This is a genomic window from Acidobacteriota bacterium, assembly GCA_028875725.1.
Taxonomy (GTDB): domain Bacteria; phylum Acidobacteriota; class Thermoanaerobaculia; order Multivoradales; family Multivoraceae; genus Multivorans.
Genome location: JAPPCR010000023.1, coordinates 56,192 through 111,584 on the forward strand (window position 1 = coordinate 56,192; position 55,393 = coordinate 111,584).

Annotated in this window: 56 protein-coding genes (2 of these 56 cut by a window edge); 14 read left to right on the plus strand and 42 right to left on the minus strand. The window is 69.1% G+C overall.

What is annotated here, in order from left to right:
* The 6 genes from OXI49_15855 to OXI49_15880 all read left to right on the plus strand — a co-directional run.
* Positions 1-1,222, plus strand: partial view of a site-2 protease family protein gene (locus tag OXI49_15855; GenBank protein MDE2691977.1) — the 3' portion only. The gene continues 89 nt to the left of window position 1, outside the view; only the last 1,222 of its 1,311 coding nucleotides appear in the window; its start codon lies off the left edge, out of view; it ends in the stop codon at positions 1,220-1,222.
* A gap of 10 nt (positions 1,223-1,232) precedes the next feature.
* A complete protein-coding gene (locus OXI49_15860) occupies positions 1,233-2,015 on the plus strand; it encodes a PASTA domain-containing protein (protein ID MDE2691978.1) in 783 nt (260 codons plus the stop codon).
* Between the two features lie 29 nt (positions 2,016-2,044).
* Entirely contained in the window at positions 2,045-2,698 is a 654-nt protein-coding gene (rpe, locus tag OXI49_15865; protein ID MDE2691979.1) for a ribulose-phosphate 3-epimerase, read from the plus strand.
* Positions 2,695-3,567: an outer membrane protein assembly factor BamD gene (gene bamD, locus OXI49_15870; protein MDE2691980.1), complete on the plus strand. Its 873-nt coding sequence runs from the start codon at positions 2,695-2,697 to the stop codon at positions 3,565-3,567. The genes rpe and bamD overlap by 4 nt, the downstream gene beginning before the upstream one ends.
* A gap of 129 nt (positions 3,568-3,696) precedes the next feature.
* The gene (locus OXI49_15875; protein ID MDE2691981.1) at positions 3,697-3,990 is read left to right on the plus strand and encodes a hypothetical protein; all 294 of its coding nucleotides are present in this window, start codon (positions 3,697-3,699) and stop codon (positions 3,988-3,990) included.
* A 184-nt stretch (positions 3,991-4,174) separates the two neighbouring features.
* Positions 4,175-4,924 (plus strand): lytic transglycosylase domain-containing protein, encoded by a 750-nt coding sequence (locus OXI49_15880; GenBank protein ID MDE2691982.1) that lies wholly within the window; start codon positions 4,175-4,177, stop codon positions 4,922-4,924.
* Here the strand turns inward: OXI49_15880 and OXI49_15885 are convergent.
* The 3 genes from OXI49_15885 to OXI49_15895 form a co-directional block, all read right to left on the minus strand.
* Positions 4,921-5,115, minus strand: a complete 195-nt coding sequence (locus OXI49_15885; GenBank protein ID MDE2691983.1) for a twin-arginine translocase TatA/TatE family subunit — start codon at positions 5,113-5,115, stop codon at positions 4,921-4,923. The two genes, OXI49_15880 and OXI49_15885, sit on opposite strands and share 4 nt — an antisense overlap.
* A gap of 50 nt (positions 5,116-5,165) precedes the next feature.
* A complete protein-coding gene (locus OXI49_15890) occupies positions 5,166-6,101 on the minus strand; it encodes a phosphotransferase (GenBank protein MDE2691984.1) in 936 nt (311 codons plus the stop codon).
* A gap of 325 nt (positions 6,102-6,426) precedes the next feature.
* On the minus strand, positions 6,427-7,233 hold the full coding sequence (locus OXI49_15895) for a polyphenol oxidase family protein (GenBank protein MDE2691985.1): 807 nt from the start codon (positions 7,231-7,233) through the stop codon (positions 6,427-6,429).
* A gap of 42 nt (positions 7,234-7,275) precedes the next feature.
* On the opposite strand from OXI49_15895, the gene gatB reads away from it, so the two are divergent.
* Entirely contained in the window at positions 7,276-8,763 is a 1,488-nt protein-coding gene (gatB, locus tag OXI49_15900; protein MDE2691986.1) for an Asp-tRNA(Asn)/Glu-tRNA(Gln) amidotransferase subunit GatB, read from the plus strand.
* Between the two features lie 47 nt (positions 8,764-8,810).
* On the opposite strand, the gene OXI49_15905 is transcribed toward gatB, so the two are convergent.
* From OXI49_15905 to OXI49_15945, 9 genes are all read right to left on the minus strand, one after another.
* The gene (locus OXI49_15905) at positions 8,811-9,983 is read right to left on the minus strand and encodes a tetratricopeptide repeat protein (GenBank protein ID MDE2691987.1); all 1,173 of its coding nucleotides are present in this window, start codon (positions 9,981-9,983) and stop codon (positions 8,811-8,813) included.
* Entirely contained in the window at positions 9,984-10,727 is a 744-nt protein-coding gene (locus OXI49_15910; GenBank protein MDE2691988.1) for a TonB family protein, read from the minus strand.
* A gap of 209 nt (positions 10,728-10,936) precedes the next feature.
* Entirely contained in the window at positions 10,937-12,112 is a 1,176-nt protein-coding gene (locus OXI49_15915) for a tetratricopeptide repeat protein (protein ID MDE2691989.1), read from the minus strand.
* Between the two features lie 19 nt (positions 12,113-12,131).
* Positions 12,132-12,875 carry a TonB family protein gene (locus OXI49_15920; GenBank protein ID MDE2691990.1) on the minus strand — a complete coding sequence of 248 codons (744 nt, stop codon included), beginning with the start codon at positions 12,873-12,875 and terminating at the stop codon, positions 12,132-12,134.
* A gap of 94 nt (positions 12,876-12,969) precedes the next feature.
* Positions 12,970-13,407 carry a biopolymer transporter ExbD gene (locus OXI49_15925; GenBank protein ID MDE2691991.1) on the minus strand — a complete coding sequence of 146 codons (438 nt, stop codon included), beginning with the start codon at positions 13,405-13,407 and terminating at the stop codon, positions 12,970-12,972.
* 30 nt (positions 13,408-13,437) lie between these two features.
* Complete coding sequence (locus OXI49_15930; GenBank protein MDE2691992.1) at positions 13,438-13,866, minus strand: biopolymer transporter ExbD; 429 nt, start codon at positions 13,864-13,866, stop codon at positions 13,438-13,440.
* Positions 13,867-13,872: 6 nt separating this feature from the next.
* Complete coding sequence (locus OXI49_15935) at positions 13,873-14,538, minus strand: MotA/TolQ/ExbB proton channel family protein (protein ID MDE2691993.1); 666 nt, start codon at positions 14,536-14,538, stop codon at positions 13,873-13,875.
* A gap of 170 nt (positions 14,539-14,708) precedes the next feature.
* Entirely contained in the window at positions 14,709-15,224 is a 516-nt protein-coding gene (gene ruvC / locus OXI49_15940) for a crossover junction endodeoxyribonuclease RuvC (protein MDE2691994.1), read from the minus strand.
* A gap of 19 nt (positions 15,225-15,243) precedes the next feature.
* Complete coding sequence (locus OXI49_15945; GenBank protein MDE2691995.1) at positions 15,244-16,008, minus strand: YebC/PmpR family DNA-binding transcriptional regulator; 765 nt, start codon at positions 16,006-16,008, stop codon at positions 15,244-15,246.
* Positions 16,009-16,037: 29 nt separating this feature from the next.
* Between OXI49_15945 and OXI49_15950 the strand changes: the two genes are divergently transcribed.
* Positions 16,038-17,462, plus strand: coding sequence for a Mur ligase family protein (locus tag OXI49_15950; GenBank protein ID MDE2691996.1), 1,425 nt, complete (start codon positions 16,038-16,040; stop codon positions 17,460-17,462).
* 98 nt (positions 17,463-17,560) lie between these two features.
* Here the strand turns inward: OXI49_15950 and rpiB are convergent, their stop codons facing one another.
* From rpiB to OXI49_15970, 4 genes are all read right to left on the minus strand, one after another.
* Positions 17,561-18,007, minus strand: a complete 447-nt coding sequence (rpiB, locus tag OXI49_15955; GenBank protein MDE2691997.1) for a ribose 5-phosphate isomerase B — start codon at positions 18,005-18,007, stop codon at positions 17,561-17,563.
* Positions 18,008-18,015: 8 nt separating this feature from the next.
* Positions 18,016-18,243, minus strand: a complete 228-nt coding sequence (locus tag OXI49_15960; GenBank protein MDE2691998.1) for a hypothetical protein — start codon at positions 18,241-18,243, stop codon at positions 18,016-18,018.
* Positions 18,240-18,749, minus strand: coding sequence for a 5-(carboxyamino)imidazole ribonucleotide mutase (purE, locus tag OXI49_15965; GenBank protein MDE2691999.1), 510 nt, complete (start codon positions 18,747-18,749; stop codon positions 18,240-18,242). Before purE ends, OXI49_15960 begins: the two co-directional genes overlap by 4 nt.
* 63 nt (positions 18,750-18,812) lie before the next feature.
* The gene (locus OXI49_15970; GenBank protein ID MDE2692000.1) at positions 18,813-20,399 is read right to left on the minus strand and encodes an acyl-CoA carboxylase subunit beta; all 1,587 of its coding nucleotides are present in this window, start codon (positions 20,397-20,399) and stop codon (positions 18,813-18,815) included.
* A 91-nt stretch (positions 20,400-20,490) separates the two neighbouring features.
* Between OXI49_15970 and OXI49_15975 the strand changes: the two genes are divergently transcribed.
* Together OXI49_15975 and OXI49_15980 are read left to right on the plus strand one after the other, a co-directional pair.
* Positions 20,491-21,831: a metallopeptidase TldD-related protein gene (locus tag OXI49_15975; GenBank protein MDE2692001.1), complete on the plus strand. Its 1,341-nt coding sequence runs from the start codon at positions 20,491-20,493 to the stop codon at positions 21,829-21,831.
* A 20-nt stretch (positions 21,832-21,851) separates the two neighbouring features.
* Entirely contained in the window at positions 21,852-23,246 is a 1,395-nt protein-coding gene (locus tag OXI49_15980) for a metallopeptidase TldD-related protein (protein ID MDE2692002.1), read from the plus strand.
* Positions 23,247-23,346: 100 nt separating this feature from the next.
* On the opposite strand, the gene OXI49_15985 is transcribed toward OXI49_15980, so the two are convergent.
* A complete protein-coding gene (locus tag OXI49_15985; GenBank protein ID MDE2692003.1) occupies positions 23,347-24,606 on the minus strand; it encodes a tetratricopeptide repeat protein in 1,260 nt (419 codons plus the stop codon).
* A 56-nt stretch (positions 24,607-24,662) separates the two neighbouring features.
* Between OXI49_15985 and selA the strand changes: the two genes are divergently transcribed.
* The gene (gene selA, locus OXI49_15990; GenBank protein MDE2692004.1) at positions 24,663-26,009 is read left to right on the plus strand and encodes an L-seryl-tRNA(Sec) selenium transferase; all 1,347 of its coding nucleotides are present in this window, start codon (positions 24,663-24,665) and stop codon (positions 26,007-26,009) included.
* Positions 26,010-26,073: 64 nt separating this feature from the next.
* Here the strand turns inward: selA and OXI49_15995 are convergent, their stop codons facing one another.
* The 7 genes from OXI49_15995 to OXI49_16025 are packed head-to-tail and all read right to left on the minus strand — an operon-like array spanning position 26,074 to position 35,419.
* On the minus strand, positions 26,074-28,608 hold the full coding sequence (locus OXI49_15995) for a sulfatase-like hydrolase/transferase (protein MDE2692005.1): 2,535 nt from the start codon (positions 28,606-28,608) through the stop codon (positions 26,074-26,076).
* 29 nt (positions 28,609-28,637) lie between these two features.
* Positions 28,638-30,254 (minus strand): PilC/PilY family type IV pilus protein, encoded by a 1,617-nt coding sequence (locus OXI49_16000; protein MDE2692006.1) that lies wholly within the window; start codon positions 30,252-30,254, stop codon positions 28,638-28,640.
* Positions 30,251-31,246 (minus strand): hypothetical protein, encoded by a 996-nt coding sequence (locus tag OXI49_16005; GenBank protein ID MDE2692007.1) that lies wholly within the window; start codon positions 31,244-31,246, stop codon positions 30,251-30,253. The genes OXI49_16000 and OXI49_16005 overlap by 4 nt, the downstream gene beginning before the upstream one ends.
* Positions 31,243-31,680: a type II secretion system protein gene (locus OXI49_16010; GenBank protein ID MDE2692008.1), complete on the minus strand. Its 438-nt coding sequence runs from the start codon at positions 31,678-31,680 to the stop codon at positions 31,243-31,245. The genes OXI49_16005 and OXI49_16010 overlap by 4 nt, the downstream gene beginning before the upstream one ends.
* Positions 31,681-31,710: 30 nt before the next feature.
* Positions 31,711-32,499 (minus strand): prepilin peptidase, encoded by a 789-nt coding sequence (locus OXI49_16015; protein ID MDE2692009.1) that lies wholly within the window; start codon positions 32,497-32,499, stop codon positions 31,711-31,713.
* Entirely contained in the window at positions 32,496-33,923 is a 1,428-nt protein-coding gene (locus OXI49_16020; protein MDE2692010.1) for a M20/M25/M40 family metallo-hydrolase, read from the minus strand. Before OXI49_16020 ends, OXI49_16015 begins: the two co-directional genes overlap by 4 nt.
* On the minus strand, positions 33,920-35,419 hold the full coding sequence (locus OXI49_16025) for a M20/M25/M40 family metallo-hydrolase (protein ID MDE2692011.1): 1,500 nt from the start codon (positions 35,417-35,419) through the stop codon (positions 33,920-33,922). The genes OXI49_16020 and OXI49_16025 overlap by 4 nt, the downstream gene beginning before the upstream one ends.
* 60 nt (positions 35,420-35,479) lie before the next feature.
* Here OXI49_16025 and OXI49_16030 point away from each other — a divergent pair, with 60 nt between their 5' ends.
* Positions 35,480-36,526, plus strand: coding sequence for a lysylphosphatidylglycerol synthase transmembrane domain-containing protein (locus tag OXI49_16030; GenBank protein MDE2692012.1), 1,047 nt, complete (start codon positions 35,480-35,482; stop codon positions 36,524-36,526).
* Here the strand turns inward: OXI49_16030 and OXI49_16035 are convergent.
* From OXI49_16035 to OXI49_16050, 4 genes are read right to left on the minus strand one after another with little or no spacing between them, the layout of a single operon-like run.
* Positions 36,434-37,318, minus strand: coding sequence for a decaprenyl-phosphate phosphoribosyltransferase (locus OXI49_16035; GenBank protein MDE2692013.1), 885 nt, complete (start codon positions 37,316-37,318; stop codon positions 36,434-36,436). The two genes, OXI49_16030 and OXI49_16035, sit on opposite strands and share 93 nt — an antisense overlap.
* Before the next feature lie 9 nt (positions 37,319-37,327).
* On the minus strand, positions 37,328-38,641 hold the full coding sequence (locus OXI49_16040) for an OFA family MFS transporter (protein ID MDE2692014.1): 1,314 nt from the start codon (positions 38,639-38,641) through the stop codon (positions 37,328-37,330).
* A 7-nt stretch (positions 38,642-38,648) separates the two neighbouring features.
* Positions 38,649-39,389, minus strand: a complete 741-nt coding sequence (locus OXI49_16045) for a hypothetical protein (GenBank protein ID MDE2692015.1) — start codon at positions 39,387-39,389, stop codon at positions 38,649-38,651.
* A 1-nt stretch (position 39,390) separates the two neighbouring features.
* Positions 39,391-40,752, minus strand: coding sequence for an ABC transporter substrate-binding protein (locus OXI49_16050; protein ID MDE2692016.1), 1,362 nt, complete (start codon positions 40,750-40,752; stop codon positions 39,391-39,393).
* Positions 40,753-40,921: 169 nt separating this feature from the next.
* Between OXI49_16050 and OXI49_16055 the strand changes: the two genes are divergently transcribed.
* Both OXI49_16055 and OXI49_16060 read left to right on the plus strand, forming a co-directional pair.
* Positions 40,922-42,466: an acetyl-CoA carboxylase biotin carboxylase subunit gene (locus OXI49_16055; protein ID MDE2692017.1), complete on the plus strand. Its 1,545-nt coding sequence runs from the start codon at positions 40,922-40,924 to the stop codon at positions 42,464-42,466.
* Positions 42,457-42,966: a hypothetical protein gene (locus tag OXI49_16060; protein MDE2692018.1), complete on the plus strand. Its 510-nt coding sequence runs from the start codon at positions 42,457-42,459 to the stop codon at positions 42,964-42,966. Before OXI49_16055 ends, OXI49_16060 begins: the two co-directional genes overlap by 10 nt.
* On the opposite strand, the gene OXI49_16065 is transcribed toward OXI49_16060, so the two are convergent.
* From OXI49_16065 to OXI49_16130, 14 genes are all read right to left on the minus strand, one after another.
* Positions 42,967-43,641: a metal-dependent transcriptional regulator gene (locus OXI49_16065; protein MDE2692019.1), complete on the minus strand. Its 675-nt coding sequence runs from the start codon at positions 43,639-43,641 to the stop codon at positions 42,967-42,969.
* Positions 43,628-44,506 carry an isopentenyl phosphate kinase gene (locus OXI49_16070; protein ID MDE2692020.1) on the minus strand — a complete coding sequence of 293 codons (879 nt, stop codon included), beginning with the start codon at positions 44,504-44,506 and terminating at the stop codon, positions 43,628-43,630. The genes OXI49_16065 and OXI49_16070 overlap by 14 nt, the downstream gene beginning before the upstream one ends.
* Positions 44,503-45,555: a diphosphomevalonate decarboxylase gene (gene mvaD, locus OXI49_16075; GenBank protein ID MDE2692021.1), complete on the minus strand. Its 1,053-nt coding sequence runs from the start codon at positions 45,553-45,555 to the stop codon at positions 44,503-44,505. The genes OXI49_16070 and mvaD overlap by 4 nt, the downstream gene beginning before the upstream one ends.
* 12 nt (positions 45,556-45,567) lie before the next feature.
* On the minus strand, positions 45,568-46,710 hold the full coding sequence (locus tag OXI49_16080) for a hypothetical protein (protein MDE2692022.1): 1,143 nt from the start codon (positions 46,708-46,710) through the stop codon (positions 45,568-45,570).
* Between the two features lie 41 nt (positions 46,711-46,751).
* Entirely contained in the window at positions 46,752-47,315 is a 564-nt protein-coding gene (locus OXI49_16085) for a GNAT family N-acetyltransferase (protein MDE2692023.1), read from the minus strand.
* 6 nt (positions 47,316-47,321) lie between these two features.
* The gene (locus tag OXI49_16090) at positions 47,322-48,599 is read right to left on the minus strand and encodes a hydroxymethylglutaryl-CoA reductase (protein MDE2692024.1); all 1,278 of its coding nucleotides are present in this window, start codon (positions 48,597-48,599) and stop codon (positions 47,322-47,324) included.
* Complete coding sequence (gene fni, locus OXI49_16095) at positions 48,592-49,635, minus strand: type 2 isopentenyl-diphosphate Delta-isomerase (GenBank protein MDE2692025.1); 1,044 nt, start codon at positions 49,633-49,635, stop codon at positions 48,592-48,594. The genes OXI49_16090 and fni overlap by 8 nt, the downstream gene beginning before the upstream one ends.
* 197 nt (positions 49,636-49,832) lie before the next feature.
* Positions 49,833-50,099, minus strand: coding sequence for a hypothetical protein (locus tag OXI49_16100; GenBank protein ID MDE2692026.1), 267 nt, complete (start codon positions 50,097-50,099; stop codon positions 49,833-49,835).
* Positions 50,100-50,176: 77 nt separating this feature from the next.
* Positions 50,177-50,542, minus strand: a complete 366-nt coding sequence (locus OXI49_16105; GenBank protein MDE2692027.1) for a hypothetical protein — start codon at positions 50,540-50,542, stop codon at positions 50,177-50,179.
* 100 nt (positions 50,543-50,642) lie between these two features.
* Positions 50,643-51,692: a GTP 3',8-cyclase MoaA gene (gene moaA, locus OXI49_16110; GenBank protein MDE2692028.1), complete on the minus strand. Its 1,050-nt coding sequence runs from the start codon at positions 51,690-51,692 to the stop codon at positions 50,643-50,645.
* Positions 51,693-51,716: 24 nt separating this feature from the next.
* Positions 51,717-52,652, minus strand: a complete 936-nt coding sequence (nudC, locus tag OXI49_16115; GenBank protein ID MDE2692029.1) for an NAD(+) diphosphatase — start codon at positions 52,650-52,652, stop codon at positions 51,717-51,719.
* 43 nt (positions 52,653-52,695) lie between these two features.
* A complete protein-coding gene (locus OXI49_16120) occupies positions 52,696-53,265 on the minus strand; it encodes a TlpA disulfide reductase family protein (GenBank protein MDE2692030.1) in 570 nt (189 codons plus the stop codon).
* Between the two features lie 74 nt (positions 53,266-53,339).
* Entirely contained in the window at positions 53,340-54,242 is a 903-nt protein-coding gene (locus OXI49_16125; GenBank protein ID MDE2692031.1) for an MBL fold metallo-hydrolase, read from the minus strand.
* 59 nt (positions 54,243-54,301) lie between these two features.
* A protein-coding gene (locus OXI49_16130) for a Gfo/Idh/MocA family oxidoreductase (GenBank protein ID MDE2692032.1) crosses the window boundary here: on the minus strand, positions 54,302-55,393 show its 3' portion. It continues 279 nt past the right edge of the window; only the last 1,092 of its 1,371 coding nucleotides appear in the window; its start codon lies beyond the right edge, outside the window; its stop codon occupies positions 54,302-54,304.

Below are 55,393 nucleotides of genomic sequence, written 5' to 3' on the forward strand. Positions count from 1 at the left end.
GCTGTTCCGGATCAGGGTCCGGGTCTTCTCCATCGGCATCGGTTCCCGCATCTGGGGCTTCGAGCGAGGCGGTACGGAGTACCGGCTGGCCATGATCCCGCTCGGCGGCTATGTCGCCTTCTCGGGAATCGACGCCGCGAACCCGACCGGCGACGCGGGCGACTTCACCGCCAAGCCGCGCTGGCAGCGAATGATCGTTCTCCTGGCAGGTCCGGCGGCCAACGTCGTGCTGTCGATCGTCCTGATCGCGGCGGTGCTGATGGCCGGGACCGAGTTGGCAGGACCGCGGGATCTGAGCACCGAGATCGGCGGCGTGGCGCCCGATTCGGCCGCGGCCGAAGCCGGGCTCCTGGCGGGCGACGTGATCCTGCGCCTGGACGGCGAGGAAGTGTCCGAGTGGAGAGAGCTTTCCAACACCGTCCTGATGTCGCCGGAACGCCGGCTCGCGATCGACTTCGAGCGCGACGGCGAGGCCCGGAGCACGGTACTCGTCCCTCGCCGGATGCCGCGCTACGAGCTGGGCGACGCGGGGCTCTACGCCAGCCTCCTGCCGCGGGTTCGCCAGGTCTTCGAAGACACTCCGGCCGAGCAGACGGGGCTGCGCTACGGAGACACCCTCTACGCCGTCGACGGCCATCCCGTCGCCAACGCGGACGACTTCCGGCGGCTCGTCGAGCCGCGCGCGGGCCAGGAAGTGAGCCTCGAGATCGGCCGTGGCGAGGATCGTCTGGTCGTGCGGCTCGTGCCGGAGGAGGAGGGCGGGGTCGGCCGCGCCGGCATCGCGATCAGCCACTTCTCCTATCAGCGCGTAGGCCCGGTCGCGGCCATCGCCGAGAGCGCCCGGATCAACTGGGAGACGACGACGGAGATCTTCGACTTTCTGGGCGGCATGGTGGAGCGGCGCGTTTCGCCGCAGAGCGCGCTGGCCGGCCCGATCGAGATCAGCCGGATCAGCGGTCAGGCGGCTCGCAGGAGCTTCAGCGACCTGGTGTTCCTGATGGCCTTGATCAGCCTGAATCTCTGCATCCTGAACCTGCTGCCCATCCCGATCCTCGACGGCGGCCAGCTCGCCATCCTGCTGCTCGAGAGCGTTCTGCGACGCGACCTCTCCCTCCAGATCAAGAGCCTGGTCACCCAGTTCGGCCTGGCGCTCGTCGTCGCCATCATGCTGTTCGCGATCTACTCCGACCTGGTGAAGAACCTGCCCGGCCTCGGGCGCTGAAGGCGGTCCGATGACGATGGCCGGAAAGCTCCGGGACTGGACCGGCAAGGCGATACGCCATCCCTGGCTCAGGCGAGGCGTGCTCCTCGCCGCCTACGGGGGCCTGCTCGTCGCCCTGCTGGGCGCTTCGTCCTATCTGGCGCTCTCGAACTTCGTCCGTAGCGGCGTCATCGCGGTACCCGACCTGGTTGGCCTCGATCGAAGCCAGGCTGAAGCGGGCCTCGCCACCGCGGGCCTGGCACTGCAGCGCGTGGAGGACGACCGCTTCGACGAGGCAGTCCCGGCGGGCCATGTGCTCCGGCAGGACCCTCCCGCCGGCAGCGCGGTCAAGGAAGGCAGCGGCGTGATCGTGTACCTGTCGCGCGGCCGGGAGCTCGTCGAGACGCCGGACCTGAGCGGCCAGGTACTGCAGACGGCCCAGGTGAGCCTCACGGCCTCGGGCCTGCAGATCGGCAGGAGCCGGAGCGTGTTCGCCGAGTCCGGCGTGCCGGGCACCGTGGTCCGCCAGGATCCTCCTGCCGGCAGCCGGGTCGACCCTTCGTCCCAGGTGGACCTGATGGTCAGCCTGGCCAACCCCGGGGCAACGTACGTCATGCCGGACCTGATCGACCTGCCCGAGGACCCGGTCCGCGAGTTCTTCGGGACGCGCGGATTCCGCCTCGGAAGGGTAAAGTACGAACCCTACGAAGGCGTCCCAGCCGGGATCATCCTGCGTCAATACCCGCTTCCGGGCCACCCCCTGCGTCAGAGCGATTCGATCGCCTTCGTCGTGGCCGCGCAAGACAGCCGCTGAACCCGCAAAGCACGCCCGCAAACCCAAAGATGAAGATTGCGCCTTCGATCCTGGCGGCGGACCTCGCCGACCTCGCCTCCGCGGTCAGACTCTGCGAGGACGGCGGCGCGCAGTTGATCCACGTCGACGTGATGGACGGCCACTTCGTGCCCAACCTGACCTTCGGGCCACCGGTAATTGTCGACCTGGCCAGCCGAACGAGCGTCGGATTCGACATCCACCTGATGGTCTCGAACCCCGAAGCGCTCCTCGACCGGTATCTCGAGAGCAGGCCGGTCTGGGTCTCGATCCATCACGAAGTGACGGAAGAGCCGGGACGGCTCGCGGCGCGCATCCGCGAACGCGGCGCGGGCGCCGGCGTGGCTGTCAACCCGGCGACGCCGCTGGACGAACTCCTGCCCTACCTGGACCAACTGGACTTCGTCGTGCTGATGTCGGTCGTGCCCGGTTTCGCCGGCCAGGCCTTCCACCCCGAAGTTCTCGACAAGGCCCGGCGGCTCCGCGCCGTCGTCGACGAGCGGGGTCTGCCCGTGAGCATCGAGATGGACGGCGGAATCAAGCCCGGCAACCTGGGCGAAGTAGCCGCTGCCGGCGTCGACGTCGCCGTCGTCGGTTCCGGCATTTTCGCCGCGGGCAGGCCCGTCGAAACCCTCGTCGCCCTCCGACGGCAGGCGGGCGAATGAGCCGTCGCGGCGCGCAGATCCTGCTGGCGGCCGCGCTCGCCCTGGCCGCCGCGTGCGGCGGCGTCAAGGACGACCCCATCCTGCGGCTCTCGTCGGCCGAGGCCCTGGAGATCGGCAAGCAACTGCTCGAAGACGAGAAGTTCACCCAGGCGCGCGAACATCTCGTCCACGCCTTCGAGGTCGAACCGAACTCCGAGACCGGCCGTGAAGGACTGCTGCTGGCCGCGGACGCCCTGTTCCTGCGCAGCGGCTACCAGTCGTACGTCGAAGCCGAGCAGCGCTACCGGGACTTCCTGAACCGGTTCCCGACATCCGACCAGGCGGCGTACGCCCAGTTCCGTCTCGCCGCCTCGCTCGCCGAACGAATGGAGAAGCCGGACCGCGATCAGCAGACGGCCCGGCAAGCGCTGACAGAGTTCGAGAACGTCCGCCGGCTGTATCCGACCAGTCAGTTCGCCGGCCAGGCCGCCCAACGCATCGTCGAGGTCCGCAACCACCTGGCGGAGCACGAGTTCGTCGTCGGGGCCTTCTACTACCGTTTCCGCACTCCCACGGCTGCGGGGAATCGCTTCAGGGAGATGCTTGAGGAGTACCCGGACTACCCGGAGCCCGACAAGATTCTCGCCCACATGTGCCTCACGTACCGCCTGGTGCTCCAGCAGATTCCGAGCCGGTTGGGACTCGATCGCTACGAGTACCTGCGCGAAGCCTGCGATGAACTGCGGAACGGGTTTCCAGGCAGCCCCTGGATCAAGAAGGCACCTTCGGACGAGCAGCTCCGGAAACTCCGAAGCAAGGTGCCGGCTTCGCCCATCCGGCCGGACGGGAATCGACCAGGTCCGCCGACGGAGGAGTACGCGGATAACTGAACCCGGGGTCCCGCCAGCGCTACTCACCTCCTCCGGTCTAACTGGCGGCCGGGCCTCGATCAGGCCGTGCGAAGGCCTCGGAACGCCTGAACCCTGTGCTAAAATCGCGGTTTCGGCATGTGACTCGCGTTGAAGCCACTCAGCCCAGACGACCGCCTTCCGGACGACGCGACCGAGGATCTCAACGGCCAGCTTGATCGCCTCGTGAACCAGTTGGCTTCCCAGGGCGTCACCTTGGCGCAGGCCCGCGAGATCTTCGAACGGCAGTTCATCCTAGCGTCCCTACGACTCAACCACGGAAACATCACCAACTCGGCAAACCACCTGGGCCTCCATCGCAACACCCTGCGAAACAAGGTCGCCACGCTTCAGATACAGGCCACCGACTACCGAGGCTCCAGCAAGAGGCTCCAGTCGAGATAGCGCTCCACAACGCTTCGCGGGGATCGCCCTCCCGGACCTTCATCCGACCTGCATCAGACTGGCATAGAGCTTGCTCTTTGCCACGTAGTCCGGCGCTCTTACTGGCAGCGAGCGCCTGACGCCGCCAGGACACGCACTGATCTGCCAGCGGTTCCGTGGCGCCAGCAACGGCGCCAACGTCTCCATGACTCTCCACAAACTCAGTATCCGCACCCGGGCCGCTGCCGTGACCGTGGCGGCGGCTGCCATTCTGGCCGCCGCGCCCCGCGAAACCGCGCCCGGTCGGCACATGGAACCGTTGCCCATGTCGCCTCCTCTGGAAGACGTCGTTCTCTTCGAGCAGATTCGGGCATGGCTTGAACCGTCGGCCGGAGCCGCCTCCACGCACTTGGGAAGGGGCCCACTGTACGAGAGCATCCAGTCGCGCCGCGAGAGCTTCGAACTGTTCATCGGCGCTGCCGACGAGGACGCGGTCCGGGAGCGGATGCAGCCCGTTCCGTACGGCGGCCTGATCCTCAGCGCCGCCGCGCGTCACGGCGTCGATCCGCTCCTCGTGGCGGCCATCGTCCAGGCCGAATCCTCCTTCGATACGGAGGCGGTCTCCCCCCGGGGCGCCCTCGGCCTGATGCAGATGATGCCGACGACCGCCGAGCAGTTGGGCGTCGCCGACGCCTACGACCCCGGTCAGAACCTCGACGCGGGCGTGAGCTACCTGGCCTACCTGCTGCGCCGCTTCGACGACGACCTGGTCCTCGCTCTCGCGGGCTACAACGCGGGCCCCGGAACCGTTGACCGTTTCGGCGGCCTGCCCCCCTTCCGCGAAACGCGTGGATTCACGAACGGCGTGCTCCGCGTCTACATCGCACATCATCGCGCGGCCTGGGCCGCCGTCAATCCGGGCGGGCTCGACTTCCCGGTGCTGGCGGGCGGCTAGTTGCTCTTGGCGCCCGACGAAGACGCGCTTTCCTCCTCCAGCTCGGAGGAGTCGTCGCCCCGCAGCCCCCGCTTGAAGTTGCGGATGCCCTCACCCATCCCCCGGCCAAGCAGCGGCAGCTTGCTACCGCCGAAGATGACCATCAGGATGACGAAGATGATGAGAAGCTCTTGGATGCCGATGGAAGGCATGGGGTTCTCCTGTTGGAACGTCAGGAATCGACGATCCGGGACTCTAGCAGCTACGGTGGCTGAACGGGCTCTTCGCCGGCAAACGCCACCCACTCCCGGCGCAGGCGGGGAGCGAGTTCACGGCCCTCGGGAAGGGCGTCCAGCGCGTCGAAGAACCGCCGCAGGGCAGGTCGAATCAGCGGCAGGTGACGGTCGTTGCCGAGCGCGGCGAAGTGGGCGAACGTGCCGGCTATCTTGAGCATCCGCTGCGCCACCGCGGCCTGGTAGAGGGCGAGGTCTTCGACCTCTTCTCCCAAGACCGCCAGGTGGCCGCGCCGCCGGCAGGCGGAGAGCCTCAGGCTGTCGTTCAGCAGCGAAGCCAGGTCGTAGTGCGGCGGGCCCAGACGAAGATCCTGATGATCGATCACGACGATCTCCGGTTCAGCCCCCCCGGCCGAGGCCCGCATCATCAGGTTGCGCACCATGAAGTCCCGATGGCAGGGAACGGGCGCCGCCGAGCCAAGACGCTCGCACACGGCCTCGCACAGAGCACGCAACGGCTCGGCCAGAGTCGAGTCTCGCACCAGCCCGCGCGGCTCGAGAAAGCGCTTCCAGGTCAGATCGAGTTCCGCCATAAGCAGGTTTCGATCGAGCGGTGGCGAGCCCAGAGAGCGCACACCGCCGGGAGACAGGAGCTGGATTCGGCCAATGTGAGCCACCGCCTCCGTCAGGTACCGGTCAAGCGCAGCCGCGCTCAGACCGCCGCCCTCCCAGCGGTCGAAGACCGTCTGCGCTCCCAGATCTTCCAGGAGGATCCAGACGGGCTCACCGGGCGAGTGCAGTTCGACTCCCGGCAGCGGCACACCGACCGAGTTCAGCAGTTGCGTCGCGGCCAGGAACCGCGACGCAACGTCGGCCATGTCGCTCGGGTAGGCACAGACGACGAACTGCTCGCCGCCCTCGAGCCGCAGCCGCGCATAGCGCCGCGCGGAAACGTCACCGGTCAACGGTTCGAACGAAGCGGGGCGGAAACCCGCGGCCTGAAGCTCTTCGACGACCGGCCTCCAGAGATCCTGATCGCGCGGTGATGAACCCGGACTGTCGCGCGGACGGTCCGTCTGGGATAATGCTCTCGCTGCCATGGAACCCCGACTCAAGCAACTGCTCGAAGATCTCACCCGCTCCCTGTGCGAGGCGATCGCGGAATCGCCTGAAGTCCACGAGAGGCTCGAGTCGATTCGGGGCGAAGGCTACACGCTGAACCTGCTCCTCGACTGCAAGCCCTTCGAGAGAGACGACGAAGGCGAAACGGAGGAGGAGACGGAACGGCCTCTACCGGCTCCGCCCTTCAGGATCAACGGCCGCGACCTCGCCTTCCTCCGGTCCGTCGGGATCGATCCGACACGCAAGGCCCGCAGCCGGACTTCCCGTCAGTAAGACCTGGTCGCGCCAGATGAACCCGTAGTTCCGGCCCGCCCGAGCGCCGTCCCGACGGTAGCTCCACCAGCCGGGACTGCAGCGTACGCAGCGTTTGACGGCCGAGACCTGGGTGACACCGAGACCGGCGAGCTGCCGCGAAGCGGCCAGCGGCAGGTCGAGGCGGGGCTTCCGGCCGGGTCGTCGAGCGACCACCTCCGCGCCGCTCCGGGACTCCACCTGAGCGGCAACGTCTTCGCCGACCTCATAGCAACAGGGGCCGATCGCCGGACCGATCCAGGCTTCCGCCGACGCCCCGTCACCGGACGAATCACCGTACAACTCGCGGACGGCAGAGGCCAGAACGCCCTTCGCAAGCCCACGCCAGCCGGCGTGAACCGCGGCCACCGAGTCGCCGGCGGCAATCAGGACGGGCACACAGTCGGCGACGAAGACCGTGGCCGCGACTCCGGACGCCGACACGATCAGCGCATCTCCATCGCCGGTCGGCCCGGGACCCGGCGCTCTCAGCGCGTCGGCGCCGTGCCGCTGGCGAAGCCAGGCCGGCGCTGCCGCCGCCGCCGCGGGAACCTGACCCGCCAGAACCTCGAGGGCGTCCTCCGGTCCGGCTGCTCCCCCTTGCGGCACCGCGCCGAGAAACGCGGCCCACACTGGCCCGCGGCGGTAGATCTCGAGTGCGACACTCGCCGGCGGGCCATTCACCGGGAGGGCCTGCTGTAGGATGCCGCGGCCATTGAGACGGCCATGAGCGTAGCGCAGAGCACGACCGGGGCGGGGGCCGTCGGAGTTCCCGTCGACACGGGATGGGAAACGGTCATCGGACTGGAGGTCCACGTCCAGCTACGCACCCGGACGAAGATGTTCTGCCGTTGCGAGAACCGCTTCGGCGCCGAACCGAACGATCTCGTCTGCCCGGTCTGTCTCGGCTATCCGGGCACGCTGCCGGTGACGAACCAGCACGCGGTCGATCTGGCCATCCGGCTGGCGCTGGCCCTCGGCTGCGAAGTCCGGCGGCGGTCGGTGTTCGCACGCAAGAACTACTTCTATCCCGACCTGCCCAAGGGCTACCAGATCAGCCAGTACGACCAGCCCCTGGCCGAGGGGGGCGGCGTCCCCCTGCCGTCGGGGAACACCGTACGCATCCATCGCCTCCACCTGGAGGAGGACGCCGGCAAGCTGCTCCACGAAGTACCCGGAGGGGGACCGCTCCCGGGCCGGAGCCTGGTCGACTTCAACCGTTGCGGCGTGCCCCTGGTGGAGATCGTCACCGAGCCGGAGATCGGCTCGCCGGCCGACGCGCAGGCCTATCTGCAGGCGCTTCACCAGGTCCTGCTCTACACCGGCGCCAGCGACGGCAACATGGAGGAGGGCAGTCTGCGCTGCGATGCGAACCTCTCTCTACGGCCTGCCGGCGAAACCGCGCTCGGAACGAAGACGGAGGTCAAGAACCTGAACTCGTTCCGCCACGTGGCGAAGGCGCTCGAGTACGAGCGGGAACGTCAGTTGCACGTCCTGACGTCGGGCGGCCGGGTCGAGCAGGAGACGCGGAGTTTCGAGCCCGCCACCGGCGTGACCCGGTCGCTCCGGTCGAAGGAGGAGGCGCACGACTACCGCTACTTCCCGGAGCCCGACCTGCCCACCGTCGTGCTGTCAGGCGAACGCATCCAGAGGCAGGCGAACCAGCTTCCGGAGTTGCCGTGGACGAAGAGCGCCCGTTTCCGCGACGCCTACGGGCTACGCTCGGAAGAGGCGGCGCTGCTCTCCGGCAGCGTCGCCCTGGCGAGCTACTACGAACGGGCAGTCGCCGCCCACCCGAAGGGCAAGAGGACCATCGCCAACTGGGTGATGACGGAACTTCTGCGCGAGCTGAAGGAACGGAGCATCGACGTGGAGCAGGCGATCGCGCCGGAGCGTCTCGCCGCCGTCGTGGCCCTGGTCGACTCCGGCGAGCTGTCGACCACGGCCGCCAAGGACGTACTCGCAGAGGCCTGGGACTCGTCCGAGACTCCGGACCAGATCGCCGACCGCCTCGGCCTCCGCCAGGTCCGCGACGACAACCAGCTCGAGGCCTGGGCCGACGAAGCGATCGCCGCCAACGAGAAGGCCGTCACCGAGTACCGCGGCGGACGCCAACAGGCCCTCGGCTACCTGGTCGGCCAGATCATGAGAGCTTCACGCGGCAGCGCCGAACCCCGAGCCGCCCAGGAGATCCTGCGCCGCAAGCTGCGCTGACTAACAGCTAGCGACGGAGCGACGGCGGCCGCGAGGCGGGCCTCCGCCTAGCGGCGCGGCGGCTCCTTCGTGGCCCCGGTGAGCTCGTCCAGCTCCCCCTGGATCTCTTCCATCCGCGTCCTGATCACCTCGATCGTGGCGTTGTGCTCGTCCGCTTCCTGGTTGTCGGCGACGATCTGCTCGTTCTCCCGGACACGAGCAGCTCCCTCCGGATCTTCGGCCCTCCCGTAAGCCTCGATCGCCTCACTGAACTTCTTCTGCTTCTCGAGCACGAAGCCGAGATACGCCCAGATGGCCTTCGCGTCCACAACTGAGGCCAACTCCAGGGCCCTGGCTAGCGGCGCTTCCGCGTCGTTGAAGCGTCCGAGCGCTCCGTAGGCCTGTCCGAGGTAGTAGTGGGCGTGCCAGTCGCTGGCGTTCTTTGAAATCGCCTGCTGCAGTGTCGAAACGGCCGACTCGTAGTTCTTTGCACCGAGCTGAACCTCAGCGAGCAGCAGAAGGTTGTCGTAGGAGGGATCGCCACCGACCAGGCTCCTGGCCACATCCTCGGCTCTGCGGTACACAGCGGTCTTCGCTTCGCCTTCTGTCCTTCGACCCTTGATCTTCAGGGCGTTGACCAGGACTTCCTTCCATTCCGCGTTGCTACCGTCCATCGAGGTCGCACGCTCGAAGGCGGCAATGGCCGCATCCAACTGTGCGTCGTCCTGCAGCTTCTTGCCGTAGTCGAAGCGCGCTTTCGCATCGCCCGGCTTGAGATCGGCCACTCTGCCGAAGTCGACCGCGGCGCTTCCCGTGTTCCCCAGCTTCGCGTGGCTACGACCTCGCCTCTGGTACACCTGGATCTGCGCCTGTTTCGGCAAACTGTCGATGTCCAGCCGGTTCAGCGTCGCAATGCACTCATCGGGCTTCTCGTTCTCGTCGAAAGCCTGCCCGAGAAAAACACGGCTGGGGACATCGTTCGGATTCAACTCGATGGCCTTCCGCAGCGGCGCGACCGCGTCGCCCGGCCTCCCCGCGAAGATGAGGGAGCGACCCAGCATGTGGTAGCCCTGCGGCTCATCGGGCCACTCCTCGACGAACTTCTGGAACTCGGCCGCGGCCAACTCGAAGTTCCCGGCCCTGAAGGCGGCAGCCCCCGCATCGTAGTCAGCGAAGGTGGCGCTGGCGGCCAGCAGGAGGCTGAACGCGGTCCGGGCACGTACGAATCGGCAGACAGTCATCTACTGGAGTTTGAAGGTGACGGTCAGGCTGTAGTACACGGCGACCGGCTTGCCGTTCAGCGTCGCCGGCTTGAACTTCCACTGCTGCACCGCCGCCACGGCGGCCTCGGCAAGGCCCATGGGCAGGGGTTTCAGAACCTTGGTGTCGGTGACGTCGCCGTTCTTGTCGATCGTCGCCTGGAGAATGACGACACCCTGGATCCGCGCCTTGCGCGCGATCTCGGTGTACTGGGGCTGAATCTCGTTGATCTTCTCCGGCTTCGTCACGTCGCCGGTGACGTAGATCGGCCCGGTCGGTTCCGGCGGAGGCGGCGCCTCGGGAAGGTCGAAGAGATCGAGATCGTCGACCTCGGGGATGTCGATCTCCTCGGGCTCGTCGATCCGGATCGGCTCCGGCTCGTCGGGCGTGGGATCGGGGATCGGAACCTTCTTCGACTTCGGCTTCGGAATCTGCTGCTCTTCCTTCGGCGGTGGCGGCTTGAAGCGCACCTGCTGCACGACGAAGACCTTGGGCTTCGGCGGCGGCGCCACCACGTCGCCGTACAGGTCGGGCAGCTTGACGATCAGCAGAATGCCGTGGAGGATGACCGCCAGCCCCAGCGAGTAGCGGAAGGTCTTGTTGTCCTCGCGGGTCTCCTGCACGTAGGTCAGCAGGCCCTGTTCAGCGGAGGTCGGCGGGGCCGCTTCCTCCCTTCCGGGCTCCTCCGCCCGGGATGCCACCTGTTCGAGGCCCTCGTCACTCATCCGGCAACCCCCCTTCGGCCAGGTTCTCGGCCACGTGTTCTCTCGCGTGGTGTCTGAGTTCCAACGTCCAGCCGGTTTCGGCCTATTCCGGCTCTCCAGACGCGGCCCACGACGGCACGAGCCGCCAGGCTGAGGGCAAGACGCGAAGCTCCCCACGCAGGACGCTTATCCGTCCTGCGTGAGCTGTCGATGTTCCGCGGCGCGGGCTTCTAGCGCCGCGGAGGCTCGTTCGTCGCTCCGGGGACCTCTTCGAGTTGCCGGCGGAGTTCCTCGCGCTGGCGCTCGAGTTCCTCAATGTTCCTGTTGAACTCGTCGGCTTCCTGGTTCTCCTGGGCGATCTGCTGGTTCTCACGCACCCGGGCAGCGCCGGCCGCGTTGCCCGCGCGCTCATAGGCCGAAATCGCCGGCTCGTACTTGTTCTGCTTCGAAAGAACGAAGCCGAGATAGTCCAGGATCTGCTTCTTGTCGGCTTCGTCGGAAGCCAGAGGAAGTGCGGTGTTCAGCGGTCCTTCGGCGTCGCTGTAGCGCTCGAGGGAGCCGAAGGCCTGCCCGAGGTAGAAGTGCGCGTGCCAGTCGTTGCCCTTCTTCGAGATTCCCTGCTGGAACGTCGAAGCCGCCGACTCGTAGTTCTTGCCTCCGAGCTGAACCTCGCCGAGCAGCAGCAGGTTGTCGTACGAGGGGCTGGTCCCTACCAGGCTTCTGGCCACGTCCTCCGCTTGGCGATAGACGCCCGTCTTGGCTGAGCCCTGGGTGCGCCGACCCTTGACCTTCAGGGCATTCACCAGGACCCTCTTCCACTCCGCCTGGCTGCCGTCCATCGAGATCGCTCGCTCGTAGGCGGCGATCGCCGGCTCGAGCTGCGCATCGTTGTGGAGCATCTGCCCGTACTCAAAGCGGGCCTTGGCGTCACTGGGCTTCAGGTCGGCGACCCTCCCCAGGTCGGCAGCCGCACTGCCGGTGTTGCCCAGCCGCGCGTAACTCGCGCCGCGCGTCTCGTACACCCCGACCTGGATGTTCGCCGGCAGCCCGCCGATGTTGAGCCTGCTCAGGGTCGAAATGCACTCCCTGGGCTTGCCGCTCTGGTAGAAGGCCTGACCCAGCAACACCTGGCTGCCAATGTCGTCGGCCTTCATCTCGATCGCCTTCTGGAACGCGGCAACCGCTTCGCCGGCCTTGCCGCCCCGGAGCAGGGAACGGCCCAGCATCTGGTAGCCGGCCTGCTGGTCCGGGCGCTCCTCGACGAACTGCTGGAACTCAGCGATCGCCTGAGCGTAGTTGCCGGACCTGAATGCAGCGACGCCTTCGTCCCAGCCGGCGAAGGTCACCGGCGCGGTCAGCAGTCCGCAGACAACAGCAAGTGCGAGTACGGATCGGCGAGTAGTCATTGGGCCGTGATCCTCCGCTCTACTGGAGCTGGAAGTTGACGGTCAGGTTGTAGTACACGGCGACCGGCTTGCCGTTCAGCGTCGCCGGCTTGAACTTCCACTGCTGCACCGCCGCCACGGCGGCCTCGGCAAGGCCCATGGGCAGGGGTTTCAGAACCTTGGTGTCGGTGACGTCGCCGTTCTTGTCGATCGTCGCCTGGAGAATGACGACACCCTGGATCCGCGCCTTGCGCGCGATCTCGGTGTACTGGGGCTGAATCTCGTTGATCTTCTCCGGCTTCGTCACGTCGCCGGTGACGTAGATCGGCCCGGTCGGTTCCGGCGGAGGCGGCGCCTCGGGAAGGTCGAAGAGATCGAGATCGTCGACCTCGGGGATGTCGATCTCCTCGGGCTCGTCGATCCGGATCGGCTCCGGCTCGTCGGGCGTGGGATCGGGGATCGGAACCTTCTTCGACTTCGGCTTCGGAATCTGCTGCTCTTCCTTCGGCGGTGGCGGCTTGAAGCGCACCTGCTGCACGACGAAGACCTTGGGCTTCGGCGGCGGCGCCACCACGTCGCCGTACAGGTCGGGCAGCTTGACGATCAGCAGAATGCCGTGGAGGATGACCGCCAGCCCCAGCGAGTAGCGGAAGGTCTTGTTGTCCTCGCGGGTCTCCTGCACATAGGTCAGCAGGCCCTGCTCGGCGGACGTCAGCGCGGTCGCTTCGTCCTTCGCGGGCTCCTCCGCGGGGGATGCAGCCTGTTCGAGGTTCTCGTCACTCATCCGGTTACCCCTCTTCGATCAGGTTCTCGGTCAGCTCTTCTGTCGCGTGGTGTCTGAGTTCAACGTCCAGCCGGTTTCAGCGTATTCCGACCCCTTAGTACCAGAAGCTCTGGATCTCGCGCTGGGTGGGAACCGAGATGTTGATCGGTTCCGCCAGCCCGTGATCCTCGCCCTGGCGCAGCTCGTCGTACACCTGAACCATGTACTTGTACGGCGTCGCGGTATCCGGCCGGATGATCACCGGCTTCTTCGGGTTCCGCTCGAGCTTCGGCTTCAGGTAGGGGATGATCTCGTGCAGCTGCATCGGATCTTGGTCGACGATCAACTCGCCGTTCGGCAGGATCTCGATCAGTACCGACTCCTCCTTCTCGACCACCGGCGGATCGTCGTCGTCCTCGGGAAGCGCGAAGTCCAGTCCGCGGGTCGCGGTGAACGTCGTCGTGATCATGAAGAAGACAATCAGCAGGAAGGCGATGTCCGCCATCGAGGAGGTCGGGATCTCATCGTCCGGGCGATCACGATCAAGTTTCATCTTGCGTCTCCATCCATCGTCTGGTCAAGCCTATCCGTCGGTAACGGTCCGCTGATCGGACAGCAGGTAGACGTCCCGCACCTTGGCCCGCTTCAACGCGTCGATGACCTCGTCGACCTTCTCCCACGACACTTCGCCGTCGGACTTGACCACGAAGACCTTCTGCGGGTCCATCGCGATGACGCCGGCGGCCATCGAGAGCACCTCGTCGGCCGCGCTGACCAGGGCGCTCTGTTCGTTGCCGTCCGACACCCGGATGCGCCCGTTCGGGTCGATCGAGACGTAGGCGGACTGTTTCGGGATCTCGTACCTGAGCGTCGTCTTCGGCAACACCACCTGGGTCTTGTCGACCTCGAAGGTGATCGTCAGCATGAAGAAGATGATCAGCAGGAAGGCGATATCCGCCATCGAGGCCGTCGGGATGTTCGGCTTGTGCTCGATGGTTGCCTTGAGCTTCATGTCGATCTAGCTGGCGTCGCCGCCGGACTCCGGCGGAACGCCGCTGCGCTCCATCTCGCCGAACGTCTCGAGCAGCATGTTCGCCGACGTCTCGATGTCGCGGACGAACTTGTTGATCCGGCTCATGAAGTAGTTGTAGGCGAGCTGCGTCGGAATGGCGACCGCCAGACCGCCGGCGGTCGTGGTCAGCGCCTCCTTGATACCGGTGGCGACCGCGCCGGGGTTCGACAGGCCCTGAGCCGCCAGGGCGTCGAAACCGGCCATCATGCCGGTCACCGTGCCGAAGAAGCCGAGCAGCGGGGCGACGTTCGCCGTGGTCGCGAGCACCGCGAGGCCGCGCTCAAGGCGGCCCATCTCGAACAGCGCCGCATTCTCGATCGTCTTCTCGACGTCTTCCTTGGGCTGGCCGTACTTCATCAGACCGGCCTTGAGGATCGAGGCGACCGGACCGCGGTACTCCTCGCATACCTTGACCGCTTCACGAATCGAGCGGTTCACGACCAGCGCCTTCCGCACCTTGGGGAGGAACTCGTGAACGTTGATCCGGGCCCGCCGCAGCGCAATCAGTCGCTCGACCACCACCGCAGCCGCGATGACGGAGAAAGCGAGCAATGGCCACATGACGGGGCCGCCCTCGTTCATCAACTTCCAGAACGTGCCACCAATGTTCACCTAGCTACCTCCTCAGGACTATGCCCGCCACTACGGGCCTGGTTGAACCGCCCGCCGAAAGGCGGACGCGATTCTGGACATGCGGTGACCCCTACACCGGGAGGGGTGCCTGGCTCACCTTGGAACGGTGAAGCAATATAGCACACGGGTTCGGCTTTGGAACCGCCCGATCAACCGCGTTCCGGCGACGCGCCGGCCGCCTTCACGACCCGCTCCAGCGGCCGCCGGTGGAGATAGCAGAGGGCGGCGGCCAGAGCGTCGGAGGCGTCGGCGCTGCGCCGCACCGGCGCTGGGCCCAGAAGCACGTCGACCATGCGGGAGACCTGGGTCTTGTCGGCCCGGCCACTGCCGCAGACCGCCTGCTTGACCTCGGCCGGTGAGAACTCGCGGACGTCCAGGCCATGCCGCCCAAGCACGGAGAGGATGACGCCCCGGGCCTGGGCCAGCGCGATCAGCGAGCGGCTGTTGCGCCCGTGAAACAGGGACTCGAGCACCGCCGCCACCGGCTGCCAGCGGTCGAGCGTCTCCTCGACGCCCTCGGCCAACCGGGCCATGCGCGCCGCCGGTGTCGGCTCGCCGGCGAGGGCGATCCGGCCCGCATCCAGTTGGCGAACCCTCGATCCCTCCTGCTCCACCACGCCGAACCCCGTGTAGCGACTCCCGGGATCGATCCCGAGAACGATCACGGCAACGCCACGGAGACGGTCAGGACGCCAGCCGCTCGAGCAACTCGTCGTCCAGGTCGAAGTTGGCCCAGACGTTCTGCACGTCGTCCTGATCCTCCAGCGCGTCGATCAGGCGCATGAACGGACCCACGCCCCCTTCGTCGAGCTGGACCAGGTTCTGGGGTTCCATCGTCAGTTGCGCGACGGTCGCGGTCAGGCCGCGCTCCTCGATCGCATCCTTCGTCGCATGGAACGCCTCGACCGAGGTGTAGACGCTGTAGCTCTCGTCCTCCACCGAGAAGTCCTCGGCCTCGAGTTCGAGCGCGAGCTCGACCAGCGCCTCCTCGTCCACGCCGGAGCCCTCGAGGGCAGCGCGGTCGAAGACGAAGAAGCCGCGACGATGGAACATCCAGGCGACGCAGCCGTTCTCGCCCAGGTTTCCGCCGTGCTTGGTGAACAGGTGCCGGACGTCCGAAACGGTGCGGTTCCGGTTGTCGGTGAGGGTCTCCACCAGCACCGCCACGCCACCGGGGCCGTACCCCTCGTAGGTGACTTCCTCGTAGGACACGCCTTCGAGCTCTCCGGTGCCCTTCCTGATCGCCCTGTCGATATTGTCTCCCGGCACGTTCTGCGCCTTCGCCTCCGACAGGGCGTGACGAAGTCTCGGGTTACCCGCGGGATCGCCCCCGCCGAGACGAGCGGCGACCGACACCTCCTTGAGGATGCGAGTGAAGACCTTGCTGCGACGGGCGTCCTGCGCCGCCTTCTTGTGCTTGATCGTGCTCCACTTGCTGTGACCGGACATCGCTCGTTTATCTTATGCTGCGCCGCCACGTGACCGGCGCGACCAAACCCTCGGCGAGCGAGATCCTCGACCGCCTCGAAGTCTGGGGGCAGAAGCTCGGCCTCGACGCCACGCGGAGCCTGCTCGACGTGCTCGGCAAGCCGCAGCAGCGGGTGCCGACGGTGCTGGTCGCGGGAACCAACGGCAAGGGTTCGACCAGCGCCGCGCTCGCCTCGATCCTGAGCGCCGCCGGCTTCCGCTGCGGCCTCTACACGTCACCCCACCTCGAGCACGTCGAGGAGCGGCTCCGGATCGACGGCGCGGCGATATCGGAGGCCGAACTCGGGCACTGGCTCCGGCGGGTGCTGGACGCGGCCGGCGAGGCGCCGCCGACCTACTTCGAGAGCCTGACCGCGGCGGCCTGGCTGCACTTCGCCCATCACGGCGTCGACGCCGCGGTGTTCGAGGTCGGCCTGGGCGGTCGACTCGACGCGACGAACGTCTCGGACCCCCTGCTCTCCGTGATCACCCAGGTAGCTCGCGACCACGCGCCGCAACTGGGCTGGACCCTGACTTCCATCGCCGGCGAAAAGGCCGGCGTCATGCGCCCCGGACGCACCTGCCTGACCTGGCCCGGCCGGCCCGAGGTGGAGCGTGAGCTTCGCCGCTGCGCGGCGGTCTGCGCCGCGCAACTCGTCGACGCGGGGGATGGGGTCGTGTTCGAGCGCCGGCTCGAGGCCGGGCATCTTTCGTTGACCACACCGAGTGCCAGGTACCGTTTCCGGGCGCCGCTGGCCGGCGGCCACCAGCTCACAAACCTCGCCCTGGCGGTACGCGCTGCAGAGGAGTCCTGCGCCCTCGCCGGACGAGACCTCGACCCGGAGGCCGTCAGGCAAGGCCTCGAGGCGGTCCACTGGCCGGGTCGGCTGGAGTGGGTCGAAGTCGAAGCCCACGGTGGGCGCCGCCGGATCCTCTTCGATGCCGCCCACAATCCAGCCGGCGCGGCCGCGCTTCGCACCTACCTCGAGGAGACAGGACTCCGGTTCGATCTCCTGTACGGGTGTCTCGCAGAAAAGCACCCTGAACAGTGCCTCCCCCGGTTGGCTGAAAAGGCGGACCGGATCGTGCTGACGGCCTTCGACCATCCTCGTGCGGCGTCACCCGAAACGCTGGTTCCGCTCCTTCCCGCCGGCCGAGCCGCTGTCAACGACAACGCCGCGAACGCACTCGAAGGCTGCCTCGCCACACCCTCCAGTCCAGCCCATGCTCTGGTCGTCACCGGCTCGTTGTACCTCGTCGGAGAAGTCCGCAGGGCGCTCCGCCGCCACTACAACGTGCCAACCGCAGCCCGAGAGCTCGTCACCGGTTTCGGCCCACAGACCGACGACGTTCAGCCGCAGCCGGGCCAGGGGAGGGGAGCCCGGGGGATCGGAGGCAAGCGACTCCCGGCGCCGTCACATCAACCAGCGACCTAGCGAAGCGCAGCCGACAACAGCAAGCCCCTGCTTCCCATCCTCTCCCTGAGGGCGAGCGTCCCCCGGGCTCCCCTCCCCTGGCCCGGCTGCGGCGGCACCTACGGCAACGACGCCGCGGCGCCGTCGATCTTCGCGACGCGGGCGGTGTGGCGATCGCCGTCGAAGGCGGTGTCCAGGAAGACCTCGAGGAGTTCGGCGGCCTGGCCGGCGCCGAGGACGCGGGCCCCGAGGGCCAGAACGTTCGCGTCGTTGTGGGCGCGGGACATGCGCGCCGTGAAGCTGTCGGTAGGGTTAACGGCCCGGACGCCCGCGAAACGGTTCGCCGACATCGCCATGCCGACTCCGGTGCCACAGACGAGCAGGCCGCGGTCGACCTCTCCGGCGGCGAGGGCGCGCGCGACCTGGGCCGCCTTGTCCGGGTAGTCGACGGGGCCGGAACCGTCGGCGCCGAAGTCCACGAACTCGATGCCGCGCGCCCGCAGCACCTCGCCGAGCCGGTTCTTCAACTCGACCCCGGCGTGATCCGCGCCAACCGCGAACTTCATCCGCCGCGCTACTCCCCGGACTCCGTTTCCGGTTCCGGCTCGGCCGGCGCGGGCGACGCCTTGGTCTTCTTGCTCGACGCTTTCTTCCTGGGCGCCTTGGCCTTGGCCTTGGTCCGCCGCACCTTCACCGTCCGCGGCGCCGCCTCCCGGGACGCGGCCTCCTCCCGGCGGCGTTGCTTGAGGCGCTTCAGCCGGCGCTGGCGGCGGCGGCGGAGCTTGCGATCCTTCTCTCTCATTCCTGGAGCGTAACCGCATCCTGCCGCACACGCTCGTCGGCCGCTGCCACGCGCTCACCCATCCGACCGCGATAGTCCTTCAGGGCGGCGGCCAGTTCCGGATCGCCGAGCGCCAGGATCTGGAGAGCAAGCAAGCCCGCGTTGTCGGCACGGTTAACGCCCACGGTAGCGACCGGGATCCCTGGCGGCATCTGAACGATCGCCAGCAAGGCATCGACACCGTTCAGCGGACCGCTCGCCACCGGGACGCCGACCACCGGCAGCGTGGTCGCGGCCGCCACGACGCCCGGAAGCGCGGCGGCGACGCCGGCGCCGGCGATCAGCACGCCGATGCCGCGCCCGGCCGCGCCTTCGGCCCACTCGGTCGTCTCCCGCGGGGTCCGGTGGGCCGAAAGAACCCGTGCCTCGCAACCGACGCCGAAATCGGCGCAGACCTTCGCTGCCTTCTTCATCGTCGACCAATCCGAGTCGCTGCCCATGACGATGCCCACTCTGATGTCGCTCATTCGCTCCAGATCTCCGCCTTGCTGCTGGTGAGGTGTTGACGTGTCGTCCGTGTCGCCGCCCGCCTACAGGGGAACGCTGCCGTGCTTCTTTGCCGGTACGCCGGAGCGCTTGCCGGCGAGCTGGCGCAACGCGCGCACGATCTCGCCGCGAGTCGTGCGGGGCGCGATCACCGCGTCCACGAAGCCGCGCTCGGCGGCGACGTACGGATTCGAGAACTTCTCCCGGTACTCGGCGGTCAACCGCTCGCGCAGCGCCTCCGGATCGTCCGCGTTCCGGATCTGCTGGCGGTAGAGGATGTTGACCGCACCACCGGGGCCCATGACCGCGATCTCGGCGGTCGGAAACGCCAGGTTGACGTCCGTCCGCAGATGCTTGCTGGCCATGACGCAGTACGCGCCGCCGTACGCCTTGCGCGTGATCACCGTGATCTTCGGCACGGTCGCCTCAGCGAACGCGTAGAGTAGCTTGGCCCCGTTCCGGATGATCCCCCCGTGCTCCTGCCGCACGCCGGGAAGGAAGCCGGGAACGTCCTCGAAGGTCACGAGGGGGATGTTGAAGGCGTCGCAGAAGCGGACGAAACGGCCGCCCTTGACCGCGGCGTCGATGTCGAGGACGCCCGCCAGATAGTTCGGCTGGTTGGCGACGATGCCGACGCTCCGGCCGCCCATGTGAGCGAAGCCCACGACGATGTTCTGCGCGAAGTTCCGGTGGACCTCGAGGAACCGGCCGTCGTCGACGACCGCCCGGATCAGCTCGAGGATGTCGTAGGGCTTGTTCGGGTCGACCGGGACCAGCTCGTCGAGTTCCGGAGCCTCCCGATCGTCCGGGTCGTCGGTAGGACGGAGCGGCGGATCGTCCAGGTTGTTGCCCGGCAGATAGCCGAGCAGCTCGCGGATCAGAGCCAGGCAGGCGGCATCGTCCGAGGCGGTGAAGTGAGCCACGCCGCTCTTGCGCGCGTGCGTCATCGCTCCGCCGAGCTCCTCCATCGAGACATCCTCGTGAGTCACCGTCTTGATGACGTCCGGCCCGGTAACGAACATGTAGCTCGTGCCCTCGACCATCATCACGAAGTCGGTGATGGCCGGCGAGTACACGGCGCCGCCGGCGCAGGGGCCCATGATGGCGCTGATCTGCGGAACCACCCCGGACGACAGGGTGTTGCGGAGAAAGATGTCGGCATAGCCGCCGAGCGAGGCCACCCCTTCCTGAATCCGCGCACCGCCCGAGTCGTTCAGACCCACCACCGGCGCTCCGTTCTCCACCGCCAGGTCCATCACCTTGCAGATCTTGCGGGCGTTCGTCTCGGACAGCGAACCGCCGAACACGGTGAAGTCCTGGGCGAAAACGTAGACGGGGCGCCGGTCCACGCGGCCGTGGCCGCAGACCACGCCGTCGCCGGCCACACGTTGCTCGGCCATTCCGAAGTCGGTGCAGCGATGCGTCACCAGGGCGTCGATCTCGACCCAGGAGCCGGGATCGAGCAGCAGGTCGACCCGCTCGCGCGCCGTCATCTTGCCGCTCGCGTGCTGCCGGTCGATCCGCTCGGCGCCACCGCCCAGTTGGGACTGCTGGAGCCTCCGTTCCAGTTCCTGGACCTGCTGGCTCCGGACGTCGCCAGCGGTCTCGTCTGGTTTCGCTGCCGCGGTCATCCGATCGGCTTTCATACCACAGGCGCGCAAGGGGAACCTCACAGCCGGCCGGCGGCCGCTTCCGCACGAAAGTAGCCCTAGAATCCAACCGATGAGGTCGAACGCCAACAGTGCCGAGCAACGGCCGCTGCTGACCTCCGACGTTGGCGCCCCGGCCGACGCGCTGACCCGACTGGTCGCGCATGGAGACCAGCAGTTCGAGGCGTTCTTCGAGCGCGTCGAGAGCGTCGAGCTGTTGCCGAAGGGTGCTCCCAACCGCGTCCGCCTGAGAAAGGAACAGGGACTAGCGGTAAGGAAGATCGAGAACGGCCGGAGTCGTCTGGCGGCCGCCGACACGATCTCGGGACCTGCCTTCGCCGCCTGCTGCGACAGAGTAGCGGGAACGGCCCGGTCGATCGGCACGGCGCCGCCGCGCATCAGGACCGGTCGATGGCCGGCCCTGCGCCTGGCCGAGATCGAACAGGCCGAATCCAGGCTCACCCGCGCCGTGAACCGGCGCCGCGTCGGATTCCCGATGGAGATCACCGCGCGCCGTCATCGCCGGCAGGTGCAGGTCATCCGCAGCCGGGTGGCCGCGCCGCCGCAGTTCGAGGAGTACTTCAGCCTGCAGGTGACGACGCCGTGGGGCGTCTGGGGCGGGCTGCTGCCGTCGCTCGCGGCCGAGGACCTGGACCCGGTCGCCCTCTGTCTCGTCGACCGGCTGCGTTCGCGAGGCCTGGCCCCCCAGCGGCCCGGTCCCGGCGTCATCGTCCTCGGGCCCAACGCCGCCGCGGTCCTGCTCCACGAAGTCGTCGCCCACGCGCTGGAGGCGGACACCCTGGCCCTCTCCGGCTCTCCGGACCAGGTTGTCGGGCTGAAACTCGGGGGCCCCGAACTCGATGTGGTCGACGATCCGCGTTCCGCGCCGCTGGCCTGCAAGCGCTCAAGCGACGACGAGGGCACGGCGGCGATCAGCCGCTGGCTGCTCAGACGCGGTCGGGTCCGGCAACCTCTGGCCGACCTTGCCTGGGCCGAGCGCTTCCCCAGCATGATCCCGGGCGCCGGCCGCCGGGCGAGCCGGCATCGACTGCCTGGACCGCGCACCACCCACCTCGAACTGCTCCCCGGCGCCATTCCCGAGAGGGAACTCTTCGCCGAGGCCGCTGGCGGCCTCTACATCGGGGAGTTCGAGAGGGGCAACCTGGACCCGTTCGACGGCCGGTGCGTGCTCGGGGCGCCGTGCGGACGGCGAATCGGCGCGAGCGGCCCGAGCGACCACACAGGACCGATCGAGCTCCGGTCGCGGGCCGTCGATCTTCTCGCGGCGGTCGTCGCGGTCGGGGACCGTCCGCTCGCGGGCGGCGCCGGTTGGTGCGCGAAGGACGGCGCACTGCTGCCGGTCTGGGCCCGCTGCCCGTCGGTTCGCCTCGAGGGACTGAAGGTGGCCGATTGAAGTCCGCTCGACTCCCCGGCATGCGAAGCCTCAAGCTGGCCCTGGGAGCGGTTAGTGAACGCACCGGCGCACCCGGCGCCGAGCTCTACGTCAAGGTCGGAAACACCCGCCGGATAGAGATCGACCCCTGGATGACGGCCGCGCCGGCCGACCCGGACGACCTGCACGCCCAGGTGGCCATCCTGGACGAGCGGGGATGGGCGCTGCGCGCCGGGGGGGCCAACCGCGCCCTCTTTCTCGCCGACTCCGGCCCCCTCCCGGAGCCGAACGGCTGGAGGCGGCTCAGCCGGCACTCGTTGCGGCCAGGTACCCTCAGGCTGCCTTCGCCCGGTTCCGGGACGGCGCCGTCTCCGTCTGCCGACTTGGCCGAACACGAGGCGGACGACGAAGAAACGGCCGGCCTGGCGCTCCTGCATGGCGTCCTTCGGCGCCTTGGAGATCGAATGCCCGAGGCCCGTCTCGTCCGGGGCCGACTCGAGAGTGGAGCGAGCGCCGCGGTGCTCGCCAGCACGACCGGCGTCACCGGACGGACCGCCCTGCGGCTCGCGACGCTTAAACTGGACTTCGCTGCTTCACGAGACGGCCGTCATGGACACTGCAGGCTCTACCGCGCGGCCCCGAACCTCCACCTGCTTGGCGCCGATTCCATCGCGAGCGAGATCGCGGAGCGTCTGACGCTCGCGACGGCCCCCGCTCCACCCTTCCTGCCGGCCGGCGAAGTCGTGGTGTCCCCGGCACTCGGCTGCCACCTGCTGGCGCTCCTCGCGCCTCTCCTGCGAGGACGCGGCGGCTGGCGGCGGCTGCGGGAACTCGGCGCCGGCCGCCCGCTCGGGCCGCCCCAACTGCAGATCGTGGACGACGGCGCCCTCGACGCCGGCTGGATGAGCTCGGCGCAGGACGACGAGGGCGTCCCGACGCGGGCCGTGGCCCTGGTCCGCGACGGCGAACCCGGCGAGCCGCTGCTGAGCTGGGAGGACGACGGCTGGTCGGGCTTCGCCGCCACCGGCTGCCGGCGCAGGTCGGGATGGCGGGCGCTACCGGAACTCTGCCACTCCCACCTCTACATCGCCGGCGGCTCCGAACCTGCCGAGTCGATTCGGACCGGCATCGTGCATGGCTGCTACCTGCTCGACAGGGCGCACGACGGCCGGTGCCATGCGACGTTCGAAGCCGCGACGAGCGACGGCGCGGGACATTCGGAGGAGGGACGCTTCGAGGTCGACGCGATCGGCCTGGTCATTCGTCGCGGCGCCGTCCTGGGCGAGGCCCCCAGGGTAAGGCTGACCGGTTCCGTGCGGCAACTGCTCCACGGCATTCGCGCCATCGGCGACGATCTTCGCTTCCTGCCCGCGCCCGGGGCGGTCGGCTCTCCGACCGTGCTGCTGACCGGGCTGCAGGTCGAGGCGATCGGTTAAGCGGTCGCCGCTTCGCGGCGTTTTCTTCCGCGGGTCAGAAGACCCGCGGTCAACTGCCTGCGGCGGCGGGTCAGAGGACCCGCGCACCCAGCCGGTTCAGCTACGGGGCGGGAACCGCGTGGCGGCGGATCGTCGTCTCAAGCTGCGCGCTGCTGCGAGCGCTGGGCTGAAATCGTCCGCCGCTGCCGCGGAAGGTCCCGGCCGCGGGAGGAGCCGACTGCCTGCCGCCGGGGCCGACCGGCGTGCCGAGCTGGACGCCGCCACGGGAACCCCCGAGGGGGCTCGCCTGTGCCGGAGCGCCGCCCGACGGCGCACCGGTCACCATCGGACCGGCGCCGAGCGTGCGGGTCCGCAGATGCTCCCGGGTGAAGACCCGCGGCCGGTCCCCGGCGCGCCCGGTGTCCGACCCCCGCTCCGAGTTGGCGGTCTGCCGCCTCGCGTCGCCGGTGTCCCACTCCGTTTCGAGGGCCTGGAGGGGAGCGGCGCGGTCGAGGGGCCGGTTCAGGACCGGGTCGCCGGTCGCCGGCGCCGGCAGGATGCCCGGCGACTGGATCACCCGCCTGACTCCGTCGGCGCTCGCGCCCCCGTCTCCGGGCGCCCGGCTCGCCCGCCTGGGCAGATCCCCGTCCGGCTCGGACGTCTCTGGTGCCGCCGCCGCCTCGACGGCGCCGCCCGCGTCTCCGGCCACTGCTTCCTGCTCCTGCTCCACCTTCGGCAACAGCAGGCTGCTGATGCGGCCCGGTTGGGAGTAGGTGCGCGGCGGCAGGACCTCGACCCGGCTTCGATCCGCCTTGAGGAGCACCTCGGTGGCGTAACGGTTGACCGCGAAGTGCGGATTCACGTCGGTGAAGGCGAGGCGCGTGTCCAGGCTCAGGGCGTGGACGTAGTGATCTACGGCGGCGCCGGCGTCTCCGGCGTCGTCCGCGATCCGGCCAAGCTGGTAGTGGGCCCAGGCGTTCCCCGGATCGAGCTCGATCGCCGTCTCGAGGTGCGCCGAGGCCAGCTCACTGTCGCCGGTCGTGTACGCGAGCAGTGCCAGGTTGTAGTGCGCGGGCGCCCAGGCTCCGTCCTCCGCGATCGCGGCGAGGTAGTGCTCGAACGCCCCCTCGACATCCCCGCGCAGTTCCAGCAGGTTCGCCAGGTCGTTCAGCGCGCTCGCACGGTCCGCGGACCGTGTCTGCCCGTCCACCACCTTGCGTTGCGCCGCGATCGCCCGGTCGAGGTTCCGGACCTCCGTCGTCGGAGGCTCGACGGTCTGCGCCGCGCCCTCGGGGACACCGCCGACCGGCAGGCCCGGCCCGATCATCAGCCAGACCAGCGCCAGCACCATCGCTCTCGACATCGTCTTCATGGCGGTCATGTGACTCTCTCGCGCGTGGCGCGGGATCGGAGTTGGCGGATTAGGATCCGCGGGACGTGAGTCAACTGCGACGACTACCTGCAGTCGGACATCTGCTGCAGGAGAGCCCGCTTGCCGAACTCACTGGATTATACGGAAGGGAAGCGCTGAGGGTCCAAACGGCCCGCGTTCTCGACGCGGTGAGGGCCGAGATCCGGACTGGAATCGAGGACGACGAGCTCGCGGAGAGGATCCGCGAGATCCCGCAACGGGTCCGCGCCGCGCTGGAGGCGAAGGCGCCGCCACTCAGGCGCGTGCTCAACGCGACGGGCATCTTCCTCCATACCAACCTGGGCCGGGCGCCTCTGCCCCGCCAAGTTGTGGCCGACCTGGCCGATCGCCTCGACGCCTACTGCGACCTGGAGATGAGCCTCGAGACGGGGCGCCGCAGCGACCGCGGCCGACGTGTCGAGAACCTGGTGCGCGCCCTCACCGGCGCCGAGGCGGCACTGGTCGTCAACAACAACGCCGCCGCGCTGGCTCTCGCACTCTCCAGCCTGGCGTCCGGCCGCGAGGTCCTGCTGTCCCGCGGCGAGCTGGTCGAGATCGGCGGTTCGTTCCGGATTCCGGACATCCTCGAGGCGAGCGGCGCGCGCCTGGTAGAGGTCGGCACGACGAACCGCACACGCATCGCCGACTACGAGCGCGCCATGCGTCCGGGCGTCTCCCTGGTGCTCAAGGTGTACCCGAGCAACTACCGGATCCAGGGCTTCGTCGAAGAGGTCGACCCTGCGACGCTCGCCGACTTCGCGCACGGCCACGGCCTCCCGCTCCTGGTCGACGAGGGCAGCGGCATGCTGCGAGCGAAGTCGGCGCCCCCGCTCCGCCGCCACCAGAGCTTCCACGAACTGATCGAAGCCGGCTGCGACCTGGTCTGCGGCAGCGGCGACAAGCTCCTCGGCGGCCCTCAGGCAGGGCTGATCGCGGGTCGCGAGTCGATCGTCGCGCGGCTCCGGGAGTCGCCCTTCTACCGGGCGCTCCGGCCGGGAAGGCTGGTCCTGACCGCTCTGGACGCGGTGCTCCGGCGGCACCTCGCGGCACGGCCCATGCCGATCGCGGCTCTGTGGCGCGACGACGAAGAGCATCGTCGCCGGGTCGAGGGGCTGGCTACCCGGCTTGGCGGCAAGGCTGTCCGGGGCGGCGCCTACGTCGGCGGCGGTTCCGCGCCGGAGCAGGAGATCGAAGGCTGGGTGGTGGCCCTGGCCGCCCCCGCCGACGTCGCCGCCCGGCTCCGCCAGGGCGAACCGCCGGTCGTCGGCTACGAGCGCGACGGCCGCCTGTTCCTCGACCTGCGGACGGTGGACCCGGAAGACGACCAGGCGTTGGCGAAGGCGGTCGAACGAGCGTTGGGACGGCGGTCGTAGCCGGGGTTGCCGCCGGTCGGGCAGCAACGGGGCCAATGCGCGTCCGTCATAGTGCGGGACCGATTCACTGCGCTGGACCCGGGCGGCGCAACTCGATCGAGCCGACGGCGACACCCAGCGCGCGGCTGTCGTTCCTGCCGGGAACGTGCGTATCGCTCAGCAGCCTGATCTCGAGGTCCGGCGGCACGAGCCGGCAGTCGTCGAGCGGAAACGTCGCGCTCCAGTCACCGTTGATGGTCTGATCGAAGACCGTACAACCTTCGATCGTCACGCGTAGCTGTTTCGGGGGACCGGTCATCAGGACGTCGACCGCGATCTCCGCCGGCTGCGACCGCCGATCGAACGGCGCCAGCAGCCGCGCGTCGCCGCGCGTCCAGCGGAACGAGCGGGGGCCGACCCACTCGGTCCCGAAGAACCCCGAGGTTTCGACGCCCGCGGACACGGCCTGGTCGTCGCGAAGGAGGTTTGGCCATGGATCCGTTGCCGATGTCGCGCCCGCGGCCGCCAGCGCCACGCCCCCCTGGTCGCCGGCAGCGCGGATCTCGAACACCTCGAGGGAGTTCTCGCCCGGCCTGAAGCGGCGCGGATCGACGATCGTCTCCCAGGCGTCCCGGCGTCCAAAGACGGGAAAGGCGTACGGCCTGGTTACCGCCGCGACGACGCCGTTGAGCGCTATCGCGAGGACCGGCCTCGGCGCGCTGTCGCTCACGCCGACCACGGCGCCCGTGAGGTGCGCCGGGACGAAGTCCGCCGCCGGGTTCACCTCCCGCAGCAGCGGCCCCGAATCGACGACCACTTCGAAACCGGCAGGGTCCGGGATGAGCATCTCGCTGGCCGCCCGGCCGATCAGCTCGCCGTAACGGTCGTCGGGAGTGGGCGTGTCCAGGGGGTTGCCCGTTTCGAACCGATCGAACTTGCGCGCCACGCTCCGCAGCAGACCGGCACGGAGATCTCCCGGCGCCTCGATCCGGCGTCGCGCCCGGTCGAAGAACATCACCTTCGATGACCTCGGGCTCCTGCCCGGATCGAACAGACTGGCGCCGTCGGTCCTCCACGGCACCTCCGCGCCGAGCTCGGCCGCGACCGTCGGCAGAATGTCGGTCACTTCGACGTTCGCATCGACCGCCTCGCCGTGCCGCTGCCCGGGCCGCTTGACGAAGAGCGGCACCGCCGCGATGTCCACGACAGTGGATGCACTCGGTCGCCGGAACGAGAGCCCCGCTTGCAGGCTCGCACCGTGGTCCGCGGTGACGACGATCAGCGCGTCGTCGTATATGCCTGTTTCGCGCAGACGCGCCACCAGACTGCCGAGCAGCGTGTCCACGTATCCGACCTGCAGCAGGTAGCGCTGCAGGTTGAGCGCGGCGGCCCACGGATCGTCGGCCCACTTGCCCTGCCGGAGGCCGATACTGTGCCTCTGTACCGTGAACTGCTGTCCCGACGGGAGATAGAGCCACGGTTCGTGCGGCAACAGGAAGTGCATGAAGTAAAGCGACGGCCTGGTGCTTGCGTCGACGGACTCGATGAAGCGGACGGCGGTAGCCCGCCGATCATCGACGCGGACCTCGCGCCAGCGGTCCTCCAGCGTCTCGTTCGCCGCGAAGTCCTTCCAGCTCTGCGTCGTTGGCGGCAACGACTCGGCCAGACCTCTCGGCAGCACAGCAGTCAGATAGACCACGGCCAAGTCGCGCAGGATGCCGGCGAACCGACGCGGGAAAGCGGCTCGTTCAGGCGGGCACAGCGTTTCCGGACACAACCCGGTCAGCGGCTCCAGCACCTGCATGCGGTACTGGCCGCCCAGTAGCGTGAAGAGATTCCCCGGATGCTCGGCTGCTACGGGCAGCCGACGGGGCGACGGATACGTTCCGGTCAGGATCGCCGGCAGCGCGTACCGGGTGTGTCCGGCCACGGCGGTCGCGTTACGAAACCAGGTGGCGTCGTCGGCCAGCGCCGCGAAGTGCGGGAAGGCTCCGCGGTCGATGTTGCCTTCGCGGTCAAGCAGCGCGGCGAGCTGCAACTGGTCGAACACGACGACCACGACCGGCGGCATGGCTCTGAACGCGACGCCCTCCGTCGCCCCGACTTCAGCGGCCGGCCTCAGCAGGCGCGACACGCCGGGGCTGAGCAGGAACAGGGCCGGGACAACGATGGCGGCCGGCGCCAGAAACGTGGAGAACAGCCGCACCGGGGCGAACCGTGCGTACGCCCAGGCCGCCACGGCGCCAGCGAGAACGGCCAGCAAGAGCAGCAAGCCGTCGGGCCAGCCGCCGAGCGGTTTGAGTGCCGCCAGCGCGATCACGCCGGCCAGGCCACCGACGACAGGGGAGACGGCTCGGCGACGCCAGCGCCAACCGCCGCTTCGGCTGACGAGACGAACGAGGAGCAGGCAGGCTGCCGGGCCGCCGAGGCAGAGGAGCGCCACCAGCGCCAGAAGATCACCGCGACCGGCGTCGTGGGCGACGAAGAACTCCGGACTCGGCCCCGAGATTTCGAAGATCGGCTGTGCGACCGCAAGGCTCCAGAGAGCCAGGATGTGGAGTGACGCGAACCGACCGGCGCCGCCGACTTCACGTGGCCCGGGGTGAGGATGTCCTTCCATGAGTCGTCAGTTTGACAAACCACTGCGATTCAGAACATTCCGTCTTCGAACCAGTCGACGTCGATCCGGCACACGGGCACGACCGCCAGGCGAAGCGGCCCGGCGTCAACGTCCGCGCCGATCAGACGCAGGCGGGCGCCGCCGAACCGGCAGCTTCCCGGCATGCCGGCCCGGAGCGTCTCGAGGAGGCGTTCTTCGGCGGGCGACAGCAGCGGCGCGGAGAGGCTCCCCGGATGGTCCACCACGAGCCGGGTCGGCGAGCCGAAGTCGCTTGACGGCCGGGAAGCACCGGTGGCGACCGGCACGGCACGCGCTCCGTCTCCGGCCGGATCGCCGGAACGAAGCCGGAGCGAGTACCGGCGGATCTCTCCGCCGCCGGGCCCGGTCGGCCTGAAGGTCAGGAAGGTCAGCAGTCCGGCGGCCGCCAGCGGCGGCGAGGCGATCTCCTCGCCCTGCTCCAGGGCGAGTGACCAGCCCTGCCCGGACGGCGGGAGCTCCGGCGCTAGGCGATCGAGACCCGGAACGCCGCCGGAAGGATCGATGGAGGCAGTGCTCCCGGCGGAACCGATGCGTCCCGATCCCCGGTCGACCAGGACGAAGAACCGGCCGGCCGCTTCCTCGGACGGAACCCGGAGGTCGGCCCGCCCATCGGCGCCAAGAGCCAGCGCGACCGCCCCGATCCCGGGCACCGGCACCACCGCTGGTGGCTGGCGAATCGGCCGGCCGCCGGTCTCGAACACCCGCCCGGGCGTCCAGCTCCTCGCCGCGACCTTGCCGCCCGCAAGCTGCGCCGGCGCCGACACGTCGACGCGGTACAGGCTGCCGGCGAGGGTGCCGGCGTAGATCCGATCGGCCACTCCGTCCCCGTCCAGGTCGGCGGCGGCGGGCGTCGCCGTTGCCGGGGCATCGAGCTCCCGCTTGTAGAGCAGCGCGCCGGATTCGACTTCAACGACGTAGAGCCAGTTGCCGACCTCGTCCGGCCGATTCGGGTCGTACCCGCCGCCGAACACCGCGGCCAGGCGCTCCCCTGCGCCCACGCTCAGCCGGACGATCGCCGGCGGCGACAGCGGCACTCCCAGATCGGGAGCACCGTTGCCGTCTTCGTCGCTTGGGTCGACGAAGGACGAGAGCGGATCCGGCGGCGGCGGCGCCGCCGCCAGGTCCCATTCCCCCCGGCTACCCGCCGGCCAGGGCGCCAGGTCCACCACGGCGGACACCGAGCGCCGAGGCGCCGGCAGGCCGTCCGAACGGCTCGGAGCGCTGGCCGTGGCGGATACGACGTGGCTGACACGCCTCAACCCACCGAGGGATCCCAGCGTTCCCTCCAGGTTCGTCATGCACAGGCGGCAGGGACCGCTCGCGGCCGGAACGAAGCCCGACACCTCGACGACGACTTCCGCTCCGGGCGCGCCGCCGCCGAGCGTCCGCGTGGTCGGCTCGACGGCGCCGGCCATCCCGCGCGCGACGCCAAGCTGCACGCCTCCGTCGGCCGCGGCCAACAGCCGCACCTGTACCTTCTGCTGGGCCGCGACCAGCATCCCGGTCTGCGTCGCCATCAGCAGCGCCAGACAGGATCCGCTCAGCAGGAGCAGGATCAGCGTCACCAGCAGGGTCGAGCTGCCCTGAACGGAGGTCGATCGCTTCACGGGAGGTTTCTCAGCCGGACAAAGGACGACGTTGTCCGCTCGACCCGCAACGCGGCGGCGGCGGGTTCGCCGGCCCGCGCCGTAGTGACCACGCTGGCGAGGAAGGCCCCTCCGTCCACGGTCTGTTCGACCGTCACGTCCAGGTCGATCAGGTCGTCGGCGATCGGCTGCAGCAGGTTGGAGTTCCGCCGTCGCCAGGCGATTCCGGTCCCCGGGTACAGGCGGGCCATCGCAAGCTGCGGTCCATGCCCCGACCGCAGGTCCGGCGGCCGGATGTAGAAACGCCATTCCTCCAGCACGCCCACCCTCTCCACAACGCGCATGGGGCGTCCGGGCCAGGCGCCGCCGCTCGACATCCCCAGGTAGGCGCCGGCCACCGGCCCGCGCGAGGCGTCGGCATGGAAGTGGACCCTCAGTCGGCGCCTTCGTCCGCGGCCGCTGGCCGCGACCTCGGTGATCGGCACCACTGCATGGACCGGAGCGACGCCGGAAACCAGGAGCAGGGCGTCGTCACCGGCTGCGCCAGCGTCCTGGAGCATGGCGAGCGGCTGGTGAACGCCGCCGGGGGTCTCGGCCAGAACTTCCACCCAGCCGCGCGCGACCGTCAAGTCGACCTCGACGTCCTCCACCCAGTAGAGCGGGCCGTTCATAACGCCCCGCACGACCAGCACGTCGGTGCCCTCGGCCGCTGTCAGGCCACCAACCGGATGACCCGCCGCAACGTCCTTCTCGACGAACGCCGCCAGCTCCGGACGCGCCTCCTGGCCGGGCGACTCGCGCGCAATGCCGCCGCGCCCGGCCGCGCGCAGCCCACGCCGCAACTCCCGGTGGGCCGCCTGCTGCGCCTGCTGCAGCGCCGAGTCGTCGAGTTGAGCGCGGGCCAGATGCTGGTGGAGGCCGAACAGCGAGAGCGCGAACGCCGAAACGGCGACCGTGAGACCGAACGCGACCAGGGTCTCGATCAGGCTGGCGCCCGCGTCGGCGGCCTTCATGGCAGGCGGAGGGTGACCAGAGACATCGACCGTTCCCCGGCGGCGCGACCGGCCTGCAGTGCGGTCACTTCCACTGTCACCTCCAGGACTTCGACTGACTCCCCCGGCACGGCCGGCTCAAGCACGAAGACCGACCGGACGACGCGGCGGAACTGGGGCGGCTCGGCGCCGCAGTCCTCCTGCCAGGCCGCGGCGGAGGGACACCAGACCTGTGCCGGATCCCCTGCGCCGGCGACCCCCTCGATGGACGACCAGGCCATCTCGACCAGCGCCTCGGCGCGGCGGGCCTCCAGGTTGTTCAGCCCGGATCGGACCAGAAGCGAGAGCACAGTCGCCGCGGTGAGGCCGAGCAGCGCGAAGGAAACGAGGGTTTCGACGAGGCTGAAGCCGGCGGTCCGCGGCGGCGAGAGACTGACGCGGTGGATCCTGTTCATACTGAACAGGACGGAAACGGACGCGTCGTCTTACAGCAGGGACGTGTAGGCGGCGATCAACCGCGCGCCGAAGAACAGTGACACGACGGCGCCCATCGCGAGAAAGACGCCGAAGGGGAGCCTGGAACTCCAGCCCAGCCGGCCGCGGACCATGAACAGGAGGCCCGCGAGCGCGCCGATCAGGGACGCGAGGAACAACGTCAGCAGCGTTCCGCCGACGCCCAGAAACGCGCCGACCGCGGCGAGCATCTTCACGTCGCCGAGACCCATGCCCCGTACCCGGCGAAGGAGGTACCAGAGTCCGATCAGCAGCAGCAGCGCTCCGGCCCCCACCGCGGCGCCGAACACCGCGTTCCGGGGGGTCGTCCAGGACACCACGAACGAGCCGGCCAGACCGAGCCCGATTCCGCCATAGGTCAGCGGGTCGGGGAGCAGGAGGTGGCTCGCATCGATGATCGCAAGCACCAGCATGAGGCTGCAGAAGACGGCGCCCAGAAGACCGTCGAACGTCGGCCCGAACACGAGCCAGGAGGCGAGCCAGAGGACACCGTTGCCCGCCTCGACCGCCGGATAGCGCCACGCGATCGACTCGCCGCAGGTCCTGCAACGGCCGCGGAGAATCACGAAACTCAGCAACGGCACGTTGTCCCGTGCGGCGATCCGGGCACTGCAATGGGGACAGCGCGAGCGCGGGCGAACGACCGACTCGCCTCGCGGCAGGCGCCATGCGACGACGTTGAGAAAACTGCCGACGCACAGCCCGAACACAGCGGCGTACACCGCTCCGAAGGCGACGGTCGCGGGCGCCGCTCCGGTCATGGCTGCCCGCCGCTGCCCCGAACGAGCGCGGTGACGACCCGTTTCATCATCTCGCAGCCGCGAAGGAAAGCGTCCACCGGTATCCGTTCGTCGAGCCCGTGGATCCCCGCCGCGTCGCCGGAGGCGACGACGAACGGCGAGAACCCGTAGGCATCCACGCCGCGCCGGCGGAAGAAACGCGAGTCCGTTGCGCCGGCGATCATCGCCGGCGCCACCGGCGCGCGCACGCCGAGGACGCGCTCCAGCGTGCGGTAGACGTCGCTTTCCGTGCTCGACGCCGGGCTGGCGCCCGAGCGCAGGAGCTCCTCGACGTGAATGCCGCTACCCAGGACGGTGTCGACTCGCCGGCGAAAGGCTTCGGCATCCGTGTCCGGCAGCAGGCGGGCGTCGATGAGCGCCACAGCCTCACCGGGCGCCACGTTGACCGGTCCGGCGCCATTGTCGATCCGGGTGATCTGCACCGTGTCGCGGAAACTCGCCGACATGCCGGGCAGCAGTACGCGGTCCAGGCCGCCGACCCGCAGCCGCCGGTCGAGCTCCGCCTGCGCGACCTCGATCGGCTGATCGAAGACCTCGGCGAACTCCGCCGAGTGGAACGTCGCGAGGCCCCGGTAGGCCTCGTGCGCCGCCGTCGTGACCCGCCACGGATGTTCCAGTTCGAGCACCCGGTTCAGCGCCCGCACGAGGCGGTGCGTGGGGCTCGCCGGGTTGAATCCCGAACCGTGCCCTCCGCGGCCGGAGGCCATGACGCGGAGCCAGAGCACCTGCTTCTGCGCCGTCTCGATGCCCCACCACAGCAGGCGGTCCCCAGCCACCCGGTTCACGCCCGCCTCGTTCAGCACGGCCTCGGCTTCGTCGAACAGCTCCCAGTGCTCCTCCAGCAACCAGCCGACACCGTCGGCGCCGCCCGCCTCCTCGTCCGCGCTGGCGACGAAGACGAGGTCGCGGCGGCGCGGCTGCCCGCTCACCAGCACGTGCAGCATCGCGCCCAGATGGGCAATGCCGAGACTCTTCGCGTCGAGGGCGCCGCGTCCCCAGATCTTCCCGTCGTGCATCGTTCCGCCGAACGGCGGCCGGCTCCAGCCCTCTCCCGCCGGGACCACGTCGACGTGATGCAGCAGCACCAGGGCACGGCCTCCGGCATCGGGCACGCTCGCCGGCAACCGCGCGTAGAGGTTGGCCCGGCCGCCGGGGCTGGTCAGCACCCGAACGTCGAGTTCGCCTTCCGGATCGTGGCGCTCGATCAGCGAAGCCAGGTACTCGACGGCGGCCCGCTCGTCGCCCGGGGGATTGCTCGTGTCGAACGACAGGTAGGTCTGGAGCCAGGCGACCGGCTCCGCGCCCGCGAAGGCCGGCCCGGCCGCCAGCAGAACCACGGTGGAGGCCAGGAGCAGGCCTGTCCCCCGCGCGCCGGGCACCCTCACCGGGCCGCCTCCGCCACTCCGCCTGAGGAGCCCGTGGTCAGTCCTCTCCCGGCAGTCGGCGGCAGGTCGAGAAGGTCCAGTACGACCTGGCGGTAGAGCTCGACGCCGTCCACGAAGGCGGGCAGGGCGATCTTCTCGTTCGGACCCGCGACGGTCATCGAATCGACCGCCAGGAACCGGAAGGGCGTGAATCCGTAGGCGGCAATGTCGTGGAGCCGGAAGAAGCGGGCGTCGTTGGCGTAGCGCGCCAGCAGGTAGGGACCGATCCGGTCCGGCTCGACGCCGGTGCGCCGGCGCAGCGACTCGGTCAAATGCAGGTAGGCCGGATGATCGAGGGGGCTGCCGTGCGCCGCTCCCCGCCGCTCGTGGATGCGAATCTCCACGCCGTCCAGTAGCCGGGCGGGCAGCAGTTCGGCCGCGGCCGCATCGGCGTCCAGCCCGGGCAGCACGTGGAGGACGATTCGCAGCCGGTAGCCGCCAGAGGAAGCGGCTTCGACGAAGAACGGGTGCGCCTCGTTGCGGAACAACGCCTTGAGCAGGTTCGGCAGACCGTCGAAGAGCTCCGGCTCCTTGAGCACGCGCTCGGGCTCGGCCAGCGCCGCTCGATAGTCCGGGTGCTGGCGCGACGGCCCGTAGGCCGCCGCGAACGCAGCCACCTCGGGAACCACGGCCACCGGCTTCGCGGTGCCGAGGGCCGCAAGCAGATCGGCGCGCAGCCGCTCCAGGCGCTCCGCCGCCGGCGCCGTGGCCATCGCCTCCAGGAACTGCTTCTGGGCGAAGGAGGTGCCCCAGTACTTCACGTCGTCTGTCCAGGTCGCCTCCAGCACGCCGCCCTCGGTCAGCACGGCCCAGACCCGGTCCCTGAGTTCCGGGCGGTTGTTCAGAATGTGGCGCGTCCCCAGGTCGCTGCCGGTCTCCTCGCTGCTCGTCGCGAGGAAGATCAGCGACCGGCTCGGCCGCAGGCCGGTCGCCGCCGTCCGCTTCGCGGCCGCCAGCATCGCGGCGAGCTGGGCCACCGTCACGCTCTTCATGTCGAACACACCGCGGCCGATGATCCATGGCGGCTCGATCCGCCCTTCGAAGGGCGGCACACCCCACTCCTCCGGGCGCCGCACCGGCTCGACGTCGAGGTGGTTGTGAAGCACCAGCGCCTCCCGGCTCTCGCCTTCGAGGATCGCCCAGAGGTTTGCCCGGGCGCCCTCGTGCGGCTCGATCTCCACGGCAAGGCCCGCATCCTCGAGAATGCCGGCGAGGTAGCGCGCGGCGTCGATCTCGCGGCCCGTGTCCGGCGTCGTGTCGATCCGCACCAGGTCCTGAAGGCGCCGGACGTTCTCGTCCGCCTCGTAGTCCACCTCCCGCCAGCTCGTGTCGAAGATCGGCGCCGGCGCCGTCCGCCGGGAGAACACCACGGCCAACGCGAGGGCCGCGAGCAACGCTCCATAGAGCACGATCCGGGCAGCCAGGCGGTGCCGCGCCTTCGACTTCGCGCTCGACATGTGCGGAATCAGCTTAGCGCCTCCCACCTGAGCTGTACGGTCACCAAGCTGCTACCGTCCATGCCGCCGCTCGTGCAGCTCTCCAACCACCAGCCGTTCCGCGGCATCGGAAGGGGCCTGCTGATCCTGCTCCTGCTGGGCACGGTCACCTTCGCCGCGCTCGGCTTCGTCGGCGACTTCGAGCAGATCCGCGATCTGATCCGGGACTTCAGTCCCTTGACGCTGGTCATCGTGCTGTTGCTGTCGGCGGTGAACTACTGGCTGCGCTTCGTTCGCTGGCAGATGTACCTGCGGCAACTCGACGTCCGCCTGCACTGGAGCCGCAGTCTCGCCATCTTCCTGACCGGCTTCCTGCTCGCGGTGACCCCGGGCAAGGCGGGCGAGCTCGCCAAGGCCTGGCTGGCGCGCGAGTTCGGCGGCGGACGGGCCCGTCCGGTCATCGCCGTCGTGGTCACCGAACGGCTGCTCGACGTGCTCGCCGTCCTGCTGCTGCTCCTGTCGTCGGTCTTCGTCTTCACCGGTCAGCGCTCGTTCGTCGCTCCCATCGTCCTCGTCGCGGCCGGCGCCGCGGTCGTCGTGGCCTACGGTCCCCTCACGAGACGACTCCTGCCCCTGCTGGCCAGAAGTCGCCTCGCCAGGGGCCGCGCCGCCCTGCTGATCGACATTCACCAGGCATTCACGAAGCTCGTGGAGCCCAGGATGCTGGTGCCGGGCCTCGCCATGTCCACCGCGGCGTGGGCTGCCGAGGGGATCGGCTGCGCGCTCGTCGTTCGTCACTACGCGCCCTCGGTGCCCGTGCTGGCCTCGGTGTTCGACTACGCGGCCTCAAGCGTCGCGGGCGCCGCCTCGATGATCCCCGGCGGCCTGCTCGCCGCGGAGGGGTCGCTCGTCCTGCTGCTGGAACGCCAGGGCGTCGCTCTCGACGCCGCGATGGCCTCGACCGTCATCGTCCGCGCCGCCACCCTGTGGTTCGCGGTCGCGGTCGGGGTGCTGGCCATGCCCTGGGTGCTGTCGCTACTGCGCCGGCCCCGGCAGGTAGACGATGAGGAAGACGGCCAGGGCGTAGAGCCCCACGTTCACCAGGAAGGGGACGTCGTACAGAAGTAGCTCGGTCGGGTTCCGCTGTTTCGGGTTGTCCGCCTTGTGGATCAGGTACAGGTAGCGGAAGATGCCGAACAGCACGAACGGAACGGTCCACACCAGGCCGTAGTCGCCGAAGCGCATGACGGTTTCGTCGGCGGTCGTGTAGAGGGCGTAGGACAGCAGCGTCGAAGCCGTCACGACGTTCATCATCTGGTCCAGGAACGTCGGGCTGTAGTGATCGAGAACCGCCCGCTGCTCGCCGGCGTCGTCCGGAAGCAGCACGAGTTCGTGACGGCGCTTGGAGAAGCCCAGGAACAGCGACAGGAAGACCGTGCATAGCAGCAGCCAAGCGGACACCGTGACGCCGACCGCAGCCGCTCCGACCACCACACGGATGACGTAACCGCTCGCGAGCACCATCACGTCGACGATCACGATCTCCTTCAGCCACAGGCTATAGAGCAGGTTCGCCAGCAGGTAGAGGCCGACCAGGAGCGCCGTCTCCCGGTTGAGCGTCCACGCCGCGATCAGCGCGGCGGCGGTAAGCGCCGCGCACGCCGCGGCGGCCGGCGCCGCGCCCAAAGCGCCGGACGCCACCGGCCGCAACCGCTTCCGGGGATGGCGGCGGTCCTGCTCGCGGTCGCGCAGGTCGTTGAACAGGTAGACGGCGCTGGCCGCGGCGCAGAACGCGACGAAGGCGATCGCCGAAGCCTCCATCGTGCCGCGATCCAGGAGGCTGCCGGCGAACGTCGCCGGCGCCAGGACGAACACGTTCTTGCTCCACTGCGCCGGACGCAGCGACCTGAAGAGCGGCACGGAGCGGCTTCAACCCCGGCCGGAAACGGGGATCCCGAACTCGCGGAGGGTTCCCTCGAGCGTCGGCCGTCCCAGGCGCATCCGGTCGTCGGTCAGCAGGTAGGAGAAGAGGAAGCCGCCCCCCAGCATGAGGATCCCGACCAGGAAGCAGTACATCACCGCGCGGTCGGGGTAGCCGTCCTTGAGGTAGCCCAGGTAGACGGGACCGACGATCCCGGCGGCCGCCCAGGCGGTGAGCACGGCGCCGTAGATCGAGGACATCTTCCGCGAACCGAAGACGTCCAGGACGAAGGGCGGCATCGTGGCGAACCCGCCGCCGAAGCAGAGCAGCACGTAGCAGACGAGGATCGAGAAGATCCAGGGATTCGTTTCGGTCATCAGCACCCCGAACACGACCATCTGGCTCGCGAGCAGGATCCGGAACACCTTCACCCGGCCGATGCGGTCCGACAGGAGGCCCCAGAACAGCCTGCCCACGCCGTTGCACAGGGAACTGATCGCGATCAGCGTGGCCCCGTATTCCGCCAGGGTCGCCGGCTCGAGCGAGGGGTCGGAGAGACCCCAGACCTCCTGGAGCAACTCGGACTGGAAGCTGATCACGGTGATGCCGGCCGCGATGTTGAAGAAGAAGACGATCCACATGAACACGAACTGCTGGGAACCGAGGTAACTCCTGACGGCCGTGTCGTCTTCCGCGGGCGCCGTCTCCGCGGCGGGCCCGGCGACGGACTTCACGAGATCCGAGGGGACGGGCGGGTCGCTCAGCAGCAGGCTGCAGGGGATGAGGAGGCAGGCGAAGGTGATGCCGAGCCAGAGGAACACCTCGGACAGGTCCTCGCCCGTGCGCAGCACCAGCAGGGGCGCCAGTCCCTTGCTGAGCAGGAAGGCGCCGACGCCGAAGCCCATGACGACGATCCCGGTGACCAGCCCCTTGTGGTCAGGGAACCACTTGGCCACCGTCGCGACCGGGGTCACGTAGCCGAGACCGATGCCGGCGCCGCCGATCACGCCGTAGCCGATGTAGAACAGCGGCAGTATGTCCAGGCGCAGCGCGGCTGCCGCGACCAGGTAGCCGCCCGAGAACAGGATGCTGCCGATCACGGCGAGCTTCCTGGGTCCCAGCCGCGGCAGCACCTGCCCGGCCCAGGCCGCCGACACGCCCAGTGTGAAGATCGTGATGCTGAAGGCCCAGGCCGTCTGCGAGAAGGTCCACCCCGCCTGCCGGACCAGCATCGTCTGGAAGAAGCTCCAGGCGTACACCGTGCCGAAGCACAACTGGAGCGTCGTGCAGAGCAGCGCGATGACGGTTCTGGGGACCCGCACGCCGGAGCTACTCCGTGCCGGAAGTGCTTGCCGGCAGGCCGCGGCCGGCGCCCTGGCGCGACACATGAAGGAACAGGCGCGCCAGGTGACCCACCTCGTCGTCGCGGGCCAGGAGGTCCCGCTCGCCAAGCTCGTCGTTCTCTCCGTCCCTGGCCAGTTCCACCGCGTAGGCGAGGAGCTCGCCCAGCGGCTTCGCGGCCAGGTTGACGAACCAGATCGAGGCCAGCACGGCAATGACGAGCATGACGCTGATCAGGTAGACCTGCTGGCCGATCGCCCGCTGGATCTTGAGCGCGACGACATCGAGGTCCATGCCGACGTGCACGGTGCCGGCGACTCCCGCCAGGATCGGACTGCCGACCTCGATGAAATCGCCCATCCCGGGCAGGCTCCGTTCAACCGGCGCCGTGTTGCTGTGTTCGCTCTCGAGAATCTCCTCCGGAATGCCGGGAACGAAGGTGTGCGCCAGGAACTCGCCGGTCTCGCTGGTGATGTAGATGTACCGGATGCCCTGAACCTCGAGAAACTGGTCGACCAGCGACTGCAGCGTCGCGAGATTCTGGTTGAGCAGAATGCCGGCGCTCGAGTCCGCGATCGTCTTGGCGATGTTCTGGGTGTTGACCTCGTACTCCGCCGACAGCTCGGTGTCGACGGTGTAGATGCAGAGAATGGAGGTCGACAGGACGATCAGGCCGAAGACGGCGAAGATGCCGAACCTCGTCCACTTGAACAGCCTGCGGATTCTCATCTCAGCCGAACCTGGCGCCCCAGTCGTCGAGGGGAACGAACCGGCCGTCCTCGACGACGGTGTGGTAGACGCTCTGGAGTCCCTGACGCCGGTCGGGACCGAAGGAGACGCGCTCGCTGATCCCGAGGTCGAAGTCCTCGATCGAGAAGACCGCCTCTTCAAGCCCCGCCCGGTTCGGGTCCGGCCCCAGCCGCCTCAGAATCTCCCCCATCAGCTTGGCGTTCAGGAACCCCTCGAGGCTGCCGAAGCTGTGCGGGAACGGCGCGTACTCCTCCTGCACCAGGTCGGCCGGCACCTGGGGGTCGTAGCGCGCCATCAGGTCCCGGTACTCCTGGACCGCCGGGATCGACGTGTCCTCGTAGCTGGGAACCACCTGGGAGTTGATCAACTGCCGGGTGTATCTCTCGGCGTCGTCCTGCCCCTCGGTCAGGAGCTTCAGCAGGTTCTCGCTGCCGACGAAGGACAGGTTGGCGATCGGCACGTCGAGTCCGAGGTCGACGGCGTCGCGCGCGAACGCGGCGCAGGCGGCGTAGGCGCCGATGCAGATCACCGCGTCCGGCGAGACGTCCTGAAGGATCTCGACCTGCTTCCTCATGCTGCCGGTGAACTTCTCGCCGCGGCTGTAGGTCGCCTCGCCCGCGAGCCGCTCGCCGTGCTTGTCCAGCGCCGCCCTGACACCGGCCCAGCCGCTCCGGCCGTACGCGTCGATCTGGTAGAAGACGGCGATCTTCCGCCTGCCGATCCGCACCAGGTTGTCGACCAACCCCGCCGTCTCCTGGTTGTAGGAGGCACGCAGGTTGAACGCGAACTCGCCGTAGGGCGGCTCCCGTTGCGGCTGGGCGCCGGTGAACGGGAAGAACAGGAAGATGCTCTCGTCCTGAAACTTCTTCAGGATCGGAAGGACCCGGGTCACTGTCGGCGTCCCGACGTAGCCGAAGAGGGAGAACACCTTGTCCTCCAGCATGAGCCTCATCGTGTTCTGGACGCAGGGATCGGGCTGATAGCCGTCGTCATACAACCTCAGGCTGACCCTTCGATCCTCGATGCCGCCGTTCTCGTTCACATGGTTGAAGTACGCCATGGCGCCGCGGTAGAGCTCCGTGCCGAGGCCCCGGGACGGACCCGAGAAGGCGGCGGACACTCCGAGAACGATCTCCTCGTCCGTGGCGCCCCGACCTTCGCTCCGGTCCGAGGTCTCATCCTCCGAATCCCCGGCGTCCTGACCGGCGGCGGCAGAGAGCGACGACGCCGTGAAGGGAGCGACGAGCAGCGCCGCCAGGCCGGACCGCATGACGGATTTTCTCGTGACCAGCGGACCCCAGTTACCGTTGTTCGACGCTTCGGGTCTGATACTGCAATCCATGGGGACTCCTCCTTTTCGTCGGCCTGATTCCACAATATCGCGCAACGGCGTCACCACTCACTGGGTGCGCCGGCCTACCTGCCGGCCGGAACGCCGGCGCCGCGAAACTCCTCGCAGGCTCGGCGTTTCGGCCCATCCCGTCCTCTCCCAGTAGGATGCGCCTTCCGGCATGAAGAACGGCCTGAAGAAGGTACTCGTCGCGAACCGCGGCGAGATCGCGGTGCGAGTGATCCGGGCGCTCCGGGAACGCGGCATCGTCTCCGTCGCCGTCTACTCGGAGGCGGACCGCGCCGGTCTCGCCACGCAGATGGCGGACGAGGCCCACTGCATCGGCCCCGCGCCCTCGATCGAGAGCTATCTCCAGGCCGGGAAGATCGTCAATCTCGCCGCGGCCGTCGGCGCCGACGCGATCCACCCCGGCTACGGCTTCCTGTCCGAGAACGCCGGGTTCGCGCGCCTCTGCGAGAAACGCGGCATTGCCTTCATCGGGCCGCCCTCCGCGGCGATCGCCGCGATGGGTTCGAAGATCGAGAGCCGGCGCCTGATGACCGCGGCCGGCGTACCCATCGTTCCGGGAGGCACCGATCCCCTGGCCTCCGCCGAAGCGGCGCGCAAAGCGGCAACCGAGATCGGCTATCCGGTCATGCTCAAGGCTTCCGCCGGCGGCGGCGGCAAGGGAATGCGGCTGGTGCGCGAGGAGAGCGAACTGGAAGCGGCGTTCCGGGGCGCGACCTCGGAGGCAGGCGCCAGCTTCAACGACGCCTCGGTCTACATCGAACGCTTCGTCGAGCGGCCGCGCCACGTCGAGATCCAGGTCCTCGGCGACAGCCACGGCCGGATCGTCTCCCTAGGCGAACGGGAGTGCTCCCTGCAACGAAGGCACCAGAAGGTGGTCGAAGAGGCGCCGTCGCCCGTCGTCGACGCGGATCTCCGCCGCCGCATGGGCGACGCGGCGGTCCGCGCAGCAGCGGCCGTGAACTACGTCGGCGCGGGCACGGTGGAGTTCCTGCTCGATCCCGGGGGAGAGTTCTACTTCCTGGAGATGAACACGAGGATCCAGGTCGAGCATCCGGTGACCGAGCTGATCACCGGCGTCGACATCGTGGCCGCCCAGCTCGACATCGCGGCCGGCGAACCGTTGCCGGAGGCGCTGGGAAACGGCCTGGAGCCCCGCGGTCACGCGGTCGAGGTCCGCCTGTACGCGGAGGATCCGTTCCGCAACTTCGCTCCTTCGCCCGGCCGCATCGAACTGCTCCAACTGCCGGAGGGCCCGGGCGTGCGCAACGACTGCGGCGTGTACGAGGGCGCCGAGGTCACGATCCACTACGACCCGATGCTGGCCAAGCTGATCGTCTGGGGGCGCGACCGGAGCGACGCCCTGGCTCGCCTCCGGCGGGCGCTCGCCGAAACCCGGGTGGAGGGCATCCGCACGAACCTGCCCCTCTTCGAGCAACTGCTCGAGGACGAGGACTTCACGACGGGCAACATGGACATCTCCATGCTCGATCGCAAGCTCGAGAACGGCGAGTTGCGGCCGGCCGCGCCGGACGACGACGCCCTGGAGGCCGATCTTCCCGTCCTCGCCGCCGTCCTCGCCCATCTGGAACGGGCCGGGGCGAAGGGAACCACCGCCGCGGCTAGCGGCGGCGCACCGCCGTCGAACTGGCGCCTCGCGGCGCGCCGCGACGCCCGGAGGACCACGACGTGGAACTGATCGTCGCCCGGTCGGACGACGAGGTCCGCGTCGAGGTCCGCGCCGAGGCGAACGGCCACTGGACCCTCACGGTCGACGACCGCGAGTACCGGGTGGACGCCGCGACCCTTGGACGGCCGGACGTCCTGAGCGTGATCGTCAACGGGCGCCAGGCGACGCAGAGCGTCCGCTCGCTCGGCAACGGCCTCTACGACGTCGACGGCGTCGAGCTGAAGGTGATTGACCCCCGCTCCCAGGCTCTCGGCGAGGCGACGCAGCAGGGAGCAGTGGACACCTTCGAGGCAACCGCCTACATGCCCGGCCGTGTGGTGGCCGTGCTCGCGGCCGAGGGCGACGAGGTGACCTCGGGACAGGGCGTCGTCGTGCTCGAAGCGATGAAGATGGAGAACGAGATCCAGTCGGAGATCGACGGGCAACTCGAGCAACTCCTCGTCGAGGTCGGCCAGACCGTCGACGGCGGCCAGCCGCTCTTCGTCGTCGCCGCGGGCGACGACGCCTAGTTAGTTCGCCGCCCGGACGAGCACCTTCGACGCGGCCGGGAAGCCCAGGCTGAACTCACGCGCGCCCGAGACCACCGCGACGCTGCCGGCAGTCTCGTCCCGCGCCGCCACCTCGACCTGGCTGCCCGGCGCCAGCCCTTCGCGCTCCGCGAAACGCAGGAACTCGGCGTTCTGGTCCGTCACCCGGACCACCTCGACGACCTGGTTCAGGGCGCACTTCAGGAGACTCGGATGATCCACGAGTTCGATGTGACCGTCCGCGCTCGGAATCGGATCGCCGTGGGGATCCACCGAGGGATGGCCGAGCATCTCGTCGATCCGTTCGATCATCCGCCCGGAGACGGAGTGCTCGAGCAGTTCGGCCTCCGAGTGGACCTCACTCCAGTCGAAGCCCATCACGTTGACCAGGAAGAGCTCGATCAGCCGATGCCGCCTGAGCACGTGGGTCGCCAGCTTGCGACCCGCCGGAAGGAGCCGGACGCCGCTGTACGGTTCGTAGGAGACCAGTCCGGAGTCGGCCAGGGTCTTCATCATCGCAGTGACCGAGGCGGGCGCCACCTTGAGCCGCGCCGCGATCCGGCCCATCGGCACGAGCTGCGCGCCCTCCAGCAGGGCCTCGTGCTCCGCCAGGAAGATGCACTTCAGGTAGTCCTCGACGGTGCTACTCGCGCGCATCTTCCACCCCGCTCGGTCTCACGAGTGTACCGGCGCTCTCCGCCTCGCCGCCCGGGCACCGGAGCACCGACTCGAGGAGACCGGGCCGGCGCCCGTCGATGATGAGCGATTCGACGCCGCGCTGAGCCAGCCTCCAGGCGGTCGCCAGGCGGTGCTCCATGCCGCCGGTGACATCGACCGCCGGTGAACTTCCGGCGGCCTCGGACGCTGTCCCGATGTTCTCCGCGTCGATGCGGGGAACGAGCCGCCCGGCGTCGTCCAGGACGCCGGCCGTGGCGCCGAGCCACACCGCCCGCCGCACGTCGATGCCGAGCGGAACGAGGGCGCCGGCAAGGAACTCGAACACCGTCTCCGTCGACGCGATCGAGGCCGCGCGCGCCCGGTCGACGACGACGTCGCCCATCGTGACCGGGACCAGGCCGAGTCGTAGCGCTGCAGCCAGCGGTTCGGGCGGCGGACCGTCGGGCTCTCCGTCGTCCGCCACGAGGAACGCGGACGGCAACTGCGAGTACGCCGGCACGCCAGCCGCGATCAGGTGGAAAACGACCTGGCGGTGGAGTTCCTGGGCCGCGGCCTGCGTGCGCGCGATGCCCATCCGGTCCGCCGCCGAGCCCAGCCGCCGGCCGCCGGCGCCTCCCCCCAGGCCGGCGGCGCGGGCCTCCGGGTGTCCGAAGGAACCGCTGCCGTGACCGATCACGAGGCCGCCCCCCGACCACCCGGCCGTGATCTCCGTCGCCAGCCGCCGCAGGTGTTCCTTCGCGACGGTGCGCGGTTTCGTCTTGTCCGTGATCAGGCTGCCGCCGAGCTTGACCAGGGTGACGTCCAGCCGCCCTTCCGAGGCGTTCGCGGCGGCGGCCGCACTCAAAGCTCAGCTCCGCCACGCCACACGGGCGGGCCTCCGGTCCGGTCGCGCAGCACCCGCTCGACGCTGCCGAGAGCCACGAGCCGTTCCGCCACCCGCGATTCGTCTACCGGCTGGCAGATCACGTGGACGTTCGCGCCGGCATCCATCGTGGCGTAGGCGGCGACGCCGTCCGCGCGCAGATCGCGGACCGCGGCCAGCACCTCGATCGTGCCCGGCGTCCAGTAGTACACAGGAGGTCTGGACGACATCGCGATCAGGTGGAGGTCGATCCCCTCTTCCTCGACCGCCGGTCCCAGGGACTCGAAGTCGCGCTCTCTTAGCGCGACGCGCACCTGTTCGAGGCGCTCCTCGAGCGCGTCCAGACGCGGCGCGAAGTACGGACTGCTGACCGCGAGCTGGTGCCCGTCGCGTGAAGACACCTTCTTGGCTCCGGTCTCGACGACGGCGACCACGTCGCAGAGCTGCCAGGCGTCCTCGTCCAGGACCTGAACCGCCCTGTTGTCGTCCCCGTCGGGCCACTCCACGTAGCCGCCGTAGGCCGAACGGGCGGCCGAACCCGAGCCGCTGCTCCGCGACAGGGCGGACAGGGTCCGCGGCGGCAGATCGAAGCCCATGGCGGCCGTCACGGCGAGGGTCAGGGCGGTGAAGCCCGAAGCGGAAGAGGCGATCCCGGCCGCCGCCGGGAAGGTGTTGCCCGTGGCGATCCGCAGCCCGCCCGTGTACGGCGCCGCCGTCTGCCGCGACCACTCGCGCAGCCGGTCCAGGTGCCGCCGTGTGCGCTCGACGAAGGCCGGCGGCGCTTCCCCGGCGGCTCCTGAACGGCCGGAGCCCGGTTCCTCGAGCCAGACGATCTCGTCGTCCCGTCCGTCGGCCAGGGGAGACGCCGAGCAGATCGACCGGCAGGCATCCAGGGTCATCGACAGCGAGCGGTTGAAGGGAACCGGCCCCTCGGGATCGCGGGCGCCCCAGTACTTGATGAAGGCGATGTTCGAAGGCGCCTCGGCGGTCACGGGCCCAGGCTCATGGGCCGGTTCCAACGCGGAGTTCATCTCTCCCGGAGCCTACAGTCGATCAGCGGTGGGACTCTCGAACCTCAAGCCGCCGGCGCCGATTGCCGCGTTCACAGACTCGAGGTCCGAGATGCCAACGATCGTCTCGGCCGACCGGCCGGCGAGCATGCAGATCAACGCACCGGCCGACCCGCCTTCAAGAGCCCCGGCCCCGGAGATCTTCGCCGCGCCCCCGGCAGCTTCCACCGAGGCGATCCGGCGAGCGACCGCCGGCGGCACCACGCCCAGTTCAACAAGGGCGCGATGACCGTCGGCGACGGCGGTAGCCGCATGCCGCGGCCCGCCGTCCCGGAGCGCCGCGCGAAAGGACTCCACGGCCGCCTCGATGCGGTCGAACAGGGCGGTCGTCCGCTCGGGTTCGTCCTCGTAGCGCCGTCGCACCGCAGTGACCACCGCGCCCGTGGTCTGGCTCGGAGTCCCGCTGTCGAGGATCCCGACCGCGCCGCGAAGCCACTCCGGCCGCGGCAAGTCGTCGAATCGCAACTCGCCCCCAGAACGGCGCACAAGCAGCACGCCACCGCGCAGCACCGTTCCACTGTCGATCCCCGACGGGAAACCGTGCTGCCGCCGCTCGACCTCCAACGCCGCCGCCTCGATCGCCGCGAGTTCGTCGGGTGAACGAACCCGGCTCCCTGCCAGTGCTCGCACGGCAGCAACCACTCCAACCGCGGCCGCGGCCGAGCTACCAAGGCCGGCACCAACCGGAAGCTGGGACCGCAACCGCAACTCCAACCCCCATCGTCGCAGCCGTTTCGAAACCGCCGGTGGCAGAGATGCCGCCGCTTCACCGACCGCGATCCTGACCAGGGCACTCCGGTCGTCCGCCGGTTTGAACGACACGTCGCCCGCTTCGAACCTGCCCCATCGACTGCGGGCGCGGTTCGTGAAGTCCTCAAGCGCCGGCCACGAGTGCTCTTCCTGAAGACCGAGGTCAGGCAGGTTCAGGCGAATCCGGCCGACGCCCGTCGGATCGCTACGGGCTTCAACGGTAAGGCGCAGGTCCACCGCGGCCACCACCGCCGGCCGCCCGTACACCGCCGCGTGCTCCCCCATCAGTATCACTTTGCCCGGCACGCTCAACCGCACCACCGACGCCTCCGTCTCTGCTCTGCCGCCTGGATTGAACTTCGCCATGAGGTCGGCGCCAATCCTCTTCTGTATTGAGCGCCCCGGTGTTACTTGATCGTGCGCGTCACCACCCACTTGTGCTTCCCGATCTGCCGCGATCGCTTGAAACCACGCCGTTCGAACATGGACAGCGAACCGTTGAAGAGGAATGCAGGTGACGCTTTTCTGCCTTCAGTGTTCTCCGGGTACGCCTCGACCCGCCCGCCGCCCAGCGTCCTGATCTGCCCGATGGCGCCCTTCAATGCGACTGAAGCGACGCCGTTGCCGCGATGTCCCTTGCCGGAAAAGAAGCAGGTAATCCGCCAGTCGGGCAAGACCGGATCGGTCTTCTGATAGGCGCGCTGATTGTGGATCCGCGGAAGCTCCTCCGGCGATCCAAACTGACACCAGCCCACGCAGTCCTCGCCCTCGAAGACAAGCGAGGCATGCGCCCGGCCTTCACGAACGAGGCGTTCCTTCGCCTCGCGTTTCTGAGCGAGAGTTCTGTCCTCGCTGGCTTCCTTTCCGTGATACCAAAGACACCAGCACCCGCCCCAGACACCGTTGTTCGCCTCGACGAGCTGCGCGAACTCCGGCCAGGTCGTCTCGTCGAGCGCCCTGGTTTCATACATGGTGGTTCAACCCGCGCTTGCGGCGCTGGAGCGGCCCAGCCGCTCGTGGGCCCGCGCCAGGTCGCGCGACGTGAACGCCGCGGTCAAGGAGAGCTCGCCTGCCAGGACGACGGCGCCGACGATCTCGGCCAGCCGGCGCACCGCGGCGCCCGGCCGCTTCGCGTCGGGCCGCACGCCCATCACCTCGAGCGCCTCGCGCTGGGTGTCTAGACCGGTGCCGCCGCCGATCGCGGCCAGCGGGCAATCCGGCATGTAGACGGACGCGTAGACTGAACCGTCCTCCCTGGCCTCGAACGAGGCGACACCCATCGCGCCTTCCACGACGTGGGCGAGATCCTGGCCGCAGGCGACGAAGACCGCCGCCAGCACGTTCGCGAACTGGGCGTTGAAGGCGAGCGCGCCGGCCGCGACGGAGCCCAGCAGGTTCTTGCGGTAGGCCACGTCCTGGAGCGCCTTCGCCTCCGACTTGAGGACCTTGCGCACGGTCGTCTCGTCGAGCACGACCTCGGCGTGAATCCGCTTGCCGCGACCGAGCTGGTAGTTGACCGCGGAGGGTTTCTTGTCGACGCAGTAGTTCCCCGACAGCGCCACGCACTGGGCACCGGTTTCCGGCTCGATCAACTCGGACACGACGCGGTCGCAAGCGATCGTCACCATGTTCATGCCCATCGCGTCGCCGGTGGCGAAGCGGAAGCGCAGAAACACGGTGCTTCCGACCACCGACGGTCGAATGTCCCGAAGTTCCAGGAAGCGGCTGGTCTCGTGAGCCTTGGCGCGGATCCTCTCCTCGTTGGCTTCCAGCCACCCGAGCAGTCGCCGGGTGTCCTCGATCCCCGTCGTGCGAAAGACGGGGGCCCGCGTCATGCCCACGTCCTCGACGAAGACGGTGGCGCCGCCCGCGGCCGTGATCGCGCGACACCCGCGGTTCACGCTGGCGAGCAGCGCTCCCTCGGTGGTCGCCATCGGCACGCAGACGGTGCCGTCGATCTCGCTCCCGCGGACGTGAACCGGCCCGGCGACGCCCATCGGCACCTGGGCGGCGCCGATGAAGTTCTCGCAGTTCTGGGTGGACGCCCGTTCGCCGTCCAGGGCGTAGCTGCCGATCGCCGTGAGCGGGCCGCTGCGGGTGGCCAGGTCCAGGGCCCGGCGGCGCACGGCTGCCTGTCCCGCGGCGTCGAGGCCGGGCGGCGGCCGGTGGAAGCCGCGCTCGGAGCCGGCGATCTCGGCCGCCGCGGCCTCGAGTTCGGGGGCCAGTTCGGAGCCGGAATCCAGCCGATCAGCCATCACCTGTCTCCTTCAGGAGTGGCACGCGGCGCAGCGCCGCCGGGTCGGCGGCGCCAGTGCAAAACATGCAGGTGCGCAGTTCGAAGGCGGTTCGGGCGATCCGATCGACCACGGCGGCGGTCGATCTGTTGGCCGCTTCGAGGAAGGGGAACGCCATACCGGCGATGTCGGCGCCGAGGGCCAGCGCCTTCGCCGCGTCGACGCCGGAGCGGATGCCCCCGCTGCCGATCACCTGGACGCCGGGAACCGCCGCCAACTGCCGGATCGACTCCGGCGTCGGCAGCCCCCAGTCGGCGAAACGTTCGCCGAGCGCCACCTCGTCGGCCCGAGCCGCCTCGATCCGCGCCCAGCTCGTGCCGCCGACACCGGCTGTGTCCAGGATGCGGACACCGACGTTGGCGAGCTCGCGGCCCACCGCGCCGGAGATGCCGCAGCCGATCTCCTTGACCACGACCGGCACGTCCAGCGCCTCGACGACGCGCGCGATCTTCGGCAACAGTCCCCGGAAGTTCAGTTGGCCTTCGGGTTGCAGCGCCTCCTGCAGGGCGTTGAGGTGCAGCACCAGGGCATCCGCCTCGACCATGTCGACCGCCACCCGGCACTCGTCGATACCGTAGCCGTAGTTCAGTTGCACCGCGCCCAGGTTGGCGAGGATCGGCACGTTGGGAGCGAACTCCCGCACCCGGAAGCTCGCCGCCGTCTCCGGATCGTCGATCGCCTTGCGCTGCGAACCGACTCCGAGAGCGACTCTTCCCGCCTCGGCCGCCTCGGCCAGCCGGCGGTTGATCTGCTCCGCGGCGCCGGTCCCCCCCGTCATGCAGGAGATGAGCAGCGGCGCCTCGAGCTGCCGCCCCAGGAAGCCGCCGCCGATCCGCACATCGCCGAAATCGATCTCCGGCAGTGCCCTGTGCTCGAACCGGTAGTCGTCGAAGTAGCTGCGCTCCACCTGCATGCGCCGATCCAGCGCCAGCCGGATGTGCTCCGCCTTGCGGTCCCGCTCCCCCTCGGCCGCTGCCAGCAGCGGACGAGTACTCACGCGACCGCCCCGATCTCGCGGCTACGCATGCGCAGGACTGTACCGGAATTCGCGTAAGTGAAGCGTTCACGGTCGGATGCGGCTGCGGCCGCCTGAAGCGGGTCCAGCAAACGCGCCGGCCGTCAGGCCGGCTCCACTTTGGCGGCCGGTTCCACACAAGTGGGTGGCACCTGTCGCGTGTCGAAGGCGGAAGGTACTCAGGCGAGCAGGCGATCCAGCGCGGTAACCAGGGCCGTGACTGCGCCGGCGACCAACACCATGCGCCACGTGAGACGAGCCTCCATCGCGCCCAGGTCGCCGCGTAGCTCGGCCAGATCGCCGCGCAACTCGGCGAGGTCGGATCGAGTCGCGACTCCCTCCGTGGAGGCGGACCGGATCGTCTCGGTCACTGCCGCCGCCTGCGCCGGATCCATGCCGGCACCTTCGAGCGTCCGGGCCGCCGCAAGCGTGTCGAAGGTCGTCATCCGATTGGAGCCTAACAGTCGGTTCAGCGTGAAGATCTTGGAGGCGGGACCCGCCGTCGCCACGTCCCTCTACGGATCTAGACGAGAAAGCCGCCGCTTTCTCCGTCAGCCCCCAGCGAGATCGAACCAATCTCGCGGATCTTCTCGTCGATCTGATCCGGCCAGAGCTTCGTGCGATTCAGGTGATGGTAGAAGACCAAGGTCTGCTGCTGAAGAGACTCAGCAAATCGCTCAGCCTCCTTCCACAGGACATACTGGACGGCGCTCTTGCTGTCCGCCCGCACAGAGGGCGGCTGAAACCCGATGTCGGGGTGAGCATGGTGAGGCGTCCAGCCCGCGACGGGGCCGGGGGAGGGTGCCCAGGGGGTCGGAGGCCAGCGACTTCCTCCACCGACCCAGTCACCGACGCCGCAGCGGAGCGCAGCCGACAACAGCGAGCCCACCCCTTCCCATCCTCTCCCCGAGGGCGAGCGTCCCCTGGCACCCCTCCCCCCGGCCCCGTCGCGGGCGGCTGCTACCAACGTCGCTACGCCGACGCGCGGCTCAGCCGCCGATGCGGAACATCTCGACGCGTTCCGCGATCGGCTGGAGGCCGGCGCGGAGGCGTTCGGCGCGGACTTCGGAGTAGCGGTCCTCGCGTTGACGCCAGTGCTGCGCCAGGAAGGCGAGCAGTTCCTCGTCCGTGGCGCCGGCGCGGAGGCGGTCGCGGAGCGACGGACCGGTGTCGGCGAAGAGGCAGGTATAGAGACGGCCGTCGGATGACAGGCGGGCTCTGGCGCAGTCGCCGCAGAAGGGGCGGCTGATCGAGGGGATGACGCCGAACTCGACGCCGTCGTCCAGATAGCGGAAACGCTCGGCGACGTCGCTGGGCTGGGCGCGGTCGACGGGCTCGAAGGCCCAGCGTTCGGCGATGCGGTCGGCGATGCCGGAGGCGGTCACGACCTGGTCGAGGCTCCAGTCGTTCACGGTGCCGACGTCCATGAACTCGATGAAGCGGACGATGTGGCCCCGCTCCTTGAAGTAGCTCGCGATGTCGGCGACTTCGTCCTCGTTCGTGCCCTTCATGACGACGGTGTTGATCTTGATCGGCCCAAGACCAGCGTCGGCAGCGGCGTCGATCCCTTCCAGCACCTCGCGGACGCCGTGGCCGAGGCCGGTGACCCGGCCGAAGACGTCGTCGTGCAGGGACTCGACGCTGACGGTCACCCGGTCGAGGCCGGCGTCGGCCAGCGCCTGCGCCTTGGCGCCGAGCAGGGCGCCGTTCGTCGTCAACGCCAGATCCTCGACTCCCGGCACGGCGGCCAGAATCCGGACCAGTTCCTCGATGTCCCGCCGCAGCAGGGGCTCGCCGCCGGTCAGCCGCAGTTTGCGGACGCCGAGTTGCACGAACAGCCGCACCAGGCGCTCGATCTCCTCGAAGGTCATCAGCTGCTGCCTGGGCAGGAACTTGTACTCCCGGTCCGCCGGCATGCAGAAGGTGCAGCGGAAGTTGCAGCGGTCGATGACCGAGATGCGCAGGTCGCGCACCGGCCGGCCGAGGCGGTCGATGACCGGCAGAGCCGAGGCGCCGCCGTTCGTGGAGTCGAGAGGCATGAGCGGACAATGCTACGCGAGCGCTCAGCGCTCGCTGCGCAGCCAGTTGTCGATCAGACGGCGGGCGATAGAGAACGGCGGCGGTAGCCGCACCTCGCGGGCGCGGAGCGCGTACTCCAGTTCGGCGCGGGTCGCCCACACCGCCTGCTCCAGCTCTTCCGTGTCCACCCGCACGTCGCCGCCGGGCGACGTCGCATAGAAGCCGAGCATGATCGACGTCGGGAACGGCCAGGGCTGGGAGGAGTGATAGCGGACAGCATCCACCGCGATGCCGGTTTCCTCCCGGACCTCGCGGGCAACCGCGCTCTCCAGGCTCTCGCCGGGTTCGACGAAGCCGGCGAGGGCCGAGAACATGCCCGGCGGCCAGGAGGCCTGGCGGCCGAGCAGACAGGATCCGTCTTCCGCTGCAGGGCCCGTGTGGACAAGCATGATGACGGCCGGGTCGGTCCGGGGAAAGTGCTCGATGCCGCACGCCGTGCACACCCGCAGGTGGCCGGCGTTGCGGCTCTCGGTCGCCGCGCCGCACTGGCCGCAGAAGCGGTGCCGGCGATGCCATGTAGCCATGGCGCGGGCGTAGGCAAGCAGGTTGCCGCCGCGGCCGCTCATCGCGGCGCCGACCTGGCGCAGCTCGACGAAACGGCCGGCGCCCCTGAGCGGTCCGGCGAGCGGATCCTCCCGGTCGGAGAGGTCGATCGAGAAGTAGGCGACCCCCTCCGCTTCGCCCAGGAAGACGACGTCCTCCGCCTGCTCGACCAGCCCGGCCGCCTCGACGGCTGCCACCGTGCCCGGAACCGGACCCTGGTCCCCGGCGTGCGCATCGAACACGAAGCTTCGCTCACGCCACACCGCCGTCAACTGGCTGGCGGGGTCGGCGAGGCGGCGCGCCAGCCACTCGGCGTCGGCGCGCCGCTCCGAACGCCGGTCGACCGCCGGTTCGGCCAGTGCGTTGTGGGATCTCATGAGGCCCCGGTCGAGCCCGGAGTGGGGCCGGTCCCCCCGCCGGTCAGGATCCCCCGCCGGCTTCAAGCAGTTCGAGAACAGCCTCCTCGAACTCCGCGTAGAGCATCCGTCCGAGGTGAACGTTGGTCAGTTCGCCGCCACGGTCGAAGAACATGGTCGTCGGTAGCGCACCGGGCCACTCTGGATCGAACGAGGTCACGAACTCCACCGAGTCGCTCTCCCCGGCGCTGGCCAGATAGGAAACCAGCCCCGGCGCCCGTTTGGCGAAGAACGGCCGCACCCGGTCCTCGAGCTTCTCGGGATCGTCCATCGAGACGGCGACCACGACGAGGCCGCGGTCGGCGTAGCGCTCCTGCAGAAGATCGAGCTCAGGCAGCTCCTGGAGGCAGGGGATGCACCACGTGGCCCAGTAGTTGACCACGACGACCTTGCCGAGGTGATGCTCCAGCACGGCGCGGAACTGGTCAGCGGTCGCCGGATGGACCGTGTCCGGCTCGAGCAGGTGCTCCACCGGCACCGCTTCGTCCGCGAGAGCGGGCGGCAGGACGGCGATCGCTGCCGCCATCGGAATCAGTGCCCACAGGATTGCCGGTGCGAGTCGCTTCGTGTTCAAGGGTCTTCCTCCCGTGGAGTGCGTCGAGCTGGTGCGCGACGAACCGAGTATAGGCGTCTCGGAGTGGTCGGCGCTCAGGTGAGGGCGCGGTAGGTCGGGCCTTCGCACTCGACGTGGCCGGCTCGCTGGAGACGATCCAGATGCAACTGCATGCTCCACCGTTCCGCCTTCGGAATGCCGTCCCCCTGGTCGCGCGGCCGGTACACGAAGCGGTGGGCGACGATGTCGTCCATCGTTCGCGGTTCCGCCAGGTACTCGAGCAGGCGCCGTTCGCGGTCGGCGATGCGCTCGACGTAGCGGTCCAGGCGAGCGAGGAACGCCTCCCGGTCGGCGAGCAGGCCGATGTGGTGGCCGGTGACGTAGTGCCTGGCCTCGATATCGCGCACCAGCTCGAGCGAACGTTCGAACGCTTCCAGGTCGGACCAGGCGTCGCCGTAGTACGGGCCGAATCCGGTCAGGTCGATGTCGCCCAGGAACAGGACGCCGTCTGGTTCGATCAGCAGTGCGCAGTGGCCGCGGGTATGACCGGGCGTGTGGATCACCCGCACCGACACCCCGCCGCCGAGCTCGAACAGGTCGCCGTCCCGGAAAGGCACGGCGTCGGGCCGGGGTTCATAGAAGAACGTCGTCTTCAGGAAGTGGCCGTACTCCTCATGGCGCTCTGGCTCGACGCCGAAGATGCTCAGAAAGCCGTCGAAGTCGAGCAGGCCGGGCAGATCCTCCTCGTGGACGTACACGGGCGCGTCCCGAAACAGGGGCAGCGCGGCCGTGTGGTCCTCGTGACAGTGGCTGAGCAGCACGAGGTCGACGGCGGGCAGGGCGCTCCGGCCGCGGGCCCGGACGCCGAGCGACGGGTCGACCAGCATCGTCGACCCGGCGCCCTCGATCAGCAGGGCGTTGTTGTCGGGGTACTTCCCGCCGCCGATGCCGAACAGAATGGTCGCGGCGCCGAGCCGGCGGTCTTCGAGTTGACCCACGGGAGCGCTACTTCGAGGTGTCTTCGAACGGCTTGCCCGCTCTCGGTTCCTTGGTCACCTCAGCCGGCCGACGCCTCGCCGCCCGTCACCCTGGGAAGCTGCCAGCCATTGTGGTACTCGGCCAGGAGCATCGCGTTCGCCTCGTCGTCGCCTTCGAAGCGTCCCGCCTCCTGGTCCCAGTAGACCCGCCGGCCGGTGCGGAACGCGATGTTCCCGAGGTGCGCGTTCACGGCGACGAGAGCGCCGACGTCCGCGTTGCAGCGCGGCTGCTCCCTCGTCTTCATGCACTCGATGAAGTCCTCGGTGTGCTGGGCGAGACCCCGCTGGCTCCGCGAGGCGGTCCGGTCGGGAATGGCGGGCGTCTTGTAGAACCTCCTGCCGTCCTCGCGGCCGACTTCGGGCAGCACTTCCCAGCCGCTGCGGTCGATGACGAGGGTGCCCTTGTTGCCGACGAACGACACGCCGTGCCCGCGCTGGTGCGGACCGAGCGCTATCCCCAGGGCGTGCTCCCAGATCATCGTGAAATCGTCGAACTCGTAGACCGCCTGCTGGGTGTCCGGGGTTTCGATCGGGGCGTCCGGATAGCCGAACGGACCGCCCAGCGACATGACGGACTTCGGCGCGGTCGCCTTCATGCCCATCAGCACCATGTCGATCAGGTGCACGCCCCAATCCGTCATCAGGCCGCCGGCGTAGTCCCAGTACCAGCGGAAGTTCCAGTGGAAGCGGTTCTCGTTGAAGGGCCGCTTGGGGGCCGGGCCGAGCCACATGTCGTAGTCGACGCCCTTGGGCGGCTTCGAGTCCGGCACGTGCACTGGCGCATCCCATCCCATGTAGGCCCAGGCCTTGGCGGTGCGCACCTGTCCGAGTTCGCCGGACCAGAGGTACTCCATCGCGTCCTGCCAGTGCTTGCCCGAGCGCTGCCACTGACCGACCTGGACCACCCGGCCGTAGGCCCTGGCCGCCTGCTGCATGATGCGGACCTCCTCGATCGAGTTCGCCATCGGCTTCTCGACGTAGACGTCCTTCCCCGCCTCGCAGGCGTCCACCATGATCTTGCAGTGCCAGTGGTCCGGTGTCGCGATGATCACCGCGTCGATCTCTTCGTCCTCGAGCAGCTTGCGGTAGTCGCTGTAGGCGTCCGGCTTGCT

Excerpts from the sequence above, each read along its gene's own strand:
- OXI49_15860 (MDE2691978.1), top strand. The coding sequence starts at position 1,233 with ATGACGATGGCCGGAAAGCTCCGGGACTGGACCGGCAAGGCGATACGC.
- rpe (MDE2691979.1), top strand. The coding sequence starts at position 2,045 with ATGAAGATTGCGCCTTCGATCCTGGCGGCGGACCTCGCCGACCTCGCC.
- bamD (MDE2691980.1), top strand. The coding sequence starts at position 2,695 with ATGAGCCGTCGCGGCGCGCAGATCCTGCTGGCGGCCGCGCTCGCCCTG.
- OXI49_15880 (MDE2691982.1), top strand. The coding sequence starts at position 4,175 with ATGACTCTCCACAAACTCAGTATCCGCACCCGGGCCGCTGCCGTGACC.
- OXI49_15885 (MDE2691983.1), bottom strand. The coding sequence starts at position 5,115 with ATGCCTTCCATCGGCATCCAAGAGCTTCTCATCATCTTCGTCATCCTG.
- gatB (MDE2691986.1), top strand. The coding sequence starts at position 7,276 with ATGAGCGTAGCGCAGAGCACGACCGGGGCGGGGGCCGTCGGAGTTCCC.
- OXI49_15905 (MDE2691987.1), bottom strand. The coding sequence starts at position 9,983 with ATGACTGTCTGCCGATTCGTACGTGCCCGGACCGCGTTCAGCCTCCTG.
- OXI49_15910 (MDE2691988.1), bottom strand. The coding sequence starts at position 10,727 with ATGAGTGACGAGGGCCTCGAACAGGTGGCATCCCGGGCGGAGGAGCCC.
- OXI49_15915 (MDE2691989.1), bottom strand. The coding sequence starts at position 12,112 with ATGACTACTCGCCGATCCGTACTCGCACTTGCTGTTGTCTGCGGACTG.
- OXI49_15920 (MDE2691990.1), bottom strand. The coding sequence starts at position 12,875 with ATGAGTGACGAGAACCTCGAACAGGCTGCATCCCCCGCGGAGGAGCCC.
- OXI49_15925 (MDE2691991.1), bottom strand. The coding sequence starts at position 13,407 with ATGAAACTTGATCGTGATCGCCCGGACGATGAGATCCCGACCTCCTCG.
- OXI49_15930 (MDE2691992.1), bottom strand. The coding sequence starts at position 13,866 with ATGAAGCTCAAGGCAACCATCGAGCACAAGCCGAACATCCCGACGGCC.
- OXI49_15945 (MDE2691995.1), bottom strand. The coding sequence starts at position 16,008 with ATGTCCGGTCACAGCAAGTGGAGCACGATCAAGCACAAGAAGGCGGCG.
- rpiB (MDE2691997.1), bottom strand. The coding sequence starts at position 18,007 with ATGAAGTTCGCGGTTGGCGCGGATCACGCCGGGGTCGAGTTGAAGAAC.
- OXI49_15960 (MDE2691998.1), bottom strand. The coding sequence starts at position 18,243 with ATGAGAGAGAAGGATCGCAAGCTCCGCCGCCGCCGCCAGCGCCGGCTG.
- purE (MDE2691999.1), bottom strand. The coding sequence starts at position 18,749 with ATGAGCGACATCAGAGTGGGCATCGTCATGGGCAGCGACTCGGATTGG.
- OXI49_15970 (MDE2692000.1), bottom strand. The coding sequence starts at position 20,399 with ATGACCGCGGCAGCGAAACCAGACGAGACCGCTGGCGACGTCCGGAGC.
- OXI49_15975 (MDE2692001.1), top strand. The coding sequence starts at position 20,491 with ATGAGGTCGAACGCCAACAGTGCCGAGCAACGGCCGCTGCTGACCTCC.
- OXI49_15980 (MDE2692002.1), top strand. The coding sequence starts at position 21,852 with ATGCGAAGCCTCAAGCTGGCCCTGGGAGCGGTTAGTGAACGCACCGGC.
- OXI49_15985 (MDE2692003.1), bottom strand. The coding sequence starts at position 24,606 with ATGACCGCCATGAAGACGATGTCGAGAGCGATGGTGCTGGCGCTGGTC.
- OXI49_15995 (MDE2692005.1), bottom strand. The coding sequence starts at position 28,608 with ATGGAAGGACATCCTCACCCCGGGCCACGTGAAGTCGGCGGCGCCGGT.
- OXI49_16005 (MDE2692007.1), bottom strand. The coding sequence starts at position 31,246 with ATGAAGGCCGCCGACGCGGGCGCCAGCCTGATCGAGACCCTGGTCGCG.
- OXI49_16010 (MDE2692008.1), bottom strand. The coding sequence starts at position 31,680 with ATGAACAGGATCCACCGCGTCAGTCTCTCGCCGCCGCGGACCGCCGGC.
- OXI49_16015 (MDE2692009.1), bottom strand. The coding sequence starts at position 32,499 with ATGACCGGAGCGGCGCCCGCGACCGTCGCCTTCGGAGCGGTGTACGCC.
- OXI49_16025 (MDE2692011.1), bottom strand. The coding sequence starts at position 35,419 with ATGTCGAGCGCGAAGTCGAAGGCGCGGCACCGCCTGGCTGCCCGGATC.
- OXI49_16030 (MDE2692012.1), top strand. The coding sequence starts at position 35,480 with ATGCCGCCGCTCGTGCAGCTCTCCAACCACCAGCCGTTCCGCGGCATC.
- OXI49_16045 (MDE2692015.1), bottom strand. The coding sequence starts at position 39,389 with ATGAGAATCCGCAGGCTGTTCAAGTGGACGAGGTTCGGCATCTTCGCC.
- OXI49_16050 (MDE2692016.1), bottom strand. The coding sequence starts at position 40,752 with ATGGATTGCAGTATCAGACCCGAAGCGTCGAACAACGGTAACTGGGGT.
- OXI49_16055 (MDE2692017.1), top strand. The coding sequence starts at position 40,922 with ATGAAGAACGGCCTGAAGAAGGTACTCGTCGCGAACCGCGGCGAGATC.
- OXI49_16065 (MDE2692019.1), bottom strand. The coding sequence starts at position 43,641 with ATGCGCGCGAGTAGCACCGTCGAGGACTACCTGAAGTGCATCTTCCTG.
- mvaD (MDE2692021.1), bottom strand. The coding sequence starts at position 45,555 with ATGAACTCCGCGTTGGAACCGGCCCATGAGCCTGGGCCCGTGACCGCC.
- OXI49_16080 (MDE2692022.1), bottom strand. The coding sequence starts at position 46,710 with ATGGCGAAGTTCAATCCAGGCGGCAGAGCAGAGACGGAGGCGTCGGTG.
- OXI49_16085 (MDE2692023.1), bottom strand. The coding sequence starts at position 47,315 with ATGTATGAAACCAGGGCGCTCGACGAGACGACCTGGCCGGAGTTCGCG.
- OXI49_16090 (MDE2692024.1), bottom strand. The coding sequence starts at position 48,599 with ATGGCTGATCGGCTGGATTCCGGCTCCGAACTGGCCCCCGAACTCGAG.
- OXI49_16100 (MDE2692026.1), bottom strand. The coding sequence starts at position 50,099 with ATGACGACCTTCGACACGCTTGCGGCGGCCCGGACGCTCGAAGGTGCC.
- moaA (MDE2692028.1), bottom strand. The coding sequence starts at position 51,692 with ATGCCTCTCGACTCCACGAACGGCGGCGCCTCGGCTCTGCCGGTCATC.
- nudC (MDE2692029.1), bottom strand. The coding sequence starts at position 52,652 with ATGAGATCCCACAACGCACTGGCCGAACCGGCGGTCGACCGGCGTTCG.